Source organism: Lysinibacillus sp. NPDC092081 (genome assembly GCF_044755845.1).
GTDB lineage: Bacteria > Bacillota > Bacilli > Bacillales_A > Planococcaceae > Lysinibacillus.
Window position 1 is genome coordinate 1 of record NZ_JBIVRU010000031.1, and the last position, 41,643, is coordinate 41,643.

Genomic DNA, 41,643 nt, shown 5'->3' on the forward strand with positions numbered 1-41,643 from the left:
GCGGTTCCAGCATTGTTTGACGCGATGTTAGAAGGAATTACGGCGGAAGAATGGTCATGCGTTCGTATAGTAACACTTGCAGGGGATCGCGTAACGGAGAAAACGTTACAAGTAGTGGAAAATACATGTCCACATATAGAAATCATAAATGAATATGGGCCGACTGAAGGTAGTGTTGTAGCAACTTTTAAACGAGATATGACTGCTGAAACAGTAGGCAATATCGGACGAGCAATCCCTGGAACACAAGTTTATATTATGAATGAACATCTTCAAATTCTTCCAGCCGGTGTGCCGGGTGAAATTATTATCGGAGGAAGAGGATTAGCGCAACAATACTTGAATCGTCCACAATTAACAGAAGAAAAGTTCGTCAATCATCCTAATATTGCTATTGGGCGTATTTACCGAACAGGGGATAAAGGGGTATGGCAAGAAAATGGTGAGATACACTTTTTAGGCCGAATGGACAACCAAGTTAAAATCCGTGGGTATCGTGTAGAGCTGGGCGAAATTGAGCGGGCATTTGAAAAAATCAGTGGTGTAAATGAAGTTGCAGCACTTATATTAGATGAAAATAATAAAATGCTAGTTCTTTCTTATACCGGTGATGCCAAACTTACAGAAGCGTATATGCGACATTTTGCTACTCAGCATTTACCAAACTATATGATACCAAGTGCTTTCTATCACTTAGGGACGCTCCCTTATACAAAAACAGGGAAATTGGATCGTGAACAATTAAAACATGTGATAAATCAAATAGCCAGCTCTACTGAGCATAACGACCAGCATACGATGAGTGAAACTGAAGAAAAACTGACAATCATTTGGGCAGAAAAACTAAATCATCAATTCTTTAATCGACATGATCATTTCTTTGAAATCGGTGGGAATTCTATCAAGCTGATGCAAGTGCAAACAGCTATTAAGCAAATATTTGACAAAGAAATTTCTGTAGCGGACTTATTTGCTCACCCAACCATTTCACAACTAGCTACTTTTATTGAGCAAGGAATCCCAGAAGTAATCGTAGAAAACCTAGAAATAGAAATAGAAATAGAAATGGAAGAGCAACTTACTGATATCATTGAAGCTTTAGATCGTGGAGATTTAAGTTTCGAACATGCTCTAAAGAGTTTAGAGAAGTTGGAGGATGATTATGACAAATGAAACTAAGTATGTCCTTGAAAACACAAAGCAGGGAAAAATTGATAAAGAAGTAGCGGTTCAATTACTCAAAATTTTAATGAATAAGCCTGCAACCCAAATAGATGAGATCGCGATAATTGGCTTGAGTGCACAAATGCCTCAAGCCGATGATTACGATACATTTTGGGGGAATATTGCTTCTAAAAAAGATTGTATTGTGCCATTTCCAAAGAACAGACGACAAGACGTAAAACATTATATAGAATTCATGGGGAAAGAAATTCAAGGCGAATTTGCTCAGGCAGGTTACTTAGATCATATTGATGAATTTGATTATGATTTTTTTCAAATTTCCCCTAAAGAAGCAGAGTTAATGGATCCGAACCAACGTTTATTTTTACAAACAGCAATGAGTGCTATTGAAGATGCTGGTTATGGCGGAGAGAAACTGATAGGCCAACATGTAGGAGTATATGTTGGCTATGACAATTCAACTGTCAATGCTTATCGTCAGATGATTTCAGATGTGCAACCGTCTCTACTTGCTTTAGCGACAACAGGGAATATTTTGCCAATAATAGCGAGTCGAATTTCGCACATTTTAGATTTGAAAGGCCCAAGTATGTTAATTGATACAACTTGTTCTTCTTCATTACTAGCTGTCCATCAAGCAGTTAAGGCTATTCAAAATGGTGATTGTAACATGGCAATAGCGGGTAGCGTTAAAATCAACATGTTTCCTATTTTACCTAAAGAAAAATTAGGGGTAGAAGCAGGGAATCAACGAACGAAAGCTTTTGACAGTCGAGCAGATGGAACGGGTATTGGCGAGGGAGTTGGAGCTGTTTTATTAAAACCTTTAAAACAAGCATTAAAAGATGGGGATACAATTTATGCCGTTATTAAAGGGAGCGCTGCAAATAATGATGGAAAATCAATGGGCATTACTGCACCTAATGTACTTGCTCAAGCAGAAGTCATTAGGAAAGCTTTAAAGGTTGCAAACGTTCCAGCAGAATCCATAGCATATATTGAAGCGCATGGAACAGGGACTAAGCTAGGGGATCCTATTGAAATTGAAGGGATTACACGGGCTTTTCGAAATCAAACAGCCAAAACTCAATTTTGTGCAATTAGTTCTTTGAAATCAAATATCGGGCATTTAGATCATGGGGCTGGTGTTGCTTCATTAATTAAGGCGGTACTTGCAATTAAAAATCAACAAATTCCCCCAACAGTTCATTTTGAAAGTCCGAATAAGCATATTAATTTCATTGAGTCACCTGTATATGTTAATGACCTATTAAAATCGTGGCCAGAAAGTGAATATCCTAGGAGAGCAGGAGTCAGCTCATTTGGTTTAAGTGGAACAAATTGTCATTTGATTTTAGAAGAAGCGCCTAAAAAAAGCGCTTCTTCTAAACCATCTGTTTTAGGCCCATATATCTTAGTGCTTTCGACTAAAAATGAGGAACTGCTATATACATTAGTAAAAAAATATTTAGATTTTTTAAAGAGAGAAAGCGATGTTTCATTAGAAAGTCTTTGTTATACAGCAAGTGTAGGACGAGGACATTATCATTATCGTTTAGCCTTTATTTTCGAAGACGTAGCAGAATTAAGACAGCAGTTACGCTCTTTATTACAACAACCCCTTAAAACAAATGAAAAAACAGGTATTTTTTACGGGGCTATAGAAAGAAAGTCATTAATCGTTCAACCTACATTCAATCCTAAATCCCATACGATGAATGAAGAAACGCAATTGCGAACTTCTGTTTTGCGTTATGAGCTAGTCAAAAAAATAGCTTTGAAGTACATTCAAAATGAAGCAGTGGATTGGAGCGAGTTGTACAATGGAAAAACAATCGAGAAATGTAATTTACCTACCTACCCATATGCAAAGCATCGATGTTGGATAAATGTTCCAGATAAACTTGTGGAAAGAACTGCAAAACAATCATTTGATTTGGCAGAAGATGAACTTGAATCCATCGTTATTGAGGGAAATGATATAGCTAGTGAACTAAATGGTGAAATTTTAGAAATGATCGGTAATGTGTGGGGGCATTATCTGGGCTTGAAGGTAGTTCATGTAGATGACAATTTGTTTGAGCTTGGTGGAGATTCGATTTTTGCGGCGAAAATTGTTAGCCATTTGAATACTTGTTATAAACTAAACTTAGCCATTTCAGATATTATGCAAGCACCTAAATTGAGTTTATTCGCGGAAAAGGTACAAGAGAAACTTTATTCTCTTCAATCTTCATCGAATCTAGAAGAGCAAGCGTTACCGCCATTGGTACCAGTGTTGAAAGAACATTATCCATTAACCTCTTCCCAAAACCGACTTTATTTATTTTCAAAACTTGATGAAGCGTCAGTGGTCTATAATATGCCATGTGTATTCATGATTGAAGGGGAATTAGATTTAAAAATTCTAAACCAAGCTTTTAACAATGTTATTCAGCAGCAAATGAGCTTCAGAACATCGTTTCATCTTATAGAGGGAGAGCCTTTTCAAGTGGTTCATCCAGACGTGAAGTTTGAACTTGAAGTTGTGACGGATGAAAAAATGGACATAAAGCGTTTTATTCAAGAGAGAATACGACCATTTTCTTTAGAGCTAGCGCCATTAGTACGGGCAAGTGTTCTTCTGTTAAAGCCGGATAAGTATGTATTTTTCTTTGATATGCATCACATTATTAGTGACGGTAAATCCACAGAAATTTTACTACATCAATTACTGAAGGCATATGCGGGACAGGTTATAGAGAAAATTCCATTTCAATTTAAGGACTATGCTGTTTGGACACAAAATTTTAAAGAGACAGCAATTTATCAAAAGCAATTGAAGTATTGGAAGGAGAAATTGAGCGGAGAACTCCCGATTTTAGACTTACCAACTGATAAAGTACGACCAAACATTCAACAGTTTCATGGAGGAAAAATCAGTTTCACAGTAGAAAAGGACCTATTAACGCAGCTAAAAACTTTAGCAAATCAAGTAGATGGTACGTTATTTATGGTGCTTTTAGCAGCCTATCAGGTACTTTTAGCTAGATATTCAAGACAAGAAGATATCATTACCGGCACACCTGTATCGATTCGTAAACAACGGGAAGAAGATGAATTGATAGGGATGTTTGTCAATACAATCCCATTAAGAAACAGTCCCAAAATGGAGCTTAAATTTATTGATTTTCTTTCTAATGTTAGGGCTACAAGTCTCGAAGCCTTCGCAAATCAAGATATTGCTTTTGAGGACATTCTCAATGAATTAAAACTTCCTGGAGATTTAAGCCGAAACCCTATGTTTAATGCTATGTTTATGATGCAAAATGTAGGGGTGAAGGAAATTCAACATAGTGGCATGGCATTTACACCAATCCATTTTGATAGTAATACCGCACGAACAGATCTTACATTAAACGTGATAGAAAAGAGCGATACCTTAGCAATCGATATAGAATACGCTAAGTCGTTATGGAATCAAGTGACTATAGAAAGAATGGCCAAAAATTTCCTTACGTTGTTGCATCATATTGCTTTAGAGCCTACAACGTGTATAGGTGAGCTATCCATTATTTCTAAAGAAGAAGAGCAATTGGTTTATGAAATTAATGAAACGTATCTTCCTATAACGGACGTTTCCATCATTGAAGAACAAGTAGCTATTTTACGACAATCACCTGCAGTTATTTTTAATCAGGTTGCTTATAACTATAGTGATATACAAGAAAAGGCAGAACGTTTGGGACAATTTCTACTTGCGAAAGGTCTACAACCAAATGAATTTGTAGGTATTATGATGCCTCGTTCAGAAGCAGTACTTTATAGTATGTATGGCATTTTAAAGGCTGGTGCTGCATATTTACCAATTGATCCAACGTACCCATCCAAGCGAAAAGACTATATGTTACTTGATAGTCAAACACGTTTTGTTCTTTATGACGAGGGTGTTGAGTTACCAAGTATTTCTAATGAAGTAGAATTCATTCATATTCGCGAGGTGGATAAATGGGAAGGACCTTCTATCCCTTGGCCATTGGTGATGCCACATCATTACGCATACGTTATTTATACATCGGGTTCTACCGGTTTACCAAAAGGGGTCATTGTGAATCATCAAAACGTTCGCAATTTTATAGAAGGAATGGCGAACGAGATTGACTTCCAATCCGGCAAGATATTAATGTCTTTAACAACTATTAGTTTTGACATTTTTGTTTTGGAAAGTCTATTAGCTTTATCGAAAGGATTAACTATTATTCTTGCGACCGAAGATGAGCAAATGAATCCTAGAAAAATGGCTGAGTGTATATTGCATACAAAAGCGACAATGCTTCAAATTACGCCATCGCGATTGAAGTTATTATTGGATACTGATGAAGGAAGACAAGCTTTACATCATATAACAGAATTATTAGTCGGGGGCGAAGAGTTTCCATCGACACTCCTTCAATCGTTACAAAAATATGAGCAATTAAAAATTTATAACATGTATGGTCCTACTGAAACAACGGTCTGGTCAACAATTAAAGAATTAACGAATGCCTCACTTGTTACTATTGGTAAACCCATTGCTAATACACAGGTGTATGTAGTAGATGAACAAAATCAATTACTTCCGATGGGTGTTCCTGGTGAATTGCTTATTGGAGGACTTGGGGTAACAAGCGGTTACCATCAACAACCAGATTTAACTATGAGTAAGTTTATTGAACAGCCTAAACTAGGTCCCGGCAGACTCTATCGAACGGGAGATATCGTCCGTTTACTAGACAATAATGAGTTACTGTTTATAGGAAGAAAAGATCACCTAGTGAAGGTACGAGGCTATCGAGTTGAACTTGCAGAAATCGAGAAACAATTAATTTCTTTACCAGAGGTAGCTGATGCTGCGGTTATCACTACAACAGATGAATATGAAGATACACAATTAGCGGCTTACACTATATTAAATGTTGATGTACCTTTCGAAGTGTTGAAGAAACAATTAAGTGCCGTTTTGCCTTCGTATATGGTGCCGGATTATTTTTATCAATTAGAAAAACTCCCATTGACTCCTAATGGAAAAGTTGATAGACAAAAATTGCTTAATTATTCATGCAAGCTTGTAAAAGAGGAAGAGAATATTATTGAACCCCACTCGGAATTACAAACGCAACTGTTGACTATTTGGCGAGATATTTTGCAACAAGAGACTATTTCTATATTTGATAATTTTTTCTTGTTAGGGGGGAACTCTATAAAAGCAATTCGTATGATTTCTAAAGTGGAAGAGCTTGATATTCAACTAGTGATTAATGATATTTTTAATCACCAAACAATTGCTGAATTAGAGAGTTATATCATAAAAACTGGAAAACGTAATACGAAATTGACAAATATTCAACTTGCCGAAGAAAAAATACAGAAAGAATTGAAACAGTCCGTAAGGATCTATCAATTCATGTTTAATGACAAGCTAAACAATGTGTATAGCGTAGAGCAGCTAAATGATCAAGTGAAAAAACATTTGCATGTATGTGTCAATCAGTGGATTCACGATGAGTTATTGCCAAATTATATTTTGGAGGAAAAATCTTTACGGGCTGTTTTCACAGAGGAACACGAAATACAAAAACAACCTTTAGCGGTATCAGACGAAATTTTTAACCGTATGATTGGACTACGTAACTTATCAGATGTGCAAATCACAGGGGAAATTTCAAATCTTGTTGCAGCTCATGAAAAATTTGAACAAACAATTCTTACACAAGATGTTGTCAAAGAATATCGACTGGCACCGATTGAGTATTACTTTTTAGGAAAAGAGCGTTATTCAGGAACGCTTTTAAAGTTTACAACGGGCTTAAAAATGGACACATTAAATCGAGCTATTCACTATGTTTTAAAGCAACAAACAGTCTTCCGAAATGTATTGTATGAACGAGAAGGTGAGTTGTTTTGGAAAGAGTATGAAGCACCCGAATCAGTTACAGTTCCGTACGTCGATATTTCAAAGTATACAAAAAAGACGGGTAAAAAAGTAATGGAGAAGATTGTCTCGGATTATTTCTTCAAGCCTTATGAAGAGTTTGAGAAGCTTTATTATCGAATGGCTCTAGTTAAAGAAGATGAAAAGAACTATTATCTCTTCTTACCTGTTAATCACTCGATCTTTGACGCAATGAGTGGTGAGATAGTGAAACGAAATATTTTAGAGTACTACGAAAAAATTGAAAATGACGAGTGGATTGATATTGATGTAGAAAAGAACTATGCAGCGTTTGTCGAGCAAGTTCGAATGGGGCCAGTTCATATAACAGATGAAGAGATTGTAGACATACTTTCTTTAAATCAATACCAGGAGGGGACAAAGCAGCTCCATCAGAGCATTAAGAAATTTGATAAATCGAATGCAACATATTTGAAATTTGAAATTCGAACGGAAAATCGACATGAGGAGTTTAATGAGGATAATGCCTGGGCGACTGCTTTTGAATTATTGGAAAAATTTATTTACAAGTATCTCCAAAATCCGTCATTACCTGTATCCATCTTTTATTATGGCCGAAATTATAGAGAGAAAAAATTCTTTAATACTGTCGGAGAGTTTATTGATTTAATCCCTATTTATATGGACCCAACGAAGTTAGCAAATAAAGAAGTAACAGAATATATTCAAAGTAACATAGACATTATTGAACGGTATAACTTGAATTTTTCTAATTTTACAATGAATGAGAAAATAGCGAAGCGCTATCCTAAAGTAGCCGCTTTTACCGAGAAAATGCAACAAACGACATCGATAATTTTCAATTTCCAAGGAAAAATGGAAGATCAAGAAATGGATGTTTTCGAGGAACTTTTGTATAAACGCTTGATGCATGAATTGAATATGGAAGAGTCCGTGAATATTTATTTCGCCACTCGCTATTCGAATGATGTCATTCAAATTGATCTGTCTTTACCATTTGATGATTCAAAAGAGAATCTCTTTAACTTCTTTAAACAAGAATGCGCCATCATAAGCAATATAGAGGTGGAAAAATATGAAAAATAATACGGTTATTGAAAACGGTTTTCCGAGATCAAATTTCTTGTTATTGTTCATAAGTCGTCTGATTAGCGACTTGGGTATGGCTGTATTTAAATTTTCGTTGAGCTTATATATTTTAGACGTAACAGGTTCAGCATCCTATTTTTCATTAATTTTAACCTTTACCATTTTACCTGGGGCTATTATGAATGTCTTTGCTGGTGTAATTGTCGATAAATACGATAAAAAGAAAATCATTATTATTTCAGATATTTTATGTAGCCTTTTGGTGTTCGTGATTTTCTTTATATTACAAGATACAAACAATGCTAATGTAATGTTATTTAGTGTTTATGTCATCTGCATAAGTATTATCCAAACCTTTTTAAATCTATCCATTAATTCTTCACTTTCGAATCTTTTAGAAGAAACGAATGTACCTAAAGCCAATTCAATGTTTCAATCAATGGGTGCCATTATTAATATTCTAGGCCCACTTATCAGCAGTGCTTTATATGTTATTTTAGGAATCGAATTTATTGTATTGATTAATGCTATTACGTATTTAATTGGCGCATTTGCTTCGATGCTCCTGCAATTTAAATATAACAATAAAAATGTATCTTCTACAAAGTATATAGAAGATTTGAAGTTTGGTTTCTCTTATATAAAAAAGAAAAAAATCATTCAATTTTTCTTAATTAATTTGTTAATGCTTAATTTTGTTTATATGCCTCTGACGATGCTAGTTGTCCAATACATCACGTATAAAGTGTTAGAAGTAAGTGAATTCCAACTATCAATTATTCAAGCATTTTTAGGGATAGGGGTCATTCTAGGCGCAATTTATATTAGCGTGAATAACTCTATTGAAAAATCTATTAATCGATTTCCTTTATATTTAGGAGCTTTAACTATTGGAGTTGGTTTTTGGATGTTTCCATTACTCACTCATTTAGGAGTACTTTCAAAAAGCCAGTTGGTTATCGGTTATAGTGTGGCATGTTTATTAGTAGCAAGCATCTATACGATTTCCATCATTCCAATTTATACGTACTTTCAAACTAGGGTTCCTGAAAATATACGAGGTCGCATATTTGGTGTTGCGACATCTGCGCTAAATATCTCAATTCCAATTGGTGTGTTAATTTATGGATTCTTGCTTGAACAAGTACACTGGTTATATGTGATTGTGATTTCTACGCTAATTTTATTAATTTTATGCTTCTATAGTTGGCGGTATCTACTTATTCATAAAAACTCATTCATTTCTTCAACTACTGACTGGAAAGGGGCTGAGGAGCATTGAAACTATTTTTAATTCCTTTTGCTGGAGGTAGCGCAGTATCTTACTTAAAGTGGAAATTATATTTTAGTGATGAGGTTACTATAATACCGCTTGAATTAAATGGACGGGGAATGAAAAGTGGGCAACCATTTTGTAAGAATTTCCAAGAAGTTGTAGAAACACTCTCAAATGAAATAAATCAGTACGTTAATAAGGATGAAAGATATTTTATTTTTGGGCATAGCATGGGTGCATTGCTTGCTTTAGAAACTTACTATGAACGTTTAAAGAGGAAAGAAGGGCTTCCAAACGCCCTCTTTCTTTCTGGATGTAAACCACCCTTTCTTTTTGAAAAGAGAAATGTAATATCGAATCTTCCAACCAAAGAGTTGAAAAATGAGTTGCGAAGAAAAGGAGGGACACCAGAGGAAGTACTAGCTTCAAATGAGTTAATGGATTATTTTTCACCTATGATTCGGGCAGATTTTAAAATACTTGAGGAATATCAATTTAATTTTGAGTATACAAAAGTACATTGTCCGCTCGTAATTTTAGGAGGAACAGAAGATAAGATCGAAAAAAGTGAACTTTTACAATGGCAATCTCTTGCACATGACCCTATCACTTTACACATGTTTAAGGGAAATCACTTTTTTATTCATTCCTATCCAAAGGAAATTACTAAGCTAATAGAAGAATATTTATTTTCTGTTATTCATTGAATGTACTTAAATATAAGGAAGGAGGGAATTTACTAGATGACAATTTTTTTGAAGTATTTATGGAGAAATATATGTGAAAAGAAGTTTAGAAGTTTCATAATGCTTGTGGCGCTTTCTCTGACAACTTTTTTACTATTTATTAATTTAGGAATCAGGGATTATTTTGAGGCGTCTTATACATCGCATATTCAACGCGCATATGGGGATATTGACATTTCAATAATGCCAAGTGAGGACCAAGAAAGCCCCTTTTTAAATGTTGATTCTCTTAATGTAGTGCATAACGATATAAAGAGTACTTTAGATGTTTTCTATAGCATTAATAGCCTCGAAAGTTCTAACACTATTCTTAAAGTTAATACGTTCGGCCTTATCCCTAAAGAAGCGGAAGCATTAGGGCTTTTGCAAATTGACTCACGACTATCAGGTGAATCATTTTCAGAACGACAAGTTATTATAAGTGAGGATATGGCGAAGAAGGAAGGATATTCAATAGGTGATACAATCCTATTAAATGTTAACGGAATGGATGAACAGTTTACAATTTTTGCTGTAGCGAAGAAGGTGGGCTTTTTTGCTCAAGAAAGTGAATTAACGAAATCAGTGGTGATTCCACTTAAAACAGCAAACGATTTATATGGGGTATCTAATGCCGTAAATGTACGCTATGTAGAGGTATCAGATCACATAGCAGTAGAGAAAGTGGTAAATGAATTAAAAGAACAAAATCCTTCACTTTCTATTGCATCTGTGTATGACAATCAAACTCTTGAAGATCAAACGAATACGATTCTTCTCGCATTATTTTTTGTGTTACTTATTGTAATTGTCATTAGTTTTTATATTATTTCCTCTTTATTCAATGTTATTATCAAAGAGAGAATTACAGTTATTGGAACATTTAAAAGTATCGGTGCGTCTAAACGGCATATACGCCTTATGCTCTTAGCAGAAAGTTTCTTTTTTGGAATCATAGGCGGAATCGTTGGTATTGGCACTGGATTAGCGGTCAGTCCTATTTTATTTGAAGTGTTGAATAGTTATGATGAAACAATCTCAATTTTTTCGAACCCAAACCAATGGATATATATTGGTTTGACCTTAGTCTTTACTATTGGTGTCTCGATATTAAGTAGCTTTATCCCTGTTCTTAAATTAAGCAATGTTTCCATTAAACAAATCCTTATGAATAATTTTAAAACGAATACTGGCTATTCAAAGTTGGGGTATTTATGGGGAATAGGTTTTATGGGAACTGCACTAATAATAAGCTATTTCAATACTAATTATAACTTGATTATGGGGCTTATTAGTATTTTGATGGTATTTGTTGGGGGAATTCTTTTTGTTCCGTATCTTGTCCGATGGTCTGTGTTTCTAGGGACTAAGATCTTACGTTCGCTCGTATCATATAATCTACAATTTGGATTTAAAAACCTAGAAAATAATCGTTTGTTACGGAATAATATTACGCTGATTACGGTTGTTCTTACCCTTATCATCACAATTTATACTGTTATTATTGGTGTTCAAAATTACATGACAGGTATCTCTAATGCTAATGATTTTGACATTTCTATTACCTCGCTGGAAAAAGACCAAAATCTATACGATTTTCTAAAGAGTGAGACTGGTGTAATAGAACCTTACAAAGAATATTTAGGCTTTGAACAAATTCAAACGGGAAAAGGGCAAACTGGCCATATCACTTATATTGGGTTAGATCCAAATAAAGTGTTCAAGGAATTCCATAAAGATGGTGTTAAATATAATGAAGTTGATAGCAAGAAACTTTTTACAGGGAATTATATGATTGTTGATAAATTTATTTTAAACCTCTATAACTTACAGATAGGGGACAAGGTAAAGATTGTAGTAAAAGGGAAAGCATTTCAAGATTACGAAATCATTGGTGTTATGGATGCTGCTAATTTTTCGACAAACCGAAGTGTAGCCATGATTAGTTTGGAGAATTTTCAAAAGGATATTTCTACTCAACCGTTCCAAATATTGTTGAAAACGGATGGCAATGTTCAAGAAGTAAGTAAAAGTATCTCACAGAGATTAATGAATACGTCATCTCAAGTAAGAACATTGGAAGAAAACATCGAACAAAGTATGCAAGGTGTCGATAACTTGTTTATGGTACTAAAAATTTTAATTATTTTGGCAGTATTATTAGCTGGATTTGGAATCGGTAATAATTTGCTTATTAGTTTCCTTCAAAGGCAGCGTGAATTGGCAATCTTACATTCAGTCTGTATGAGTAAGATGCAACTTGTCCGTATGTTCATAGTAGAAACAATCGGGGTATGCCTGTTTGCAAGTTTCCTAGCCTTCTTCTTAAGCTTTATAATTGCCAAAATGCTTCCTGATTTTTTATGGGGCGTAGGCATTGCCTTCTCCTTTGATTATCCATATCAGTTTGCTAGTTATTTAATAATCTCTTTATTCTTACTATTTTTATGTACCCTCTTCATCCCAATCTTTAAACTCTATAAGATGCGTGTTGTAGATTATCTTCGTTTTGATTAAAACTGTTCTTTACTGAAAAAGGTATGTGTAACACAAACGGTGGTAAGAGAGGATGTTTTGATGAATAAACCAATTTTAACAGTTAACAATGTTTCTAAACTATTGAAAAAAGAAAAATTAGAAATTCCAATCTTAAAAGATATTACATTTAGTGTGAATGAGAGTGAATTTGTTTCGATTATGGGCCCTTCAGGCTGTGGGAAAAGTACCCTTCTATATTTGTTAGGGGGGTTAGACAATCCTACATCGGGTACGATCCATTTTAATAATGAAGATTTGCATGTATTAAAGGATAAACAAATTAGTAAATTGAGGAGAACTGAAATAGGATTTATCTTTCAATTTTACAATTTAATTCCTAACTTAAATGTTGAAGAGAATATTCTTTTGCCCGTGTTGATGGATGGAAAAAATGCAAAAGAATATAAGGATACATTGGATGAATTGCTTCATATTGTTGGTTTGGAAGATCGTCGAAGATATATGCCTAATGAGCTTTCTGGGGGGCAACAACAGCGCGTAGCTATTGCTAGAGCGCTGATTAATTCGCCAAAGTTATTATTAGCCGATGAACCAATTGGTAATTTGGATAGCCAATCGGGTACGGGCGTAATGGAACTTTTCAAACGAATAAATCAAGAAAAGAATATTTCTATTATTCAAGTAACCCATTCACAAGACGCGGCTTTATATGGTAACAGAGTCATTCGTTTATTAGATGGGGAAATCGAATCTGAACAATGGATTGAAAAGAATAATATCACTCATGAAAAAATTGGTGGATAAGATGAATAGCTTTGCAATTAACATCACAAAGCCTTTATCAGAAGAAGTGTATACGCTCTTTTTAGACACTTTAGACGAAGACATGCAGCAGAAAATTTTAAGATATAAGAGAAAAAGTGATCGAGACTTAAAATTGAGCACACATGTCTTACTTAGGGTGATGTTACATAAATTGTATCGAATGAAATTTGAGGAGATGTATTATAAAACAAATCAATTTGGAAAACCTTTCTTACCTGGCTCATCTATTCATTTTAATCTTTCTCATTCTGGTAGTTGGGGTGTGTGCGTAATTGATCAAACGCCTATTGGGGTTGATATTGAAGAAATACTACCTATAGACATTAATGGTATGAGTGCGTTTTTTTCAAAGAAGGAGCAATTGCTCCTTCTTCAAACACCTGAAAAGGAAAAGATAGATTTGTTTTATCGATTGTGGACATTGAAAGAAAGCTATTTGAAAAAATTAGGCCTAGGTTTATCTAAATCTATAGATTCGTTTACTTTTCACATTAGTTCGGAGTTGATTAAAGTTGAAGATAAACATTTATATGATCAACCACATTTTTTTTATGAAGAACAAATTGAAAAGCCTTATAAACTGACAATTTGTGCACAGCATGAAAAGTTTCCAAAAGAAACTACTGTAATATCAGTCAATTACTTGTATCAATATCTTGTTAATTTAAAGTAGGTGTTGAAGATTGTGCGGAAAAAACACATTTTTATTATTTTGTTCATCATCGCAATACTGCTGCTTGTAACAAGGATTACGTATAAAATGGAGATGAATAACATGAGTAAGTACCCAATACCTGGAGAGATGGTAGAAATCAATCATCATAATATTCATGTTTTTAAAACGGGTGAATTATCAAAAAGTAATTCCAGTATCATATTGCTACCTGGAAGTGGAACGACTTCTCCTTATGCTGATTTCTATCCTCTATATAGTAAATTAAAGGATCAATATGAAATCATTTTATATGAACGTCCTGGCTATGGCTGGAGCGATAAAACAGCTGACGATCGCAATATTGATACAATGGTAGATGAATTACGAGAAACGCTTCAAAGAGTGAATGAGGCTCCGCCTTATGTGCTAGTAGCACATTCTATGGGGGCCTTAGAAACAATACGTTATGCACAGCGTTACCCGCAAGAAATAAAAGCGCTTGTTTTTATTGATGGCATTAGTCCAACATACGCAAAGAACTTTAAATATACATTTACTAAAAAAATTAGTTGGAATACGATAAAGAGCATCGGTGAAACAGGACTCATTAATGCAATATCTAAAACAGGAGTCCTAGATAAGGTTTTTATTGATATTGATAATTTACCAAAGGACTTACAAGATATAAAAAAATTCATGGCCATAAAAAATATGAACAATTCTACAATGGAGAACGAAATACAAGAGATGAGCTCTAATGGAGAAATAATATTACAAAATGGGACTCTAGGGGATATTCCATTACTTTTATTTAGTGCAACGAATAATGGCTATAAAAATTGGTCACAAACACAAACAGAATTATTGGGGTTATCTACAAATACGAAGCAAGTAGTTTATGAAAACACTAAGCACTACATTCATCATGAAAAAGCTGAACATATGGCACATGAAATTCAAATATTTTTAGAACAACTCGATTAAAATGTATTTAGTTTTCTTCAATTGTATTTAATTAAACTCTTAATTTTTATGTAAAGTTGTATTGTAAGATGTGTAACTCAAAAACGCTTTCTGTACGTGAAATAATTAGAGAATCAAAATGCGTCTTCTAAAAAATTCATATTAATAATATCTAGAGAAAACAGTTTGTAATCGCAAGCTGTTTTTTTATTGTGCGCGCCTAGCATGGTCGTAATCTATAGGGTACCAGTCAGCCATGAAGACAGAAGTAGTGTTAGCTAAGTGCAAAGCCCCCTCCTACTGGATATTAAGTTGTGGATAATCAAGGGCAGAGTTTTATCTAAGCTAAAGCGCTGTATATCCTCGAGGTCACTTCAATCTCTCGAGTGCTTTAGCGTATTTGTTCTTTGCCAGTAGTACGAGTACTGCTGTTCGAAAATTGATGAAATTTACATAAATGTAATACAGAATCTATTTTATATGTTCACCTATCAAATAAATATTTAATTTCTATATCGATTATTATCATACTGGAATAGGGCAAGGAATAGATTGTTGTAGTTAAAGTATTTTAGGGGCTCGAGTAGATAGAGAGTCTGATGATTCAATACTATTTTTAGGATATAAAAGTTTCTCTCTGCCTAAGATAGATAATTCAAAGGAGTCTACTGTTGGGAATCTAACTTATTAACTAATAACAGCATTTTCTCCTGAATTCAGTCAGTAAGAAGGAGTTCGGAATAGGGTGGCTGCTGTGAGTTACTTAATAATTTCAAATGGAGGGGGAATCGAATGTCAGAATATCATCAACAATCATCAGTTGAAGTGATGAAAAATTTGAACGTGACAGATCAAGGATTGAGTGATTATGACGTTCAAAAGAGGCAAGAAGTATACGGCTATAATGTATTAGAGGAAGGAAAAAAAACAAGTGCATTCGCCGTTTTCTTTGGACAGTTTAAAGATTTATTAGTCATTATTTTAATCATCGCTGCTTTCGTTTCATTTCTATTAGGTGAAGTAGGAAGCACGATTGTAATTATGATTGTCGTTATATTAAACGCTATCCTAGGCACTGTACAGCATATCAAGGCAGAACAGTCTTTGGATAACTTAAAAGCCTTAACCTCTCCGATTGCCAAAGTAATGCGCAATAATCAGCTCATAGAGATTTCTTCGGAAGATATAGTCGTTGGAGATATTCTTTATTTGGAGGCTGGCGATTATATAAATGCAGATGGGAGATTATTAGAAAGTTATAATTTGCATATCAATGAAAGTTCGCTAACGGGTGAATCAATCGCTGTAGCGAAAAGTATCGATCCTATCAAGGAAAGCAATGTAACCGTTGGTGATAAAAAGAACATGGTCTACTCTGGAAGTTTTGTGACAACTGGTCGTGGTATTGTCATGGTTACAGCTATCGGAATGCAGACTGAAATCGGCAAAATTGCCAATTTACTAGATACTGCGAAAGAGAAGAAAACACCTTTACAAGTAAGTTTAGATCATTTCGGAGAAAAATTAGCTTTAGGGATTACGTTAATCTGTTTAGCTATTTTCGTGATTGACCTTATTAGAGGACGTGCGCTTGTAGAATCGTTTATGTTTGCTGTTTCACTTGCCGTTGCAGCAATTCCAGAAGCATTAAGTTCGATTGTTACCATTGTGCTAGCTTTTGGGACACAAAAGATGGCAAAGCAAAATGCCATTATTCGAAAGCTATATGCTGTTGAAAGTCTTGGCAGTATATCTGTCATTTGTTCAGATAAAACAGGAACATTAACTGAAAATAAAATGGTTGTACAAGAAGTATATGTGAACGAAAAAGTTATTCCACATGATCAGCTATACACTGAAAATGCAGTTGAGAAAAATCTTATGTTAAAGGCAATTTTATGTAGTGATGCTGTGGAAAGGGACGGTAAGGAAATCGGTGATCCTACTGAGATTGCACTCGTAAAATTAGGGAAGCAATATGGTTTTGACGAATTGCTGGTAAGAGATCATTATCCAAGAGTGGCCGAAATCCCTTTTGATTCAGATAGAAAGCTCATGAGTACTGTAAATACTATCAATCAGCAATCTATTATGATTACAAAAGGAGCACTAGATGTCCTTCTTCCTAAAATTATAAAAATTGAAACTTCACAAGGTATAGTTAATATTACAAAACAACAACGCCAAAAAATCGAAGCGGTCAATCGTGATTTTTCTATGAATGGCTTAAGAGTGCTAGCAGTTGCCTACAAAGAAGTAAAGGGAAATCAAGCAATCGATGTAAGGGCTGAAAAAGATCTAATCTTTGTTGGTTTAGTCGCCATGATGGATCCTCCAAGAAAAGAATCTAAAGATGCGGTTGAAAAATGTATAAAAGCTGGTATCAAACCGGTGATGATTACAGGGGATCATAAAATTACGGCAACGGCTATTGCCAATCAAATCGGGATTTTAAATGATCCCTCTGAAGCGATTGAAGGGCATGAAATAGAAGGCCTAACAGATCAGGAGCTTCAAGAAAAGGTTAAAGATTTTTCTGTTTATGCCCGAGTAACACCGGTTCAAAAAATTCGTATCGTTAAAGCGTGGCAGGAAAAAGGGCATGTCGTCGCCATGACAGGAGATGGTGTTAATGATGGCCCTGCCTTAAAACAGTCTGATATTGGTGTGGCGATGGGCATCACCGGCACAGAGGTAGCAAAGGATGCCTCCTCTATGATTTTAACCGATGATAATTTTTCAACGATTGTTAAGGCTATTGCAAACGGTAGGAGTATCTATACGAATATTAAAAACGCTATTTTGTTCTTATTATCTGGGAATGCAGGTGCCATTTTTGTTGTTTTATATGCAACAATATTAGGTTTACCAGTCCCTTTTGCGCCTGTGCATCTATTATTTATTAACTTACTAACGGACAGTTTACCGGCGATTGCAATTGGTCTAGAGCCGAACAATAAAAAAACAATGAAGGACAAGCCCCGAAATATTCATACACCACTATTAAATAAAACATTTACTACTCAAGTGGTGCTCGAAGGATTACTAATTGCCATTTCTACAACTATTGCTTTTGAAATCGGATTGTCCACGGGAGATACTTTAACGGCAAGCACTATGGCATTTACAACATTATGCTTGTCGCGATTAGTGCATGGCTTTAACTCAAGAGCTAAAGAATCGATCTTCGTCATTGGATTATTTTCGAATAAATATACTTGGCTTGCATTCTTAATCGGTTTTTTAAGTTTACACGCAGTATTGTTTATTCCAATGCTTACAGGTGTGTTTGAAGTTGCCACATTAAGTACCGCACAATTAGGCTTTATTTATAGCTTGTCCGTGCTACCGTTCATCGTGAATCAATGGTACAAGCTATTGTTCGTGAGAAGTCGATAATGAGTAAAAAACATTGAAGCTCTCGTTTTATTGAAACGAGAGCTTTTTAACATTACATTACATTGTAGCAGGAGCTAGTAGCCAGCCTTTGTCATTACTGAGCTGTATTAGCTTTGCGCCAAGTAGGGCATATCTCATATGAAGTTCTCCATATTTTGCAGTATGCTTCTGCTTAACGGATTTTTCAAAAGCCTGACTTACTGAAATAAGTGAAGAAGCTATATTCATCGATAAAATGGCGCTGATTTCCGTATCATTAATGGCTTTTTTTCCTCGGATATTGCCCATTTTCAACTGTCTGTAGTCGATTGATGTAGTAGGAGCAAGTACCCCATTTTCCTTTAATAACGCTGTTAGGTGTTTATTTTCCTCTTTTAAACATTGCACAAAATCCACGATAATAGCCTTCAATTTTTTATCAACGGCGTGCTTAAAAAATGCATGATTTGAAGCTATATAGCCATTATTAACGCCAATCTGTGTCCATATCTTAAAAATTCCCCTATAGCGTAGTGATGCTAGATTTCCATTTACCAATTCCATAGTTACACATCCTAACTCTCGTTCATTAATTATGAGATTAGGATGTGTTAATAAATGAAATTCTAATCATTTTTTACAATAAAAGGGTCTCTGATTGCGTTTTCCTGGGGGTGTCCGATGAGTCGCTCATAGTTGATAAAAACTGAAATTGTTCCGATAAATCTTCAAAGTATTCATTTAAAAATGAATTCATCACAATAATATTTCGCTTCAGCTTGTCTACTCATACTAAAGATGAAGAGCTGTTGATTTTTTATGGAGAGTGGCGACTCCTGCGGGATGAACTTGGGCTGAAAGCCCCGCAGGAACGGAGTCAAAATCAACCTTTGTTTATTTTTACACATTATTTGTAGATAAGCTGAAAGATTTATTCCTTTAATTTCTTGCTTTTAAAGCTATTAATGGTTGTTTTTAATGCAGCGAAGTTTCCAATAGCTGCGTAGCCATAAAAAAAGCCCATAAATATTCCAGCAATAAGATTATGCTTATGGCTAATGAAGATAGAAATAACCAAGCCAATAGCAAGGGCGATCGCGGGAACATATTTAGGCTGAATATGCATAAACACCTTAATTAGCTGCGTAATAATTAACACGGCTGGAACGGCTATTACAGCATCCCAAAAATTTGTATGGATCACTGGAAATAATTCCATTTTCTACACCTCTTTTAGTAACAAAGCATGACTTTAAGATTAGATTTTCCTGTTTCTTTATTTTTATGCAATGAAAGGTGTAGAACTGTCCAATAATAAATTTTGACTATTGCCCGTCATTTAATAATAGGGGCTGTAAGGATACATATACGGATAGTGATATGGCGGATATGGGTTCATAAATTGTGATGGTCTTTGCTTTTTCTTATGTTTATGATGAGGATCTTTTTGCTCCTTTTGATCTTTTTGCTTTTCAGAAGTTGATTTTACACGGTTACAGTCTTTAGGTGGGCCGATATATGCTGATGGTACAATAGGCGCGATTGTTTTCTTCCATTGATTTTCATCTAAACAATACGTGTGAGCCATAACATTGGAAGGTGTAAATTTCAATATATCTGAACCTAAAATAACTTCAGGAGTTGGAGCATCAAAAATAGCCAGTAAATGCGTGTCATTTTCAGTAGCTATTTCATAATGCCACCATCCTTGCGGTACATTGGCAACTTGGCCAGGCTTGATAGGATAGTTTTGAGTCTCTTTTGTAAAGGGATTAAATATAGAAACAATGGCAACACCAGAAATACAATAAACAAGTTCTGCTGCATTTTGATGATAGTGGGGCTCTATTACATTATTCTTACTTAGAAAAATATCAAGCAAGGATATATTTTCTAACGTATTTAATTGTTCTATACCTAGAATATTAATAAAATTCCGATCATCTTTTTTTAAAAGAGTACTGTCATTTACATCAAAAGTGAACTGAGTTGATGGTGAAGTATAATCAATATTTGAGCTAATAATTACATCCTTTCTAATTAATTTTCAATACCTGTCTTAAGCACAGAATATGTACATAGCTTTTTTTAGGCCTACACGAACGCCCATTTGATTTATCTTCTAAAGACCCTTTTATTGAATTTTAAATGGGTTAGATACAATATCCGTATATTTAGGCCCTAAAAATGGATTTTCTTCAACAGACTATTGCGATAGTCTTGACAATTCTAGACTACCATAGTAGTATCAATGTGTGGCAAACTATTGCAATAGTCCACTTAAGAAAAGGAGCATGCGCGTATGCAAGTTAAATTGTTTGATTCGGAATTACAAGTCATGAATATTTTATGGGAAGAAGGCGATTTGACAGCTAAACAGCTCTCACAAATGTTAAACGAACGAATAGGTTGGAATAAAAATACCACCTATACCGTCATAAAAAAATGTATAAAAAAAGAGGCCATTGAAAGAATTGAACCTAACTTTATCTGTCATCCAATCATCAGAAAAGAACAGATACAAGAACAAGAAACGACGGAATTGATTGATAAAATATTTAATGGTTCTAAATCTTTACTATTCGCATCCTTACTAGACAAGAAAAAAATGTCCGCGAGTGAGATCGAAAAATTAAAGCAAATTGTTAAAGATCTTGAGTGAGGAATTATGATATGAGTATTCTCAATATGAGTGTAGACGCATCTCTTCTCCTCATCATTGTGTTATTGATGAGGATGTTAGTAAGAAATAAAGTGCCAAAGCAAACATTTTTAATTCTTTGGGGAATCGTTGCATTTAAACTACTCATCCCCTATTCTTTTTATTCAAAATTGAGCATACAGCCTATGCTGAAAAACTTATTTGTTACGCTCACTCACTCAAATGATTCGGAAAGTATGCACAATACAATCGAAATTGCACAAACATCAAACACGTTCTATCATCAGCTTTTACTTGTGATGACAAGTGATTTCGTTCAGTACCTTTGGGCATGTGGGGGTATCGGGGTTTTGCTATTCTTTATAGTGGCCTATGTTAGATTTTATAAAGAATTTCAAACAGCCATCCCAGTGAAGAATAATGAGTATCTCGATCAATGGCTAAACGATCATAAGTTAAAAAGAACGATTCAAATTGCAGTATCAGATAGAATTAAAACCCCGTTAACATATGGAATCTTTAAACCAGTAATCTTATTGCCGAAATCAACAAATTGGGAAGACGCTGCAAGTATTCAGTTTATTCTCACGCATGAATTAATTCATATTAAACGTTTTGACGTTTTGTGGAAAGTAATTTTAACGATTATGGTAGCTTTGCATTGGTTTAATCCATTAGTTTGGTTTATGTATTTTTTAGTAAACAGAGACATTGAATTATCTTGTGACGAAAGGGTTATTAGACAGTTTGGAGATAAGGCAAAGTCAGCATATGCACTATCTCTCATCAATATGGCAGATGAAACCTATACGGTTACGCCGCTTTGTAATCATTTTAGTAAAAACGGGATTGAAGAAAGGATAGTGTCCATTATGACCTTAAAGAAAAAGTCAGTTTTAGGAACAGCATTAGCATGTACATTAGTCATTGGAGGGATGACCGTCTTTGCGGCAACTGGCCAAGAGCCACCAACGCTGAAAGAAGGCAAAGAACAAAATGCAGTTATTGTTACTGATGCATCAAATAGTACGACGGAACCACAGGTAATCGCAACAACTAAAGGCAAAGAACGAAATGCAGTTATTGTCACTCATGCATCAAATAGTACGACGGAACCACAGGTAATCGCAACAACTAAAGGCAAAGAACGAAATGCAGTTATTGTTACTGATGCATCAAATAGTACGACGGAACCACAGGTAATCGCAACTAATAAAGGCAAAGAACGAAATGCAGTTATTGTTACTGATGCATCAAATAGTACGACGGAACCACAGGTAATCGCAATAAATAAAGGTAAAAAATGAAATGTAATTATTATTACTGATGCAACAAATAGTATGAAGAAATACGTATAATCGCAACAAATGAAGAATAAATAAGTTGCTCCAAAGACTAGTCTTGAAATCCGGGACTAGTTTTTTCATTTACTCCATCATTTTTTCATAATAAAACTCAAATGCCTTCCACTTTGTTGGTCTTGCCAATAGCGCGGCTACCAAGTCAAACGAAAAGAACGTTTTCAAGACGGAAATAGGCGCTGTGTTTTCCAAGCTCTTCTCGATCAGTTAACATCAAAATTTAACTTCTTTCAGCAATTATTTTCTGTAGCGAAAGCAAAGCGTCAGCTACAAATGTCTTTTGTACCGAGAGCGTAGCGACAGGTACAGATGTTGTATGTAACGTAAGTGAAACGGCAGTTACAGAAGTCTCCCACCTCTATAGGTGGTGAGATGAATGCGGATTTAAGTTACTTTTCAGCGGATGTCCAAACATCCGCTGAAATAGGGGAACTCACTCTAAGAACGCCACGTCCTGTGGCAATTTATCTGTGCGAAAGCGAAGCGACAGCAACACGGTTTTATCTGTGCGAAAGCGAAGCGACAGCAACACGGTTTTATCTGTGCGAAAGCGAAGCGACAGCAACACGGTTTTATCTGTGCGAAAGCGAAGCGACAGCAACACGGTTTTATCTGTGCGAAAGCAAAGCGACAGCAACACGGTTTTATCTGTGCGAAAGCGAAGCGACAGCAACAACAACAACACACGCCTGAATGACCAACTTCGTGTTGCTGCCGCTGCGTTAGCACTACGCTTTCGCACAAAAAACATCTGCTGCTATTATAGGCTTACACGAACGCCCATTTGATTTATCTTCTAAAGACCTCCTAAAAATTAGATAAAATTACCTCTTCTAATCAGGAACATACGTGCGTATAATGAAAATACAAACACTTGTTCTGTGATGAGAAACAGCTCTGTTGTGCTCATTGCATATAACAGAGCTAGTGAAAAGGAGCAACTAGGATGAAAGAACAGTTAATAAAAGTAATGCAACGTCAACAAGTAGTTAGCATGATGTATGTAGCCAAGTCTGGTGTCATTACGAAAAGGCATGTGAAAATCATAAAGATTGTTGGTGATTCTTTTACAGCATTTTGCTTTACGAGGCAGGCAAAGCGTACGTTTATTATTAACAATGTTCTAGCCATATTGCCCGTTACACATCGGAAGCGTGAGGTGATATGAATTACGATAATCTGCCACACAAGGACATTTTTTGTATTGACATGAAATGCTTTTACGCAAGCTGTATTGCAATGCTAGAAGGTTTAGATGTCTTAAAAGAACCTATTGCAGTTATTGGCAATTTTGAGCAACCGGGTAGTATCGTGCTCGCAGCCTCGCCAGTGATGAAGGAAAAATTTAAAATCAAAACGGGGAATAGACGTTATGAGATACCTAAGCATCCAGATATTAAGCTTTTTGAACCTAAAATGTCATTTTTTCTTGACATGTCAATGGCTATCACTCGCCTTATAGCTCAGTATGTACCTGCTGAGGCGATTCATGTCTATAGTGTCGATGAAAGCTTTGTGGATTTAACTGGTACAGAACAACTTTGGGGCTCGCCTGAGCAAGCGGCAAAAATGATTCAACAGGCAATTTATGAACAATTTCGTATTCCCTCTGCAATCGGTATGGGACCAAACATGCTAATAGCTAAATTAGCGTTAGATTTAGATGCAAAAAAAACAGGATTTGCTAAATGGACGTATGAAGATATTCCTAAAAAACTTTGGCCGGTACGACCTCTGTCGGAAATGTGGGGTATTGGCAAACAGATGGAAGCGAACTTAAAGGCAATGGGCATACAAACAGTCGGTGGATTGGCTAATGCGGATTTAGAAGAATTAGAAAAGCGCTTTGGTATTATGGGCAATCAATTATATTACCATGCATGGGGAATTGATCTTTCCACGTTAGGAGAGCCTTTAGTAAAGAATTCAGCGTTAAGCTTCGGTAAAGGGCAAATGCTAATGAGAGATTATCACACTCGAAAAGAAATTGCCGTCGTACTACTTGAAATGTGTGAGGACGTTATGAGGCGAGCGCGTGAAGCAGGGTATGTTGGCCGTACAATCAGCTTAGGACTTTCCTATAGTCGAAATGCTATGACAAAAGGATTTCACCGCTCTAGAACGATTGCAGTACCAACAAGTGAAACGTTAGTTATGTATAAAACTTGTCTGGAATTACTGGATGAGTATTTTGCGGGTGAGCCAGCACGTCAATTGTCAGTTAGAATAACGAATCTAGAGCCAGAGTGCAGCATCCAATTGGATTTATTTGATGAGCGCAAGGAGCAACGACAAGTAATTGGCCATGTTATGGATACCATTCGAAGAAAATATGGAGCTGTAGCCTTGTTAAGGGCGGCTTCTTATACAAAGGCTGGCACAGCTATTACACGTAATCGCTTAGTAGGCGGGCACTTAGCGTAAGGAGGAATGAGATAAGACGAAATAGGGGAACGATTAAGAATTCGAGGAGTGTTTAGATGATACGTGACCGTGGATCAATGAAGTGGACGGCGATGATGCTTCCTGAGCATCTTGGCCTCATTAGAGGGTGGAAGCAAGAGCAGTTTTACGATAAGAAGAGAGAATTAACCGAGTGGGAGTTAGAGGAAATAGAACAGACGATACAACGTGCTTTTAAAATGCAAAAATGGATTACGTTAACGCTGTGGAACAACAATCATTTGCAAGACGAGACAGGGCTAGTTACAGGAACTGATACAGTCAAAAAGGAATTGTTACTAGAGACGGATGTAGCTATCAAACGTATTGCATTTAATACAATCCAAGACGCGAAGATGGTGGACGTTGATGATTAATGGTGAGGATCGTAGTGTTTTATATGAGTTTATTAAATTAGATATGGCCATCAGGTCATTACAACAAGACTACTCATCGCTCGAAAAGTTAAAAATGTCTAAAATCTACATCCACATTGTAGAAGATTTATTAAAAGATATAAGACATGATTTCTACAATAAAAGGCGAGTCCTAGCTAAGAAAAATATTGCCGTTGTAAAATGGGTCAAAATTGATGAATATTTCAGCGATGTAATCATCAAAACAGCAGGTGAAGATGAAGTGTTGCATTATGCCAATCAAGCCATAAAAGCACAGGTAGAGGAGCTCATTCATAGCCGTTTAAACAAATGTGTGTAGTTGCATGCAAGGAAATCTTATGCTATTTGAGTGATCAGCAACGAGATTCGACTAACTAAAAGGCAATCCCAAAGCTATAGAAAATAGCTAGGGGTAGCTTAATTTTAATTGTACCGATAATAGTACGTACATTCTTCTTAGTAAAAATTAGTACACATAGGAACAACTAAATTAGCCAACCTAAATTTATGTCAAAATTTTAGGAGGTTACCATGGCTAATTCAAGACACTCAAAACCAGATGACAGATCCGATAACGTTGAACGAATCCGTGATATCGTTAAAAACACTGAAGAAAAACTTCATGAAGCGGAAATTAGTTTGGAGTTTGCAGACCCTATGCAAAGTGAAATGATTAAAGAAAAAAATAAGCGACGTCAAAAGTCAATTGAAGGATTAAAAGAAGAAATGAAAGATGAAATGGCGGCTCGTAAAAGAGGAGAAGTGTAGAATTGGAGACTTAGGAAGAGGAACTAACTTATCTCCATTCTTTTTAATGATGTTACTTTGTCAAATTAAGTGCAACACTTGCTCCATGAACGCTTCGTGTGCAGATTTCCAACCCAAGCATTTTCTTGGGCGATTATTAATTAAATATAACGCCTTTTTTAATTCATCTTTGCTTACCCTAGCTAGGTCTGTTCGCTTAGGGAAAAATTCACGTAGTAAACCATTCGCATTTTCATTACTGCCCCGCTGCCAAGAAGAGTAAGGATCTGCGAAATAAACTTGGATATTCAAGTCTTTTTCTAAGTTTGTATAACAACTAAATTCTTTGCCTCGATCAGTCGTTGCCGTTTGAAAACTGTCTTTTGGTAGAGCATGGACTAGTGCTTTTATTGCTTCTTCCATCGACTGAGCAGAGCGGTCTGGCATTGGAATGGCTACGTACCAACGGGTCATCCGCTCGATAAATGTTGCAAAACACCCTTTACTTTTACCACGGCTAGAAACTACGGTATCGAGCTCCCAGTGACCAAATTTTTCACGTTTACGGACTTCTTTTGGGCGCTTTGAAATCGGGGTACCGACATTAAATCGACCACGGGTTTCCATTGGTTTTTGACGTTTTCCTTTTTGGCGTAACGTCGTGAGAGGGACTTAAAGTAACCCTTCATAAATCCAGCGGTAAATGGTTTTAAAGCTGAGCTTACCTTGAAATAATCGTCCGACAATCTGTTCAGGTGACCAAGTAGCCCGCAACTTTTCTTGAACAGCGTCTTTTAACTCAGGTGTACATTTTGACTTGGCACCACAGTTCGATTTATTAGCTTTATAGCGCTTTTGTGCAACTTCTACTGAGCAATTAAAATGACGTTTTAATTCGCGAGACACAGTGGATGGACTTCGCTTAATTTGTTTGGCAATCGCACGAATCGAGAAACCTAAAGCAAGAAGTGTTTCTATTTTTGAACGTTCAGATATGGTAAGATGTTTATAGCTCATAACGATTCCTCCGTATGATGTTTAGTGTGGTAACTTACATTTTACACGGAATCGTTATGGGCGTTTTCTATTTTGTCTTGGTGTTGCACTTAATATTACAATTCGTCATAAAAATCTAATACTTAGTTGAGTTAATTTCATAAATATAATCCCTTTAGTATCAAGGGTTCCGAAATAATAAAAAACGGGCACCTCCCCAATTCGGTATAATGGTAGCGACGAAACTAACATACTGAATGAGGTGAATGCCCTATGACTATTGTAAAACAAATGAGCCTATTTGACATCCAAGAATTATTGGAAATGAAAAGTTCACGTCGTTTTGATGAGATTTTTGCCACTTTCGACGTACAGCCGATTTTTCAGCTGTTTTCAAAAAAGACGTTACGCGGTGCTCCACGTGAATTAAATTACGGTGCAATGATACAGTCACTCATTATTCGTATTGTCGAACGGATTCCAACGATCAAGGATTTAATCAAACGTTTGGTCAATGATCCTTTAACTTACAAAAAGTGAAAAATCTTTCAGCTCAATACCAGGAGAAAGTGAAGCCATTTGTGACATCTTGGACAAATGAAATGGATTCTCGGAAACTTTCAGAAACTGATTTCAATAAAGAACCAATTAGCTCTAGAGACATACCAATCAGGCGCCGAGTCATTGAATGTACACATGGAGAGATCATACGTCATGTCATTGTCCACGAAATCCACCATATCGGCCAGTTATCTATATGGGCACGTGAAATAGGAAAGGAGCCTGTTTCCGCAAATCTGAGAGGAAGAGGACTATTCGATAATTAGACTGCTTTTACCAATTTCACAATCGGGCGCTATAATGGCACAAGGAGCAAGAAATGATCAAACTTATTTATAAACAAATGGTTTAATTGAATATAGTTAAAGCGTGTTTTGAACAATCTTTTTTTCAAAACACACTTTTTCTATTTACCATTTTATCAAGGTCTATAGAGTTAATTTAATCAAACTTTATTTCAAAGCTACACAAAATGGTGTTAACCTTTCTAACTAAGTATGAGATTTTTATAAAAAGTATGAACAATAATATAATTGAGATAACTGTATTTTGGGAAGTACCATATCATCTCGAAGGAAATAATGAGGCAAAATTCAACTATACAAGAAGTGGAAATGGAATGGCGATTGGAGGACGTTGGTATGAACCAAAATTGAAATAAAAAAATTAAGCCCCTACTCAAGCGAGATGGGCTTTATTTATTATTGAACTAAATGTGAAGGAATGTCGGGTAGGAAGGGGGATTATGAATTAATCACAGAGTACTCGTTCCAAAATCAATCGAGAGATAACCCTATTAGTATTAAGCAAATATTTTAGGGGAAGGACTAGTAACTGATTCGATTATAAGTCATCGAATTATTTTAATATTTATTTAGATGTTAAAAGAAATGAAGAAAAATCAATTAATCTAATATTGGACTCGCTCTTAATAAACTCTAAAAGCACTCCAGATAACAAACAACAATAAGAGTATTAAATTTAAAATCAACATTTTTCTTATACCAAAGCCTCTAAATGTATAACCTAACTTATGAAATACAATATCCACCAGACTTTTTACAATCAAAAACAATACAGTGTATAATAAATGATGCTCAGTTGATTGTTGTATTAATGATATTGTAAAAAACAGGATACCTACGGAAATAAGAGAATGGTAAATGCTTAGTTTGTTTTGACTCATTTTTTCACTCATTTCCTTAATTAAGTGAGCAATAGTCATTGTCTACTATTTTATCAATTAATGGTTAGTAATAAATACTATAATATACTTTTGTTGGACTGGCTTGGCTAGTATATTTAGGGTCCCAATACATGGTAACATAAAATTGTTTAGCAAGGCTTCCTAGACCTTTATGATGCCATTCCACCTTCTTATAGAAAATCGCCCATGCATCAATGTTATTTTCCCAAGCATTAGCAATTAGAATAGAAGAGATAACGACTCCTACTGCTGGCGCTACTATTCCGACGATTACAGCTAGTGCACCAGCTGTAAAGTTTTTAATATTTTTTTCCAACTGCAAATTGCCGTAGTAAGTGTCAATATATTTATTATAATCTGCACTAGGATACGGAGATTTTTCGGTGTTATCATATGCATATACCACAATATCAGAATTAGTAGAAGACTCATTCAATGACTTTAATTCAGCGTCAAGAGGAACCTTCTCCTCCTTATTAGTAGCTAAAACTTCACCTTTTTCATCATATAATACATTTTCCTCGAATCTAAAGATTTCTACACCACCATTAGGACTGTGTGCTTCAATTTTAATAGATCCATCAGTTTGTTTATACTGGTAAAGGTCGTAAGTTTCACCTTTAATATCTACCGATTGTTTATATTCCTTATCTAATGTTGCTTCAAAAGCCTCTTTGTCAGTAATCGTTTGGCTTTTCGAGCTGTTAGCTAAAGCGTTTGATACAGGGCTTAGTAATAAAAGAAACGCAAGTAATGAAAATGTTGTTTTTTTAAACATATTTTCCTCCTTTGGTAGACAATGACATCGCATAATTAAAGTTTACTATAGTTCAGGTCTTAAAAAAAGACTATTTTTTGAATATTCTAGAAATTTATTTTTTGAGGTGCATTGTACATATACCGATTTTTAGAATTCATTTTGGTTATTTATTTTATATAATGCAAATAACAAGCCCCTCGCCGACGGACAAGAAGGGCTTGGATTTTTACCATTTGAGAACCTAAACAATTCTAAACCATTATACGACATACATAAGCCAACTGTTCGATCCACAATGTATGTAAACTTTTCGATACCAAAGAATGAAAAAACGCTTATCTATATGTAGATGCTATCTATAATGTATTTGGTATTGAAAATGCTCAGTTAATATTAACTGATGAAAGTATCAATGGACGAATAAAAATGAATAACTGGAAGGTATCAACTGAATCAGAGCATACTCAAAGACTCTTAGAACTAAATGATTTTACACATAACGGTGAAATTAAACTTATAGATGATATGTTACAGGTAATTTGCTTTGATAAACGTGTGGTAGTTGTCCTTCCTAAAAAATACCATGAACAATTATCAGAAATGGCTAACAAACAGAATAAGACCGAGAGTATAATGGGTCAAAAAATCATTCAAGATTTTTTAATAACAAGCAAAATTAAAACAATATCTTGCCAGCACTTCAATGCGGAACACCCCTTCATTCACATGAAAAAACTGCTAAAAACATGCAGTCTTTTTCGTGTGAATGAAGGGGTTTTTTTGTAGTCAAATGGGAGGAATAAACATGGTAAATCTTCCAAATTCATGGGATATGCAGCAAGTTAAATGTTTCCCTAAAAAGTTAAAAAGAAATCATGCATCATACGGGGATTCAATACAATTCAAGAGAAACGGCTTGATCATACAAGGTGCGGTTGAAATGTATCGTGTAAACACCGTATTAGTTTCAATTAGTGATTCAGATGCAGCTAGACTTCGACTTGAATCTCCAATAACATTGGTAAACCATAAAAATTACACAGTTATTAATAATTTGAACGATTTAGGAGAGGGAGGGGTAGTATCTGAATAATCTAGCCGATGTTGTTCCAATAATATTTTTAGTTTTCGCACTTTGTATAGCATGGAAAATTGTATCTGTTATAAGATCATGTTTTTTTCGTGCAATCGCTTTTATGGGCACATTTTTAGTATTGTGGCGTATCTTAGCCATGTGGTCAACTATTTTTTGACAGAGGAAAGGATTGTTTTATTTTATGACACACCAGGTATTGCAGCGGGAGTTGCATGAATGGGTATTACAATGCCGTAGTTCAAATAATTTACTATCACCTTCAAGGAAAGGAGATTTTTATTTAAGACGTGTAAATGCCTTAAAAATAATATGTCTTAATCTACCGTACACATCTTCCAAGAAAAAATTATTAATAGAGCATGCTACCGTCTTACTGGAATTTATTTCGGAGCGGTTAGACCGATCTATGACAATCCCTGTTCACATAAATGAAATAAGCGAAGAAACCAAATTAGCAGCAAGTCGTGTCCGTACGGTATTCCGGTTTTTAGAGGCTGTTCGAATCTTGAATTACAGCAAGGGCATAGTATCAATTTATAAGGTACCTGATTTATTTCCTTCAAAAGAATAAAAACTATAAGCACAAATAAATTGGAACTTCTTTATTGAGAGAGGAACCTGGTTATTCATTTGGATTCAAATTATGGTCACAAAAAGGAGTATGGGGCAGTGACAAAAAAAGTTTAAAACATAATAGTTATTATTAAAAGATGGAATGAAATTGGGTTTTCATGCCATCTTTTATTATTTATCGTTACAATGAGAAGAAAGATCGAGGCTTGGTGCAGATATTAAACATAGGATTATGCTTATTAAGGAGGTATTTGATGAAAAGAAAAGATAATTTTTATTTATTCAGAAAAACTAAAGAGGGGGATTTATACTCATATAACGTTTTATTTCAGGATAAGTCTTTTAGTTTAATTCAATTAGATGGTTATTATATGCAACAAATTGAGAGGTTGTATAACGGGGAAATAGGTGATGAAATTGAGGTATTGCCTTCAATTTATTATAGAAAAAGTAAAAGCGGGCTATTAAAAAGTCCTTTTTGGCAGAAATTCGATATTAGTATAGAAGTTAGGAATATCAGAGATAATTTTGAAATCGTTAAAGGTGAGTTAGAGAATGAAGATAAACATTATGATGAAGCAGAATATATTATAGAAAGCCTATACATAGATCCCAAAGAACTACCTTATCCAGGTTCTTTAGGAGGAGGTCAAAGTAGATGTGATATATGGGGAATTTTCTCCGAATTACAGTTATTGGATAGAAATGGTGAGGTATATAATATATTGGGCAATGAAAGAATGTTTGAGATATCAAGCTGTAATGAAGGATTATTAGAGGTATGCATTAATTCTGAGCATTGCGGAACAATTATAAAAAAAATGACAGAAGGAAAGTATGAAGCAAAATTTGAAGTTGATAATAGTTATTATGATGATGATATTAGTGTAACTTTAGAAGATGGTACATATAGTTTGAATGAAGGAAAACACAGAGTATGCATAGCTAAAAGATTTAATATAGAACGTATCCCAGCTCAAGTAACAACGATTATTAATGATAAAGATACATTGGTGAAATCGAAATCTATGTTCGAACCTATACCTTTTAATTTTAAGCGTGTGAACTGCGAAAATATTCTTATAGATTGTTATGAAAAATATAATAGAATAGGATTAAATGATGAGAATGTACGTAAATTAAATGAAACTGTTTCCGATAGGGACCTAGTAAACTTTATTGAAACTACAGTAGGGAAGACTTTAACTGAAATAGAGCGAGAAATAAGAAATCGTTATTGGAGTTCTTGATAATTCATCATCCAGTTAAGCAATTTTGTTATCACTATAGTGGTCTAGTTGGAGTTATTTTATATGTTCAATTGTACGAAGGGAAATGTTAAAACGTATGGGAACTAGTGAGAGTAGCAAATGCTGCTCTTTTTTTTGACTTGTCGTGTATAGATGGAAATGGGAGGATTGGATTATTAGCGATTTATTAGAATTCGGTATTTATGTGATTATTAATAAAAAATTTTTAGGTGCGGTAGATGTGAAGGAAAAGTAAGTGGAGCGGAACAGCGACATATAAAAGGTAATTAAAAAGTTAGATATGCCCTACATATTACGAATCCTATTGTATGTTTTTGCTTTGAGTGTTTTTCTTTTGATTAAACAAGAGCACCCCAACCTAAAAGGAAGCGGTGCTCTTTAGTCTACCTTCTAAGAAAATAAGCCTAAAAGGTGGAAGATTTAATCGTATAAGTTAGATGCTCCAGTGTCAATTTGTACTTCAAAGTAGCGGTTCCAAGGAAGACTAACATCTGAATCAGTTAATGTAGGTGCAGAATTAAAGAATACTAGACCTAAACTTCTTGGACCATTAATTTTTTCAATAACACGTCTGCCAGAAAAAGATTTTACAACTTCGTCTTGTGCAGCTTGCATTTGAGTTAACGTGTAATTATCAATAGCTTTTATTTCCGAAGCCGTCATGCCATTTTTCATGTTCTGAGTGTTACCGTTATACTTCGTAATTTCATTTTTTACATTTTCTTGTCTATTCGCTTTATAACCATAATCTTCTGCGATACGGTCAATCGACAATGAAGCAAAAGCCTTAGATGCATCCCTTAGTTTAGTTGAATTTGTTTCATATTTCATAAAATTCATTCTAGAGCCTGCAGTACCTAAAGCAATTCCCATACGATTTCCAAAGGTATTCCAAGCAGAATAGGCAAGCATACGAGAGGCATTTGTTCCTGCTAAAATGTTGCTAATGATATAACTATCAGGACGATGCTTTATATCATAGAAATCCAAAATAACTGTCGGTATACTGTTTACCATGTTGCTTTCAAAAGCAGAAACTAACGCTCCACGATAAATTGATGCTGGACTTAAAGCTAGGATACTTACATCAGCTGAATTTTTATCAGTTACATAAGTACCGCCACCAATTTCAATTTGTTTCTTTAAAGTAGCATGTACACTTTCAAAAGCATATTCATCATAAAAATCAGTTGTTTTTCCGTCTGTTCCAAAATACTCAACATAGTATTTTAAAGAAGGCTGATTGTAAAGTTCTTTCGTCATACGAGCTAATAAGTTTAAAGAAATACCGTCAATATCAGATGCAATTTTAGATTTATTGATAAGAACGTTATTTTGTTGCCATGTAAGCCAGTTAATCTCATTCGTTTGAACTGTGTTTTTTGTGCTTGAATCATCAACACCGAAAACAACATAATCAATTTTCCCGGCAGCTGTTTTGTCAACAATCACTTTGTTTAGATCAAACTTTCTAGCTCTTGTTGCATAATATTTAGCTCTTGTTGCTTCAGAAACCAAAGAAGTAGAAAATTGAATTTTTCCATCTGGCTTAGTATTATCTGTTGCAGAAGGAGCAACATCATAGTTAGCTTTAACGTTGGCATGGCTTGAAGAATTAATAACACGAGGTACCTGTCCAAACGCTCGTAAATTATCATAATCTTTCTGTATCAGACCTTCATATTCTACAGTTGAAGCTAAACGCATAACAGAATCAAAAACATAAATAGGTTTGTTAGGGTATGCATTATCAATTTGATCAATGATATCTAAATTAGAACTTCCTTGGGCAGTTGAGTATGTTGGTGAAAAGCTTCGGGATTCAACTAAACCGCCAGAATGAATCATATCAGCTGAAAGGATAAATCCATCTGCTAAATGCTCATTATCTTTAATCCATTGAATAACTGCAGAAGCATCACCGCCATGTGACCCAGTTCCTGTAGAATTTTCTTGTAAACTAGTAGCAATAATGTTTTTAGGTGGCATGATCAACTTAATACCGGCAGCCGCCGCCGCCTTTTTAACAGTATCAGTGTTCATAGGTCTGTCATCCAAAGGAACTAGCATAACTGTTTTGTTTGGATTAGGTACTTCTGGAATGGCTGCTTCAGCTTTTGTGAAAGAGAAACTGGATAACATGAGCCCAGCTGCTAAAACGGATGCCAAAACCTTTTTCATTTTGTTTTTCAAGATAAACTCTCCTTAGTTATTTTTTTATTATAAAAACTAAGGACTGATATAAAACCAATCCTTAGTTTTATAATTCAGTAGTTTAATATGTATTTTAATCAATTGACCAAACAGAAAATCCCTTTGGTTCCATTCTCTATACATCCAAAAAGTGGTGAGGAAATAGAACTATTGTTAAAATGACCAATATTAATATTATTATATTACAATTTACTTTTCACTATTTTTTTTGCAATTGATTCGAATTTCATATTTTTGAAGGAATTACCACCATTAATTTAAACCTAAATGATTGGGTTGATTCCGCTACACCTAATAATGATTTAACAGACAAGCTTAGCCCTCCTTTTAACCAGATATTATTGTAGCTTTATAAAAAAGTTTGATCATTTATAATAGCTCTTTTCTTAAAGATTGTTGTTCTTCAACTAACGGGGCAGGATAGTTGAAGAAGGAATTATTGTAAATAAACAAGACATACTATACCTAAATAAAAAATTAGGGTGATGAAATTGGATAAACGTATCCCTCTTCTAATGGTTTTATTTAGTCTATTAATTTGTGTGTGGTGTTTTGAAATAGTAAATGCAAATTCGAGTGACACTCCTCCTTCTTTTGAGGAAAAGTACACTGAAGCTGGATATAAATCTGTAAAAGCTGCTGTTAAGGAATTTGAAAATCATTGTAAATGTGATGTAAAACTACCCGAAACGTTGCCTACTATTTCTTTCACACATCAATATGGAAGATTCTTTGAAGATAAGAACTATAATGTGAATGATTCCCTGGAAATTAGGTTTGTTAATAAAGATTTAAGTAATAATATTTATAAAATTGATATTCGTCCTTTAAAAAACAAATTGGACTTCACAGATAAACTGAACTTAAATGGAAAAGAGTATACACTTCAAGATGGTGCAAAAGCCATTTATTTTGAGCATCAACTATTTAACTTTTTTGTCTTTGAAAAAAATAATTTGCAGTATATGCTTGGAATTTATAATAAAGTTACCAACAAAGTAACACCTGAAACATTTGTTCTAATAGCTAACTCAATTTAATAATTAATTTAACTAATTTAGATGAAAATCATTAGGACCTTATAAAACGAAATAGCCATTATGCCCTGAATTTCAGCAATTTCTATCATACTTTTATTCCCGCATTTTGGAAATATTCATTCTCAGTAAGGTTGAAAAAATTTGCTAAAGATTTGAAATCTTAATATTTTAAATTTTTATTTCAACACAACTTATTATGTTCCAGAAATATTGATTTAAAACTGCGTAAGGAAAATGCTAACAGGGATATTTATGGTTAAGGATTTTGTAAATAGCTAAACAAAAGTGAGGAAGTCGGAGTATAGGGGATATTCAAATTACGTATATGTATAAAGATAAATTGTATCAAGCGAAATCAATTAAATTCTGCGATATTTTAATACAAAAAAAAGCAGGAATGTTAGTTTAAACAACATTTCTGCTTTACTATCTTTTTTTAACCGACGCTGTCTTCCGATTTCTCAATTGTTTTTTTCTTTATTATATAACCTATACATCCAATTATAAACATAAGAAGTGAAATTACTTCTAGAAGTGGAAAAGCATACATACCAATTAACCCTGCCCAAGAGTTTCCTGTCACATACTGAGGTATTATTATAAGAAAAAAGCTGATTATAGGTGAAAAAATTAGTACAGAGAAAACTCCCCAAATAATTAAATTTAAGCTCCAAGAGCGTTTATAAGTTAGAAAGAAAGCCATTATAAACAAAATTGTAAACACTAAGAATAAAGAGATTAAAACTTGAATCACACTCCTTAAATTCCTTAAATTCCCTAAATTTATAATTTACACCAATCGCACTTTATTTAATATTATTTTATCATACCTAAAAAAACATTAGAATACACAAAATGAGCATATAGCCAATTCAATTGATTATTGATTCAAATTGGAAGTTATGTTATTCAACTAACGGAGTGCTTTAGTTGTATAAGATAGACAAACCAGAAGCAACAATCTTTTAGAAAAGAGCCTTTATAATAAAGAATGATAATTTGTAATAAAGTTTGATTAAAAACATCTCACCTCTATAGATTTTTAGAGGTGAGATTTATTTATTGGAAATTTAGGAGATAATATCACTTTGGAGATTGTGAAGAAATGTACTTAAACTAACGGAGCAGTTTAGTTGAATAAGGAAGGATATTATAATTGTTAAAATGAGGCTAATGGGAGGCGAAATTACACTTGAATAAGATCCAAGTAAAGATTTATTTCAGCTTGTTTGGAGATGACTTTCCAATAGATGATGTAACAGAAAAGTTAGAAATTACACCTACTGACACCTATAAAAAAGGCGATTTAATTCAAAACCGTTCGATTTTTATTAGAAAAGAGACAAGTTGGGATTTAGGAACAGGCTACCAATTTTCGCTTGATGTAAATGACCAACTAAAGCAAATTATAGGTATGCTACAAAATAAGTCATCAATAATTAACGAAATAAAAGAGGCTTATTCCTTGGAGTGTAAATTCTTTATTGTAATTAAAATAGAAAAGGGAAATACCCCTGCTTTATATCTGGATAAAGACATCATAAAATTTGCTTCAAGTATTGAAGCTGAAATTGATGTAGATTTATACGCTAATCCTTATGATGATTTTGGCGAATAAGAGTATAACCTTTATTACACTAACTCTTGTACTAATGGTACAATTTAGATGAATGAGGAAAAAATTACATATACAAATAAATGCAATACATTGTTAAGATTTGATAGGTCAAGTATTCTTTGGAAAGAAATTAGAACAGGGGCATTTCTCCAACAAGTGAAGATGTTATTTACTAACCAAGTAGAATAGTTCAAGATAGATATCGATAAATATTAGTGAATATGCAACGCCAAACCCATTCAGCTGCACGTGTCAATTCCTTAATGCTCCTTTCATGGATCAGCACAAACCACTGAACCATCCCAGTCCGCTTACCATTGACACTTACTGTTTGTTTTTCTTTTTCGCCTAAACGAAATAAGAATGTTAAAATCCCTTTTAATTATTCTAAGAACCTCTTTTTAATCTCTGGAGTAGGAATCATACATTGTTCTTTTTTTCCAAACCATTTATATCTGTTTTTTGCAAATCGTTTGTAAAAAACATCCCTAATTAGTTTTGGGAATATCGAAAAAATACACAGAATTCGCCATCTTTTTATATATTTACAAATATGTAATATTGCATGAATTTTATGTTAAAATATTAATTAAGGGAGGAATATATATTATGTCGATTATATTATTTGATGGAGAATGTAATTTATGTAATCAAAGTGTTGTATTTGTTTAAAATTGTAAAAGGTGAAAGTGACGATATCTATTTCGAACAATTCAAGGGTGCATAGCAACACCCAGAAGTTGTTCAAGTAATTGAACAGATCATAAAAAAATATGGGCTAGTGAAATATCCTAATAAATTTGTCGCAGTAAAAAATGGTCCTGTTTATATATTTCCTTACGACAACATTGAGGTAGATATAAATAATTCTCAAGAGCTACTTGATGATTTAAAAAAGACCCAAAAGATAGATACTACTAAACTTTTACCTACATTAATACCAAGTGACCCCCGAAGTAAAAATCATGATGGCGAGCATGGTAGGTATGCATCGAAAATAGGTGTGGTGAATTTTCAATTTGAATTTGACATGAATAAAAATGAACATCCTATTCCAAACGCCAAAGATCTAATTGAGGACTTTCAAAAAAGTAGAGTACTAACAAAAGGAATATACAGTATCTATATGCGCGTAGATGATTCAAATCCAGATCATTTTGTGGGATGGGAAAATAATAGTGTAGTTTTGTTTGAAGTCGATGGAAATGGTGAATATACAATAATTGCTACTCCTAAATATGGTGATTTTTGGGACACTTACTTTTATGGTGATTACGCAGCTAAAAAAAATATAGAATAGAATTTTAGGTTGAATTACTTAATTGGAATTGACCCAAAATACTCGTGGTACTACTCGTAATAAACTTCCTCATATTTACTTATATCGAGAAAAGCTCGAGACAGGAAAGGCGCATGATATTGAATTATCACAAAGTCCAATCATACATTTAATTATATGGATTAAATAATTATTTTCCAAAAAAAACTATTGGGGATTTAAGGGGATAGAATGAATCTTCTTCAACTAATGATAAGTTTGTTAAAGAAGACATGTGCTTATTATCTTCCACAATCGGGCGCGATTATTGAATAAGCTCTTTATTCTACTTCGACTAACGGGTGCGTTATTTTAGTAGGCTGTTTTCGAAAAGATTGTTGCTATTCAACTCCAATGAAAGAACTTAATCATCTTTCATCTATATATAGTTACGTCGTATTATTCAGAAAATAGCTTACCAAAACCTTCAAAACGTGAGGTGAAGAAATCATGACAGACAGAAAAATCACAATACAATTTACAATGCTGACATTTTGCATAGCCTATCTTGTGTCAGGTGCTTTGATTGCCCTGGGGCAATTTGGATATTCGGTTCACAATTCGGTTCACTCGTTACAGCAATTCGGGATGAATATCCCTTTTGCAATCTATATTTTGTCGCCAGCTATTGCTTCATATATCGTTCTGAAGAAAAATAACAAAATAGCAGGTCTCAAGGAATGGTTGAGAACTGTTTTTTATGCCAAAAATAGCATATCTCTCTATTTGTTCGTTGTTGTAGGACTTTCATTGTATTTTGTGATACATATTGCAGTTTCAGGCCGCACGGAAATGGTGCTTCCATTTTATACGTTCTTCCTTTCCCTGTTTGGTAATCTTATTATCGGTGGCTTGGAGGAAGCTGGCTGGATGTACATACTGCAGCCTGAGCTTGACAAAAAATACGGTTTTGTTTTGTCTTCTGTTTTTGCTGGAATCATTTGGATTTTATGGCATATCCCTCTCTTCTTCATTCCAGGGACGAATCACGGAGAGGGACTCATTAACTTTTGGATGTTTGCAGTTCAACTCATTGCGTTTCGGTTTTTCAACGGGGCAATCTACAAAATATCAGGGAAAGGCCGTGTGTTTATGTGCGTATTATTCCACACCATGTTCAATGCAGCATCCCCCATCTTCGGCACCATGACTATGACTTGGGCGGGAACCATTGCCGCAAATGCTGTGATTGTTTTTGTTTCAATTGTAACCGTTGTGATATACGACAAAAAGAACAGACGAATAGTATAAGCATAATACGTGTTCGCCAAATTCCAGTTTGTTGAATAGCCATTTACATAAACAAAACGTCATTGCAGGGTGGCGAATCCACGACTACATGAATAGCCCCTCAGTATCTCACAGGGGCGCAAATTAACCTATAATTCCCCTTTCTGAAAGAAATGTGATTAACATCAATGAGTAAGATTGTGAAATGTTGTACTTAAAGTAATGTGGGGCTTTAATTAAAGATCATCGAGTTGCATATGCAGCTCTTTTTTCTTATTGAACTAACGGGGCAGGTTAGTTGAATTAGCAATTTTTGCTTCTGTTTTCGAAAAGATTCATTAGAAAAGCCAATGTTCGCTGTGTATACTTGTTAATATAGTAATAATATGGGATTAAAAGGAGGGGAGTTAATGGATTTATTTAATTTTGCGATAGCGTTCCAAATTCTGTTGTTTCTTTATTTTGAAGTAACAACCCTTGTTAATCTTTATCCGTGGAATGATTTATCAAAATACTCAACAAAGGAAAAAATCATTGAGGCAACTGTAAACGGAATTATTATCATTCTTTGTATAGGATTGTTTATTACACAGATAAAATGGCTAATGATTATTTCGGTGGTCTTTTGGTTTGTATTTTTATTTATGCAACTTCTAAATTGGTGGATGCCTTATCTTACTGGGAAGTATTTAAAGCAATTTCCAAAAACTCTATATGAAACTCATTTTAAAAATACACTTAAATTATTACCTCCAATAAAAGATCATATTATTCCAGACCTTCAACATAATGTTTTACAAATAATATCATTGATAACTTTCATTTTAAGTGCATTAGTCTTAATTACTTAACATAATCACTTAAACTTTGTAAATCGATAACATTGTGATATTTTACACTTAAAGTAACGGGGTGCTTTACTTGAAGAACATTGAGTTGCATTAGCAGCTCTTTTTTCTTATTAAACTAACGGAGCAGCTTAGTAGAAAGAGGAAAAAATTACATATATAAAATAAGGCAATACATTGTTAAGGATTTTATAGGTAAAGTATTCTATGGAATGAAAATGGAACGGAGGTGTTTCTCCAACAAGTGAGGACGTTTTTTTACTAACGAAGCAGGTTAGCATAATAATATAGCAATAGTTGTGGAGAAACTTGGAAATGAGGTGGATTCAATGGAGAATGTTAAATGGATAAATGGAAGCTATAAAGAGGATAACCGTATTTTTGATTCGGAGTTTGAAGTTAAAGAATGGACAGAAGCATTATATCCAGATTTTGTTGCCTATTTAAGTGATAAAAATAATGTAGGATATGCAACACCTGATGAAAGGGTAATTAAATATTTAGCATCCCTTTATCCTAAATGGGCTGTTTATAACAATTTGCAAATCGGTGTCTGTACTGGAAAAACAGAAATAAATGGTCAAATCATCTATAAAATTTGGACAGTAAAATTATAATTATTTTCACTAACGGGTGCTTTTCTTGCCGGGGAAGAATAATGGAATTAATCTAAAAATTGCCAAATTCAATTTTAGTATCGAGGAATTACGCTTTTTAGAATTAGAATTTCCCTAACATTGTAATTCCGCATTTTCTTAAACTACATCAAGTTGT

At 34.4% G+C, this 41,643-nt stretch carries 33 protein-coding genes and 4 pseudogenes; 29 read left to right on the forward strand and 8 right to left on the reverse strand.

Translation table 11 applies throughout. The features are described from left to right. From ACIQLB_RS23740 to ACIQLB_RS23780, 9 genes are all read left to right on the forward strand, one after another. Positions 1-1,173, forward strand: a 1,173-nt coding sequence (locus ACIQLB_RS23740; protein WP_400731172.1) for a non-ribosomal peptide synthetase, incomplete at its 5' end; no start/stop codon positions are given. After that, positions 1,163-8,203 carry an amino acid adenylation domain-containing protein gene (locus ACIQLB_RS23745; RefSeq protein ID WP_400731173.1) on the forward strand — a complete coding sequence of 2,347 codons (7,041 nt, stop codon included), beginning with the start codon at positions 1,163-1,165 and terminating at the stop codon, positions 8,201-8,203. The genes ACIQLB_RS23740 and ACIQLB_RS23745, both read left to right, overlap by 11 nt. Further along, positions 8,193-9,488: an MFS transporter gene (locus ACIQLB_RS23750; RefSeq protein ID WP_400731174.1), complete on the forward strand. Its 1,296-nt coding sequence runs from the start codon at positions 8,193-8,195 to the stop codon at positions 9,486-9,488. Before ACIQLB_RS23745 ends, ACIQLB_RS23750 begins: the two co-directional genes overlap by 11 nt. Further along, entirely contained in the window at positions 9,485-10,189 is a 705-nt protein-coding gene (locus ACIQLB_RS23755) for a thioesterase II family protein (RefSeq protein WP_400731175.1), read from the forward strand. Before ACIQLB_RS23750 ends, ACIQLB_RS23755 begins: the two co-directional genes overlap by 4 nt. A 36-nt stretch (positions 10,190-10,225) precedes the next feature. Next, positions 10,226-12,724, forward strand: a complete 2,499-nt coding sequence (locus ACIQLB_RS23760; RefSeq protein WP_400731176.1) for an ABC transporter permease — start codon at positions 10,226-10,228, stop codon at positions 12,722-12,724. Between the two features lie 60 nt (positions 12,725-12,784). Then, the gene (locus ACIQLB_RS23765) at positions 12,785-13,510 is read left to right on the forward strand and encodes an ABC transporter ATP-binding protein (RefSeq protein ID WP_400731177.1); all 726 of its coding nucleotides are present in this window, start codon (positions 12,785-12,787) and stop codon (positions 13,508-13,510) included. 1 nt (position 13,511) lies between these two features. Further along, positions 13,512-14,204: a 4'-phosphopantetheinyl transferase family protein gene (locus ACIQLB_RS23770; protein WP_400731178.1), complete on the forward strand. Its 693-nt coding sequence runs from the start codon at positions 13,512-13,514 to the stop codon at positions 14,202-14,204. A 12-nt stretch (positions 14,205-14,216) separates the two neighbouring features. Beyond that, on the forward strand, positions 14,217-15,170 hold the full coding sequence (locus tag ACIQLB_RS23775) for an alpha/beta hydrolase (protein WP_400731179.1): 954 nt from the start codon (positions 14,217-14,219) through the stop codon (positions 15,168-15,170). A 771-nt stretch (positions 15,171-15,941) separates the two neighbouring features. Continuing rightward, a complete protein-coding gene (locus ACIQLB_RS23780) occupies positions 15,942-18,548 on the forward strand; it encodes a cation-translocating P-type ATPase (protein ID WP_400731180.1) in 2,607 nt (868 codons plus the stop codon). A gap of 57 nt (positions 18,549-18,605) precedes the next feature. On the opposite strand, the gene ACIQLB_RS23785 is transcribed toward ACIQLB_RS23780, so the two are convergent. From ACIQLB_RS23785 to ACIQLB_RS23795, 3 genes are all read right to left on the reverse strand, one after another. Next, positions 18,606-19,091 (reverse strand): DUF3231 family protein, encoded by a 486-nt coding sequence (locus tag ACIQLB_RS23785; RefSeq protein ID WP_400731181.1) that lies wholly within the window; start codon positions 19,089-19,091, stop codon positions 18,606-18,608. Between the two features lie 367 nt (positions 19,092-19,458). Then, the gene (locus ACIQLB_RS23790; protein ID WP_400731182.1) at positions 19,459-19,746 is read right to left on the reverse strand and encodes a hypothetical protein; all 288 of its coding nucleotides are present in this window, start codon (positions 19,744-19,746) and stop codon (positions 19,459-19,461) included. Positions 19,747-19,866: 120 nt separating this feature from the next. After that, complete coding sequence (locus tag ACIQLB_RS23795; protein WP_400731202.1) at positions 19,867-20,550, reverse strand: cupin domain-containing protein; 684 nt, start codon at positions 20,548-20,550, stop codon at positions 19,867-19,869. A gap of 279 nt (positions 20,551-20,829) precedes the next feature. Between ACIQLB_RS23795 and ACIQLB_RS23800 the strand changes: the two genes are divergently transcribed. The 8 genes from ACIQLB_RS23800 (at position 20,830) to tlp (ending at position 26,158) form a co-directional block, all read left to right on the forward strand. Further along, the gene (locus ACIQLB_RS23800) at positions 20,830-21,189 is read left to right on the forward strand and encodes a BlaI/MecI/CopY family transcriptional regulator (protein ID WP_049664645.1); all 360 of its coding nucleotides are present in this window, start codon (positions 20,830-20,832) and stop codon (positions 21,187-21,189) included. 11 nt (positions 21,190-21,200) lie between these two features. Next, positions 21,201-22,496, forward strand: coding sequence for a M56 family metallopeptidase (locus tag ACIQLB_RS23805; RefSeq protein WP_400731183.1), 1,296 nt, complete (start codon positions 21,201-21,203; stop codon positions 22,494-22,496). Positions 22,497-22,922: 426 nt separating this feature from the next. Continuing rightward, positions 22,923-23,243, forward strand: a complete 321-nt coding sequence (locus ACIQLB_RS23810; protein WP_400731184.1) for a hypothetical protein — start codon at positions 22,923-22,925, stop codon at positions 23,241-23,243. A gap of 253 nt (positions 23,244-23,496) precedes the next feature. Continuing rightward, a complete protein-coding gene (locus tag ACIQLB_RS23815) occupies positions 23,497-23,718 on the forward strand; it encodes a transcriptional regulator (RefSeq protein WP_400731185.1) in 222 nt (73 codons plus the stop codon). Then, complete coding sequence (locus tag ACIQLB_RS23820; RefSeq protein ID WP_400731186.1) at positions 23,715-24,974, forward strand: Y-family DNA polymerase; 1,260 nt, start codon at positions 23,715-23,717, stop codon at positions 24,972-24,974. The genes ACIQLB_RS23815 and ACIQLB_RS23820 overlap by 4 nt, the downstream gene beginning before the upstream one ends. Before the next feature lie 56 nt (positions 24,975-25,030). Then, positions 25,031-25,369 (forward strand): YolD-like family protein, encoded by a 339-nt coding sequence (locus ACIQLB_RS23825; RefSeq protein WP_400731187.1) that lies wholly within the window; start codon positions 25,031-25,033, stop codon positions 25,367-25,369. Continuing rightward, positions 25,362-25,709 carry a YhjD family protein gene (locus ACIQLB_RS23830; RefSeq protein WP_400731188.1) on the forward strand — a complete coding sequence of 116 codons (348 nt, stop codon included), beginning with the start codon at positions 25,362-25,364 and terminating at the stop codon, positions 25,707-25,709. Before ACIQLB_RS23825 ends, ACIQLB_RS23830 begins: the two co-directional genes overlap by 8 nt. A 212-nt stretch (positions 25,710-25,921) precedes the next feature. Continuing rightward, complete coding sequence (tlp, locus tag ACIQLB_RS23835) at positions 25,922-26,158, forward strand: small acid-soluble spore protein Tlp (protein ID WP_400731189.1); 237 nt, start codon at positions 25,922-25,924, stop codon at positions 26,156-26,158. Positions 26,159-26,218: 60 nt separating this feature from the next. Here the strand turns inward: tlp and ACIQLB_RS23840 are convergent. Next, positions 26,219-27,154, reverse strand: a pseudogene (locus tag ACIQLB_RS23840) (IS30 family transposase). 252 nt (positions 27,155-27,406) lie between these two features. Between ACIQLB_RS23840 and ACIQLB_RS23845 the strand changes: the two are divergent. Further along, positions 27,407-27,652: pseudogene (locus ACIQLB_RS23845) on the forward strand (IS5/IS1182 family transposase); the annotation flags it as partial. A gap of 5 nt (positions 27,653-27,657) precedes the next feature. Further along, positions 27,658-27,960: pseudogene (locus tag ACIQLB_RS23850) on the forward strand (DinB family protein); the annotation flags it as partial. Positions 27,961-28,944: 984 nt separating this feature from the next. Here ACIQLB_RS23850 and ACIQLB_RS23855 read toward each other — a convergent pair. Further along, complete coding sequence (locus ACIQLB_RS23855) at positions 28,945-29,679, reverse strand: hypothetical protein (protein ID WP_400731190.1); 735 nt, start codon at positions 29,677-29,679, stop codon at positions 28,945-28,947. 408 nt (positions 29,680-30,087) lie between these two features. On the opposite strand from ACIQLB_RS23855, the gene ACIQLB_RS23860 reads away from it, so the two are divergent. From ACIQLB_RS23860 to ACIQLB_RS23875, 4 genes are all read left to right on the forward strand, one after another. Next, on the forward strand, positions 30,088-30,447 hold the full coding sequence (locus ACIQLB_RS23860; protein WP_400731191.1) for a hypothetical protein: 360 nt from the start codon (positions 30,088-30,090) through the stop codon (positions 30,445-30,447). 19 nt (positions 30,448-30,466) lie between these two features. Next, entirely contained in the window at positions 30,467-30,754 is a 288-nt protein-coding gene (locus tag ACIQLB_RS23865; RefSeq protein WP_400731192.1) for a DUF2187 family protein, read from the forward strand. A 184-nt stretch (positions 30,755-30,938) separates the two neighbouring features. Then, the gene (locus tag ACIQLB_RS23870; protein WP_400731193.1) at positions 30,939-31,328 is read left to right on the forward strand and encodes a hypothetical protein; all 390 of its coding nucleotides are present in this window, start codon (positions 30,939-30,941) and stop codon (positions 31,326-31,328) included. A 256-nt stretch (positions 31,329-31,584) separates the two neighbouring features. Further along, positions 31,585-32,580: a hypothetical protein gene (locus ACIQLB_RS23875; protein WP_400731194.1), complete on the forward strand. Its 996-nt coding sequence runs from the start codon at positions 31,585-31,587 to the stop codon at positions 32,578-32,580. Positions 32,581-33,021: 441 nt separating this feature from the next. On the opposite strand, the gene ACIQLB_RS23880 is transcribed toward ACIQLB_RS23875, so the two are convergent. Beyond that, positions 33,022-34,794, reverse strand: coding sequence for a DUF4127 family protein (locus tag ACIQLB_RS23880; RefSeq protein ID WP_400731195.1), 1,773 nt, complete (start codon positions 34,792-34,794; stop codon positions 33,022-33,024). A gap of 506 nt (positions 34,795-35,300) precedes the next feature. Between ACIQLB_RS23880 and ACIQLB_RS23885 the strand changes: the two genes are divergently transcribed. Continuing rightward, the gene (locus ACIQLB_RS23885) at positions 35,301-35,855 is read left to right on the forward strand and encodes a carbon monoxide dehydrogenase (RefSeq protein WP_400731196.1); all 555 of its coding nucleotides are present in this window, start codon (positions 35,301-35,303) and stop codon (positions 35,853-35,855) included. A 436-nt stretch (positions 35,856-36,291) separates the two neighbouring features. Here ACIQLB_RS23885 and ACIQLB_RS23890 read toward each other — a convergent pair whose 3' ends face one another. Then, positions 36,292-36,609 carry a hypothetical protein gene (locus ACIQLB_RS23890; RefSeq protein ID WP_400731197.1) on the reverse strand — a complete coding sequence of 106 codons (318 nt, stop codon included), beginning with the start codon at positions 36,607-36,609 and terminating at the stop codon, positions 36,292-36,294. 438 nt (positions 36,610-37,047) lie between these two features. Between ACIQLB_RS23890 and ACIQLB_RS23895 the strand changes: the two genes are divergently transcribed. Continuing rightward, positions 37,048-37,473, forward strand: a complete 426-nt coding sequence (locus ACIQLB_RS23895) for a DUF4279 domain-containing protein (RefSeq protein ID WP_400731198.1) — start codon at positions 37,048-37,050, stop codon at positions 37,471-37,473. A 382-nt stretch (positions 37,474-37,855) separates the two neighbouring features. Here the strand turns inward: ACIQLB_RS23895 and ACIQLB_RS23900 are convergent, their stop codons facing one another. Then, positions 37,856-38,044, reverse strand: coding sequence for a thiol-disulfide oxidoreductase DCC family protein (locus ACIQLB_RS23900; RefSeq protein WP_400731203.1), 189 nt, complete (start codon positions 38,042-38,044; stop codon positions 37,856-37,858). Between the two features lie 99 nt (positions 38,045-38,143). On the opposite strand from ACIQLB_RS23900, the pseudogene ACIQLB_RS23905 reads away from it, so the two are divergent. From ACIQLB_RS23905 to ACIQLB_RS23920, 4 genes and pseudogenes are all read left to right on the forward strand, one after another. Continuing rightward, positions 38,144-38,773: pseudogene (locus ACIQLB_RS23905) on the forward strand (hypothetical protein); the annotation flags it as partial. A gap of 468 nt (positions 38,774-39,241) precedes the next feature. Next, on the forward strand, positions 39,242-40,042 hold the full coding sequence (locus ACIQLB_RS23910) for a CPBP family intramembrane glutamic endopeptidase (protein ID WP_400731199.1): 801 nt from the start codon (positions 39,242-39,244) through the stop codon (positions 40,040-40,042). Between the two features lie 389 nt (positions 40,043-40,431). Continuing rightward, positions 40,432-40,872 (forward strand): hypothetical protein, encoded by a 441-nt coding sequence (locus ACIQLB_RS23915; RefSeq protein WP_400731200.1) that lies wholly within the window; start codon positions 40,432-40,434, stop codon positions 40,870-40,872. A gap of 326 nt (positions 40,873-41,198) precedes the next feature. After that, positions 41,199-41,486, forward strand: a complete 288-nt coding sequence (locus ACIQLB_RS23920; protein ID WP_400731201.1) for a hypothetical protein — start codon at positions 41,199-41,201, stop codon at positions 41,484-41,486. The last annotated feature ends 157 nt before the right edge of the window (positions 41,487-41,643 follow it).

Bases quoted from the DNA above. Each gene is read 5' to 3' on its own strand.
- ACIQLB_RS23875 (WP_400731194.1), top strand. From the start codon at position 31,585: ATGAAAAGAAAAGATAATTTTTATTTATTCAGAAAAACTAAAGAGGGG.
- ACIQLB_RS23855 (WP_400731190.1), bottom strand. From the start codon at position 29,679: ATGTTTAAAAAAACAACATTTTCATTACTTGCGTTTCTTTTATTACTA.
- ACIQLB_RS23765 (WP_400731177.1), top strand. From the start codon at position 12,785: ATGAATAAACCAATTTTAACAGTTAACAATGTTTCTAAACTATTGAAA.
- ACIQLB_RS23745 (WP_400731173.1), top strand. From the start codon at position 1,163: ATGACAAATGAAACTAAGTATGTCCTTGAAAACACAAAGCAGGGAAAA.
- ACIQLB_RS23865 (WP_400731192.1), top strand. From the start codon at position 30,467: ATGGTAAATCTTCCAAATTCATGGGATATGCAGCAAGTTAAATGTTTC.
- ACIQLB_RS23810 (WP_400731184.1), top strand. From the start codon at position 22,923: ATGAATGCGGATTTAAGTTACTTTTCAGCGGATGTCCAAACATCCGCT.
- ACIQLB_RS23830 (WP_400731188.1), top strand. From the start codon at position 25,362: ATGATTAATGGTGAGGATCGTAGTGTTTTATATGAGTTTATTAAATTA.
- ACIQLB_RS23915 (WP_400731200.1), top strand. From the start codon at position 40,432: ATGGATTTATTTAATTTTGCGATAGCGTTCCAAATTCTGTTGTTTCTT.
- ACIQLB_RS23750 (WP_400731174.1), top strand. From the start codon at position 8,193: ATGAAAAATAATACGGTTATTGAAAACGGTTTTCCGAGATCAAATTTC.
- ACIQLB_RS23785 (WP_400731181.1), bottom strand. From the start codon at position 19,091: ATGGAATTGGTAAATGGAAATCTAGCATCACTACGCTATAGGGGAATT.
- ACIQLB_RS23770 (WP_400731178.1), top strand. From the start codon at position 13,512: ATGAATAGCTTTGCAATTAACATCACAAAGCCTTTATCAGAAGAAGTG.
- ACIQLB_RS23860 (WP_400731191.1), top strand. From the start codon at position 30,088: ATGAATAACTGGAAGGTATCAACTGAATCAGAGCATACTCAAAGACTC.
- ACIQLB_RS23790 (WP_400731182.1), bottom strand. From the start codon at position 19,746: ATGGAATTATTTCCAGTGATCCATACAAATTTTTGGGATGCTGTAATA.
- ACIQLB_RS23870 (WP_400731193.1), top strand. From the start codon at position 30,939: ATGACACACCAGGTATTGCAGCGGGAGTTGCATGAATGGGTATTACAA.
- ACIQLB_RS23760 (WP_400731176.1), top strand. From the start codon at position 10,226: ATGACAATTTTTTTGAAGTATTTATGGAGAAATATATGTGAAAAGAAG.
- ACIQLB_RS23820 (WP_400731186.1), top strand. From the start codon at position 23,715: ATGAATTACGATAATCTGCCACACAAGGACATTTTTTGTATTGACATG.
- ACIQLB_RS23920 (WP_400731201.1), top strand. From the start codon at position 41,199: ATGGAGAATGTTAAATGGATAAATGGAAGCTATAAAGAGGATAACCGT.
- tlp (WP_400731189.1), top strand. From the start codon at position 25,922: ATGGCTAATTCAAGACACTCAAAACCAGATGACAGATCCGATAACGTT.
- ACIQLB_RS23815 (WP_400731185.1), top strand. From the start codon at position 23,497: ATGAAAGAACAGTTAATAAAAGTAATGCAACGTCAACAAGTAGTTAGC.
- ACIQLB_RS23825 (WP_400731187.1), top strand. From the start codon at position 25,031: ATGATACGTGACCGTGGATCAATGAAGTGGACGGCGATGATGCTTCCT.
- ACIQLB_RS23800 (WP_049664645.1), top strand. From the start codon at position 20,830: ATGCAAGTTAAATTGTTTGATTCGGAATTACAAGTCATGAATATTTTA.
- ACIQLB_RS23805 (WP_400731183.1), top strand. From the start codon at position 21,201: ATGAGTATTCTCAATATGAGTGTAGACGCATCTCTTCTCCTCATCATT.
- ACIQLB_RS23885 (WP_400731196.1), top strand. From the start codon at position 35,301: ATGAAATTGGATAAACGTATCCCTCTTCTAATGGTTTTATTTAGTCTA.
- ACIQLB_RS23780 (WP_400731180.1), top strand. From the start codon at position 15,942: ATGTCAGAATATCATCAACAATCATCAGTTGAAGTGATGAAAAATTTG.
- ACIQLB_RS23910 (WP_400731199.1), top strand. From the start codon at position 39,242: ATGACAGACAGAAAAATCACAATACAATTTACAATGCTGACATTTTGC.